43 protein-coding genes, 1 tRNA gene and 1 riboswitch are annotated in these 47,000 nt (G+C 32.9%); of the genes, 6 read left to right on the top strand and 38 right to left on the bottom strand.

Annotated elements, in window-relative coordinates; all coding sequences use genetic code 11:
• Positions 1-129: 129 nt before the first annotated feature.
• The 3 genes from ACLTBU_RS16090 to ACLTBU_RS16080 form a co-directional block, all read right to left on the bottom strand.
• Positions 130-654, bottom strand: a complete 525-nt coding sequence (locus ACLTBU_RS16090; protein ID WP_412219943.1) for a host-nuclease inhibitor Gam family protein — start codon at positions 652-654, stop codon at positions 130-132.
• A 96-nt stretch (positions 655-750) separates the two neighbouring features.
• A complete protein-coding gene (locus ACLTBU_RS16085; RefSeq protein ID WP_249333089.1) occupies positions 751-1,140 on the bottom strand; it encodes a hypothetical protein in 390 nt (129 codons plus the stop codon).
• Between the two features lie 121 nt (positions 1,141-1,261).
• Complete coding sequence (locus tag ACLTBU_RS16080) at positions 1,262-1,504, bottom strand: helix-turn-helix domain-containing protein (RefSeq protein WP_249333090.1); 243 nt, start codon at positions 1,502-1,504, stop codon at positions 1,262-1,264.
• A 257-nt stretch (positions 1,505-1,761) separates the two neighbouring features.
• Here ACLTBU_RS16080 and ACLTBU_RS16075 point away from each other — a divergent pair, with 257 nt between their 5' ends.
• Both ACLTBU_RS16075 and ACLTBU_RS16070 read left to right on the top strand, forming a co-directional pair.
• Positions 1,762-2,169 carry a helix-turn-helix domain-containing protein gene (locus ACLTBU_RS16075; RefSeq protein WP_249333091.1) on the top strand — a complete coding sequence of 136 codons (408 nt, stop codon included), beginning with the start codon at positions 1,762-1,764 and terminating at the stop codon, positions 2,167-2,169.
• A gap of 37 nt (positions 2,170-2,206) precedes the next feature.
• Positions 2,207-3,361, top strand: a complete 1,155-nt coding sequence (locus tag ACLTBU_RS16070; protein ID WP_412219940.1) for a tyrosine-type recombinase/integrase — start codon at positions 2,207-2,209, stop codon at positions 3,359-3,361.
• Between the two features lie 203 nt (positions 3,362-3,564).
• Here the strand turns inward: ACLTBU_RS16070 and ACLTBU_RS16065 are convergent.
• The 13 genes from ACLTBU_RS16065 to ACLTBU_RS16005 form a co-directional block, all read right to left on the bottom strand.
• Positions 3,565-3,635, bottom strand: a tRNA-Gly gene (locus tag ACLTBU_RS16065).
• Positions 3,636-3,763: 128 nt separating this feature from the next.
• Positions 3,764-4,057 carry a hypothetical protein gene (locus ACLTBU_RS16060; protein ID WP_249333422.1) on the bottom strand — a complete coding sequence of 98 codons (294 nt, stop codon included), beginning with the start codon at positions 4,055-4,057 and terminating at the stop codon, positions 3,764-3,766.
• 82 nt (positions 4,058-4,139) lie between these two features.
• On the bottom strand, positions 4,140-4,709 hold the full coding sequence (locus ACLTBU_RS16055; RefSeq protein WP_320650322.1) for an InlB B-repeat-containing protein: 570 nt from the start codon (positions 4,707-4,709) through the stop codon (positions 4,140-4,142).
• A gap of 155 nt (positions 4,710-4,864) precedes the next feature.
• Positions 4,865-5,209 carry a hypothetical protein gene (locus tag ACLTBU_RS16050; protein ID WP_412219938.1) on the bottom strand — a complete coding sequence of 115 codons (345 nt, stop codon included), beginning with the start codon at positions 5,207-5,209 and terminating at the stop codon, positions 4,865-4,867.
• 251 nt (positions 5,210-5,460) lie between these two features.
• Entirely contained in the window at positions 5,461-6,342 is an 882-nt protein-coding gene (locus ACLTBU_RS16045; RefSeq protein ID WP_412219936.1) for a sugar phosphate isomerase/epimerase family protein, read from the bottom strand.
• A complete protein-coding gene (locus tag ACLTBU_RS16040; protein WP_412219935.1) occupies positions 6,339-7,253 on the bottom strand; it encodes a nucleoside hydrolase in 915 nt (304 codons plus the stop codon). The genes ACLTBU_RS16045 and ACLTBU_RS16040 overlap by 4 nt, the downstream gene beginning before the upstream one ends.
• Before the next feature lie 54 nt (positions 7,254-7,307).
• Entirely contained in the window at positions 7,308-8,678 is a 1,371-nt protein-coding gene (locus ACLTBU_RS16035) for an extracellular solute-binding protein (protein WP_412219933.1), read from the bottom strand.
• A gap of 26 nt (positions 8,679-8,704) precedes the next feature.
• Positions 8,705-9,529: a carbohydrate ABC transporter permease gene (locus ACLTBU_RS16030; RefSeq protein ID WP_320650317.1), complete on the bottom strand. Its 825-nt coding sequence runs from the start codon at positions 9,527-9,529 to the stop codon at positions 8,705-8,707.
• Positions 9,526-10,407, bottom strand: a complete 882-nt coding sequence (locus tag ACLTBU_RS16025) for a carbohydrate ABC transporter permease (RefSeq protein ID WP_249333429.1) — start codon at positions 10,405-10,407, stop codon at positions 9,526-9,528. The genes ACLTBU_RS16030 and ACLTBU_RS16025 overlap by 4 nt, the downstream gene beginning before the upstream one ends.
• A gap of 12 nt (positions 10,408-10,419) precedes the next feature.
• Positions 10,420-11,223, bottom strand: coding sequence for an HAD family hydrolase (locus ACLTBU_RS16020; protein ID WP_320650316.1), 804 nt, complete (start codon positions 11,221-11,223; stop codon positions 10,420-10,422).
• Between the two features lie 24 nt (positions 11,224-11,247).
• A complete protein-coding gene (locus ACLTBU_RS16015; RefSeq protein ID WP_320650315.1) occupies positions 11,248-11,961 on the bottom strand; it encodes a GntR family transcriptional regulator in 714 nt (237 codons plus the stop codon).
• 522 nt (positions 11,962-12,483) lie between these two features.
• Complete coding sequence (locus tag ACLTBU_RS16010) at positions 12,484-13,338, bottom strand: MurR/RpiR family transcriptional regulator (protein WP_412219930.1); 855 nt, start codon at positions 13,336-13,338, stop codon at positions 12,484-12,486.
• 41 nt (positions 13,339-13,379) lie between these two features.
• Complete coding sequence (locus ACLTBU_RS16005) at positions 13,380-14,315, bottom strand: metallophosphoesterase family protein (protein ID WP_412219928.1); 936 nt, start codon at positions 14,313-14,315, stop codon at positions 13,380-13,382.
• A gap of 140 nt (positions 14,316-14,455) precedes the next feature.
• Between ACLTBU_RS16005 and ACLTBU_RS16000 the strand changes: the two genes are divergently transcribed.
• Positions 14,456-15,544, top strand: coding sequence for a helix-turn-helix domain-containing protein (locus ACLTBU_RS16000; RefSeq protein ID WP_412219925.1), 1,089 nt, complete (start codon positions 14,456-14,458; stop codon positions 15,542-15,544).
• Positions 15,545-15,557: 13 nt separating this feature from the next.
• Here ACLTBU_RS16000 and ACLTBU_RS15995 read toward each other — a convergent pair whose 3' ends face one another.
• From ACLTBU_RS15995 to ACLTBU_RS15960, 8 genes are all read right to left on the bottom strand, one after another.
• On the bottom strand, positions 15,558-15,746 hold the full coding sequence (locus ACLTBU_RS15995) for a hypothetical protein (RefSeq protein ID WP_412219923.1): 189 nt from the start codon (positions 15,744-15,746) through the stop codon (positions 15,558-15,560).
• A gap of 84 nt (positions 15,747-15,830) precedes the next feature.
• A complete protein-coding gene (locus tag ACLTBU_RS15990; RefSeq protein ID WP_412219945.1) occupies positions 15,831-16,337 on the bottom strand; it encodes a peptidylprolyl isomerase in 507 nt (168 codons plus the stop codon).
• A 334-nt stretch (positions 16,338-16,671) separates the two neighbouring features.
• Positions 16,672-17,046 (bottom strand): YbaN family protein, encoded by a 375-nt coding sequence (locus ACLTBU_RS15985; protein WP_412219922.1) that lies wholly within the window; start codon positions 17,044-17,046, stop codon positions 16,672-16,674.
• A gap of 19 nt (positions 17,047-17,065) precedes the next feature.
• Entirely contained in the window at positions 17,066-18,739 is a 1,674-nt protein-coding gene (cydC, locus tag ACLTBU_RS15980) for a thiol reductant ABC exporter subunit CydC (RefSeq protein WP_412219919.1), read from the bottom strand.
• 1 nt (position 18,740) lies between these two features.
• Positions 18,741-20,468 (bottom strand): ABC transporter ATP-binding protein/permease, encoded by a 1,728-nt coding sequence (locus ACLTBU_RS15975; protein WP_412219917.1) that lies wholly within the window; start codon positions 20,466-20,468, stop codon positions 18,741-18,743.
• A gap of 168 nt (positions 20,469-20,636) precedes the next feature.
• A complete protein-coding gene (locus ACLTBU_RS15970; RefSeq protein ID WP_412219915.1) occupies positions 20,637-21,503 on the bottom strand; it encodes a DegV family protein in 867 nt (288 codons plus the stop codon).
• A 167-nt stretch (positions 21,504-21,670) separates the two neighbouring features.
• A complete protein-coding gene (locus ACLTBU_RS15965; protein WP_249333443.1) occupies positions 21,671-22,744 on the bottom strand; it encodes a C45 family autoproteolytic acyltransferase/hydolase in 1,074 nt (357 codons plus the stop codon).
• An 888-nt stretch (positions 22,745-23,632) separates the two neighbouring features.
• Positions 23,633-23,875: a hypothetical protein gene (locus tag ACLTBU_RS15960; protein WP_249333444.1), complete on the bottom strand. Its 243-nt coding sequence runs from the start codon at positions 23,873-23,875 to the stop codon at positions 23,633-23,635.
• 171 nt (positions 23,876-24,046) lie between these two features.
• On the opposite strand from ACLTBU_RS15960, the gene gltS reads away from it, so the two are divergent.
• Positions 24,047-25,255 carry a sodium/glutamate symporter gene (gene gltS / locus ACLTBU_RS15955; RefSeq protein WP_412219912.1) on the top strand — a complete coding sequence of 403 codons (1,209 nt, stop codon included), beginning with the start codon at positions 24,047-24,049 and terminating at the stop codon, positions 25,253-25,255.
• A 127-nt stretch (positions 25,256-25,382) separates the two neighbouring features.
• Positions 25,383-27,083, top strand: coding sequence for a carbohydrate-binding domain-containing protein (locus ACLTBU_RS15950; RefSeq protein WP_412219911.1), 1,701 nt, complete (start codon positions 25,383-25,385; stop codon positions 27,081-27,083).
• Here ACLTBU_RS15950 and ACLTBU_RS15945 read toward each other — a convergent pair.
• From ACLTBU_RS15945 to ACLTBU_RS15910, 8 genes are all read right to left on the bottom strand, one after another.
• Positions 27,076-27,678: a sugar O-acetyltransferase gene (locus tag ACLTBU_RS15945; RefSeq protein WP_249333447.1), complete on the bottom strand. Its 603-nt coding sequence runs from the start codon at positions 27,676-27,678 to the stop codon at positions 27,076-27,078. The genes ACLTBU_RS15950 and ACLTBU_RS15945 overlap by 8 nt on opposite strands.
• 97 nt (positions 27,679-27,775) lie before the next feature.
• A complete protein-coding gene (locus ACLTBU_RS15940; protein ID WP_412219909.1) occupies positions 27,776-30,742 on the bottom strand; it encodes a YhgE/Pip family protein in 2,967 nt (988 codons plus the stop codon).
• A 305-nt stretch (positions 30,743-31,047) separates the two neighbouring features.
• Positions 31,048-31,875 (bottom strand): tetratricopeptide repeat protein, encoded by an 828-nt coding sequence (locus tag ACLTBU_RS15935; protein WP_412219908.1) that lies wholly within the window; start codon positions 31,873-31,875, stop codon positions 31,048-31,050.
• Positions 31,876-31,949: 74 nt separating this feature from the next.
• Positions 31,950-33,332, bottom strand: coding sequence for a VWA-like domain-containing protein (locus ACLTBU_RS15930; RefSeq protein ID WP_412219906.1), 1,383 nt, complete (start codon positions 33,330-33,332; stop codon positions 31,950-31,952).
• Positions 33,333-33,335: 3 nt separating this feature from the next.
• Positions 33,336-34,466 carry an ATP-binding protein gene (locus tag ACLTBU_RS15925; protein WP_412219905.1) on the bottom strand — a complete coding sequence of 377 codons (1,131 nt, stop codon included), beginning with the start codon at positions 34,464-34,466 and terminating at the stop codon, positions 33,336-33,338.
• A 12-nt stretch (positions 34,467-34,478) separates the two neighbouring features.
• Positions 34,479-35,282: a hypothetical protein gene (locus tag ACLTBU_RS15920; RefSeq protein WP_412219904.1), complete on the bottom strand. Its 804-nt coding sequence runs from the start codon at positions 35,280-35,282 to the stop codon at positions 34,479-34,481.
• Between the two features lie 389 nt (positions 35,283-35,671).
• Positions 35,672-36,520, bottom strand: a complete 849-nt coding sequence (locus ACLTBU_RS15915) for a YitT family protein (RefSeq protein WP_412219903.1) — start codon at positions 36,518-36,520, stop codon at positions 35,672-35,674.
• Positions 36,521-36,637: 117 nt separating this feature from the next.
• The gene (locus tag ACLTBU_RS15910) at positions 36,638-37,219 is read right to left on the bottom strand and encodes a hypothetical protein (protein ID WP_412219902.1); all 582 of its coding nucleotides are present in this window, start codon (positions 37,217-37,219) and stop codon (positions 36,638-36,640) included.
• A gap of 258 nt (positions 37,220-37,477) precedes the next feature.
• Positions 37,478-37,563: riboswitch (cyclic di-GMP riboswitch) on the top strand.
• A 237-nt stretch (positions 37,564-37,800) separates the two neighbouring features.
• On the opposite strand from ACLTBU_RS15910, the gene ACLTBU_RS15905 reads away from it, so the two are divergent.
• Complete coding sequence (locus ACLTBU_RS15905; RefSeq protein ID WP_412219900.1) at positions 37,801-38,574, top strand: hypothetical protein; 774 nt, start codon at positions 37,801-37,803, stop codon at positions 38,572-38,574.
• Between the two features lie 389 nt (positions 38,575-38,963).
• Here ACLTBU_RS15905 and ACLTBU_RS15900 read toward each other — a convergent pair whose 3' ends face one another.
• The 6 genes from ACLTBU_RS15900 to ACLTBU_RS15875 all read right to left on the bottom strand — a co-directional run bounded on the left by ACLTBU_RS15900 (position 38,964) and on the right by ACLTBU_RS15875 (position 46,807).
• Complete coding sequence (locus ACLTBU_RS15900; protein ID WP_412219899.1) at positions 38,964-40,268, bottom strand: DUF2812 domain-containing protein; 1,305 nt, start codon at positions 40,266-40,268, stop codon at positions 38,964-38,966.
• A gap of 197 nt (positions 40,269-40,465) precedes the next feature.
• On the bottom strand, positions 40,466-41,812 hold the full coding sequence (gene hisS / locus ACLTBU_RS15895; protein ID WP_412219898.1) for a histidine--tRNA ligase: 1,347 nt from the start codon (positions 41,810-41,812) through the stop codon (positions 40,466-40,468).
• A gap of 724 nt (positions 41,813-42,536) precedes the next feature.
• Positions 42,537-43,678 (bottom strand): IS3 family transposase gene (locus ACLTBU_RS15890; RefSeq protein WP_412219897.1). Its coding sequence is split into 2 segments (ribosomal slippage): positions 42,537-43,432 and positions 43,432-43,678, totalling 1,143 coding nucleotides; the frame shifts between segments, so codons are not numbered across the junction.
• A gap of 66 nt (positions 43,679-43,744) precedes the next feature.
• On the bottom strand, positions 43,745-43,879 hold the full coding sequence (locus ACLTBU_RS15885) for a hypothetical protein (protein ID WP_412219895.1): 135 nt from the start codon (positions 43,877-43,879) through the stop codon (positions 43,745-43,747).
• 201 nt (positions 43,880-44,080) lie between these two features.
• On the bottom strand, positions 44,081-45,484 hold the full coding sequence (locus ACLTBU_RS15880) for a hypothetical protein (protein ID WP_412219893.1): 1,404 nt from the start codon (positions 45,482-45,484) through the stop codon (positions 44,081-44,083).
• Positions 45,485-45,592: 108 nt separating this feature from the next.
• Positions 45,593-46,807, bottom strand: coding sequence for a DNA cytosine methyltransferase (locus ACLTBU_RS15875; protein WP_412219892.1), 1,215 nt, complete (start codon positions 46,805-46,807; stop codon positions 45,593-45,595).
• Positions 46,808-47,000 lie beyond the last annotated feature (193 nt).

Here is a 47,000-nt window from a genome sequence, read left to right as displayed (position 1 = left end):
ATGCACTTCCCTTTTTATCTGCATCAATATAATAAGTTTCCTTTGGGTCTAAATTTCTTAGTGATGTGGTTTTACCAGCACCTGATTCACCTATAATACAAATTGCTTTTGCCATCTTTCTTACTCCTTCTAATATTTAATTTCTAGCTCTTCTGATTTCATAATTGTGTTAAGCCCTTTTATATTAAGGATTTCTCCTGTATTGACATCTACAATCCCATCATCTGTAGGTAGTAACGACTTTTTAAAGTCTGCCCACTTAAAACTCAATACTTCTTTTTTACTCAGAAGCTCTTCTCTTTGATTGGCCTGTGCCCACTCTATAAGCTTCTCTGTATCCTTTTCAAAGTCTTCTTTAGCCTTTTTAACAATCACATCCCCACTAAGGAGTTCTACCTTTTTCATTGTCTTTGTCTCATGTTGTGGTACTTGTTCAAATAAAAATTTAAGCTGCGTTCTTAAATAATCTCGTTTATTATTCAAACTTAGCTGTCTTTCCTCAAACTTATTGGTCAGCTCCTCACTTTGTAAAATAAACATCTCTCTAAGTTCAGCTAATTTATAATCAAGTTCTTTTATTTCTTCTAATAACTTATTCATTTCTACTTTCATTTGAACAATTGTTTCATCTACTTCAATTACTTTCTTAGCCATTCGATTCTTTCCTTTTATATTTTTAGTTTTTAAATTAATAATTATTTTATAGTCTAATTGTTGCACAAAAAAAATTCTTTCTTTCTCTCTTTCTCGTTAACATGCATTCTTTACCTCATATTCTTCTCTCTCATCACTACCCTGATACTTCAATAGATATTCCATGTTACTATCACAAATATTTTTAAATACCTTATTCATAAGCGTACTAAACTGTTCATAATCTTGAAAACATATATCCAATCCACTCTTTAGACTTCTCATTAACTCACATGCTTGATGAATCCAAAAACCATGCGTTAGCTGTTTCTCATATGGAATAATAGACTCTGCAAAGTCACCTTCTATAATTTTAAACCAAGCTGAGAATACTGGATCACCTTCTTTTGTTTCCTTCAAATGCATCTTATCTACTTTTACGTTATAGAAACCATAGGGCACTACTCTCTTTTTCATAGGTTCTAGTGCTCTACATAATTTACTCATGTGCCATCCCCTTATTCTATTTGATGTATTATTAATAAGTTATACAAAATAATTCACTTTTTTTCACATTTAATACTATATCATACCTGTAATATTTTTTCTTTACGCAATATATGGGAATCTATACACCATACCCCATAACTTCAGCAATATCAACAGCTCTTATCTTAGTGGTTCCAAATTTTATAGCTGGAAGCTCTCCTCTTTTAATCATGCAGTAGACTGCCTCACGTGTAACTCCTAAAATTTCTGCTACCTCTTGCACAGAATAAAGTGCCTTGTTTAGTCCCAATGTTCTTTTTTCAAGTTCCTCTACCCTTCCTATTAACTCATGTACTACATTTTGTAATTCTTTGTTTGTCATTATTCTCATTATCCTTTCTATCTGTTTTCACTAAAACTTATACCCTATTCCTTTAAAAGATAACTATTCATGAGTAAAATAAATCTTTTCCCATATAATAATTAGTACTTTATAAGGTTATAGCATTATTTTAGCTATCATTCAGTCAAGTAAATTTCGTTTTTTCACTTGACGAATACCAATATATTATTTTATTATCTAATAGTCAATAAATACTTCGAAAAAAGACTAATGGAAATTAATAGGAGTGAACACAAATGAACAAAAGAGAAAATAATATAAAAAATACAGGACTTATTATTAAAGACCTTTGTAAAGAAAAAGATATTACAGTTCAGGAACTCGAAAAAAGATGTGGTCTGGGAAATGGAAGTGTTAATAGATGGGTTTCAGGCTCTAGCCCTACTATTAAAATGCTTACCCCTATATCAGAATATTTTAATGTCAGCATAGATTATTTAGCTGGCCTTACTGAACAAAAAGATAAATTCGATGAATGGAATAAAAAATATAATGTAAAAAAACTAGCTGATGAGGCAAAGCTCTTTGATTCTATTGGTAAGCTAAAGCGACTTTTTTCAGATGTAGAACTTATTGACCTCAATGAAAATGATATGGCTCTTTTAAAAGCCTATCTAGAATTATTACAAAAACGAAAAGAATAGCCACTGTGGCTATCTAGACATCAAGAGGGGGCTAATTATGGCATCAATAAGTAAATACTATAAAAAAGATAAGGATGGAAATAGAAAACAGTATGGTTGGAGGGGACAAATCATTGCACCTGATGGCAAACGTGTGCCCGTTTATGGAAAAACTAGACCTATTGTTGTGGAAAAAATTAAACAGCTTAACAGGGATATAGATCAATTAGGTACAATCCTTTCAAAAAATAGCTATACTGTATCAGAATGGACATACAAACATTTATTTACAACTAAAATTCATATGTTATCACCTAGTACCTTTGAACTGTACACAGGTATATATAATAATTACATTAAAAATTCTAAACTTGGAGCTATGCAAATTTCAGCAGTTAAACAACTGCACATCCAAGAATTTCTTAACTTATATCCTCATCTGTCTCATACGGCACTTAGGAAATTTTATCTAATACTTTTATCTTCATTTAATGCTGCACTTAGTAATAATCTAATTCGTATGAATCCTGTTAAAGGAGTTATTATTCCTAATAAAAATAAGCCTACTGCACCTATTGAAATCCTAAGCAAAGAAGAACAAAGACGTTATATTCTTGCCACCGAACCTGAAAAGTATCGTTTACTCTTTTTAACTGCACTTTTTACTGGTATGCGTCAAGGTGAATTAATTGCTTTAAAATGGGAAAATGTCAACCTTGAATTAGGAATTATCAAAATTAAAGAAAGTGTCAAAAGGTCTCGTGTTTATCTTCCTGATGGAACCTATAGTAACCAAATTGTCACCAAACTTCCCAAATCAAAATCAGGTAGTCGTGACCTTCCTCTACCAGCCTTTCTATTAGATGAATTTCATAAGTATAAATCTCATATACAATCTAGTGATTTAAACAGACAATATGTCTTCCAAACATCCACTGGGAAATGCCTGCAAGCACGTAATCTTTCAACATATCACAAACGTATCTGTAAAAATGCCAATATATCACCTATACGTTTTCATGCTTTAAGACATACTTTTGCAACAAGATTACTAGAAGCTGGAGAAAATATAAAAACTGTCCAAACTCTTTTAGGTCATGCTGATGTTGAAACAACTTTAAATGTCTACGCTCATGTTCTTGAAGATAGTTTAAAAGTTTCTGCTCAAAGACAAGAGTCTATCTTTAATGAAATTATGTATAACTCATTTTAATTTTATTCTCTTATTTTCAGTATCTGTTTCCCTTATTTTTCCTATCCTTTATAGTATATTTGCGTAACTCATTTTGTAACTCACTTTTTTTTAGAATACCTCAAAATTACGCAACAAAAAGAGAATAAAAACTAAATTATTTCATTCACAAAAAAACAGCTTAGGCCTTTTCAATCAAAGCCTAAGCCTTACTACATACTAAGAGCGGATGACGGGAATCGGACCCGCGTCCTCAGCTTGGGAAGCTGATGTTCTACCATTGTACCACACCCGCTTAGTCCATACTTTTATTATATGCTTTTTTTATATTATTTCAATATATTTTAAAAATTTTATTTATTTTTTAAATCAAAATAGAAGGTATAACAAAATTAAAATTTTGTTATACCTTCTATTTACTTATCAGGTCTCATTTTGAACGCCTTTCACTTCTCTATCTAAAGCATTAATCATTTCTGCAATATCATAAGCCACCTCTTTTTCATTACCAAAAGCCTGACTCACTTCTTTTTGAATATAATTTTTCTTAACGGGTAGAATATGTGTTTCTGCTTGATCTGGTGGATATTCTTGCATTAATTGAAAGTACTCATCTTGATAATACTTTTTATACTTTTCACTATCGAGTGTAATTTCTTTCTCTACTTTTTCACCATGGCTACCTTCATATGTTACTGGAAAATGTAATTGACTCATGTATCTGTACTCCTTCTTAAGTATTTTAAAGTTATTATTCTACAAAGCATCATTTTTATGCCTGTACTTTAAAATACTTAGCCTAGAGATCTCTAAAATAAGCTATAACCATTGTGTCTTCTTGTGGCATTGTAAAAAGTGTTTGAGAAGCTCTTAGATTCTCTATACTACCTTTAGAGGCTTCCCAATGATCAAATACTTTACCTTCTGGCACATGAGCTGTAATCAGAACTTGTATATTAGGATCATATCGACCACTTCCTGTTCCATTTATAACGGTAAGTGTATATTGCTGAGAAACTTTATTGTCTATAACATGCACAATAGCTCTTCCAAATCGACTTACTTCTTCTTTAAATGTAGCTGTAACTATGAGAATAGGGCTTGTCTCATTTTCTCCTACTGATAACACACCTGTGTGATCTATACTTGTATTGCCTTGTACACCATCCACACGCCAATCTATCCTTCTACTTAGTTGCCCCTGTTCTTCCCCTAATAAAGCTATAAATTGCTGACTTTGGCCCTTATTTAAAGTTATTTCAGAAGGGATAATATTAAGAGAGGGTTTAACCTCATTACCATAACTATATAGAGAAAATAGGCTGAGTAAAAAAATAATTATAATCAATGACATTCTTTTATATTTCATTTTCTCTCACTCCTTTAAATTCATTTATATACTTATTTTAGGATACCTCATTCTCTTAAAAAAATTATTTATTTGCTTCCTCTTTTATAAAAATCTAATAAAAAATTAGGTATATGTCACCTTACTTTAAGCGAACATATACCCTATACACTTATTTATTGTCCAAATACCTCTACACGTTTTCTTTTCCCTAAGTAATTAATAGCGCGCATTTGACATCTACCTAATTCATTATGATTGCAAAAATTGATTAAGTCCATTAATAGAAATAGCGTATCTGTTATTAAATACTTAAGGTCTTTTAAGTCTCCTTCATGTGCTTCATCTACTGTGAGTTCACTTGTGCGATTAAGCAGATGCTCTATACCGTCTTGTACATCTTCCAATGTCGGTTTAATTTGGTCACAAGTCACCTCTTCTGTTGCAATAAACTTCTCTAAATATGTTTGTAACTGATTATTTAAACTTCTATATTGTTCATATACTTTGGCTAATTCCATTCTTTGTCCTCTTTCTTTCTAAGTGACTTCCTCTATATAAAAAGACTCATCATAACTTGTATATTTGAGAAATACCAAAGATATGATGAGTACTATTTTATTTATTATAACATGTTATCGATTCTTTTTTCTAGTAATTTTACAAAACGTTCCTTTAGTACACTGCTATAAGTTTTTGCTTGACCTTCTGTCATGGTCATCTCCTCTTCCAAAATATTTGGTATTAGTATGACCTAGTTTTAGAAAGTCTATTAAAGTTTCATTAAATACTGTCCGATTTCAAAACTTAAGCGAAGTGCAGTCTCTATAAGTTCATCTGGTAGTCTATTAGCATAGTTATGGGCTTCAAAACAGAAATCACCTTTGTAGTCAATTTGTTTTAAAGTACTGACAACTGCTTTCCAATCTATCTTACCAAATAGAGGCATGACATGCATTAAATCATGATCTGTTGCACTATGTGTATCCGATACATGCGTTGCTTTAAGATATGGTGCAATATGAAGTAAAGATTTAACTTGATCTTGCTGCATAATATCTGCATGTTCAAAGTCCCAGCAAATGCCCATACGGCTATCATTAAAGGCCTCTACAAAGTCTACTAACTCTTCTGTTGTGACACCAAATTTTCTATGTGGTTTAATACCAAAGTCTACCATATTCTCTACAGCTAATTCCATATCATATTTTGAGCTGATTTCTAAAAGATTTTTAAAATACCCTATGTTTTTTTCTCTTGAAGTTTTTACTAGAGTAGAACTTGTAAAATCTGTATCAGGATGAGTTACACAAAGTTTTGAACCTAGTATATGACAACAGTAAAGAGATCTTTCTACAAGCTCTTGATGATATTTATAAGCCTCTTCTGAAAGCTTATGATCAAGGAAATTAAAAGTATATGCATGGCATTGCCCAAATTGTACACCTAGTCTTGCAGCCTCATTAGCTACTGAATGAATCCAAGCTTCCCACTTATCTGTTATAAACGGTGAATGTGGGAGTGACCAGTCATAAAAACTAATATCAAAACGATCAAAGCCCGCTTTACTTGCTAATTGTAATGTCTTCTCTAGTGTAAATACTTCACCATTTGGACGCTCACATACAATATTTGATGATGTTGCTAGTCTCATGCAAAAAACACCCTCTCTCTTAGTAACTGGATATATTTCTTAAAGTTAAATGATTTAGCGATTTGTAAGTTAGCGTGGTCTGGATGTAATTCAAATGTAATCGTATCCTCACCAAGTGGGCTCTCACAGTCAATTTCAATACGTCCACTTTCAAATTCAGCTATGGTCTCATCAATCATATAGGCCATTGGCATAGCGTCTACTAAAAGGCTGTATGGCTTTAATCCTTTTCTAAGATTAAAGTCTATAGCATCTTTTAAGAACTGAAGTCTTGAACTATGAGATGCTTCTTTTAATATTTCCTCTATCATTTCATTTTGCAACTGAGCTGTTACATCTAAACCTAGTGCTTTAAACTGTATCCCTGACTGGATAACAATTTCAAATGCTTCAGGGTCGACAAGCACATTCCACTCACAACGTGGACGCCCTACAAACTTATCACCTAAAATTTTATAATAGCCCGCCATTGTTACTATGCTTACCTTGCTCCAATCTACATGTGGTGCTTTTTGAATAGCCTGTGCAAGATTTGTCATTGGTGCAATAGAAACAATCTGTAAATTTTTATATTTGCTCACGACCTCTATTATAAAGTCAATGGCATTTTGATCTTGTACTTTAGTGATTGGTTTTGGTAACTTACTTTCACCTAGTCCATCTACTCCACAATACGTATCTGAAAAATTAAGGGTACGTTTAAGTGGTGCATGTGCCCCTTCATAGACAGGAATATGTGTTTTATGGCATAGTTCCAAAATCCTTAATGCATTTTGTGCACATACTGTATGCCTTGCATTCCCTGCCACGGTTGTAATACCTAAAACCTCTATTTCCTCCGAGTAAGCTGCTAACATAATAGCTAACGCATCATCTGTTCCCGGATCACAATCAATTAGTATTTTTTTCATAATTTTCCCTTAAACTAATAGATACAAGTGCATAAGCACTTGTATCTAGAATTTTTATTGATTAATTGGATTTGCACGATAGTAATCATTCATAGCTTGTGTAATACCATCTACAATCGCTGTATAAGTTTGATCTTTGTTTGCTGCACCTGTACCAAATGCCATCATAGCATCTTTGATAACTGAACCTACTGTACTTGAGTTTGGACAGAAGGCTGGTACAACTGTTGCTGGTGTATTTTGTAATGTTTCAAGTGGTGCGTTAAGACGTGGCTCTTTTTCAATAGCTGCTTTATAAGCATCAAGTTCTACTGTTTTTGTATTAACTGGTACATAACCTGTTCCATCTAACCACATTACTTGTGCTTCTGGTGAAATCATAAATTGTACGAATTCCCATGCAGCAGCTTTTTTAGCTTCGTCATCTCTATCTAACATATAAAGACCTGAACCACTTGGGTAAGCCCCACCTACATCTTCGCCACTTACTGTTGGGATTGGTGCAACTCCCCATTCAAATTTATCGCCTACTAAATCAGCAATTGTTTGAATACGTGAGCTTGTCATAATAACCATTGCATGCATACCTGCTGCGAATTCTTCATTAATACTATCACGAGTTGCTTTATAAGCGCCTGAACCTACTACTTTTTCCCATTCTGTTAAGAAGTTCATAAGTGTACCATTTTTATCTGCTTCAAGCTCTGTCATATGTCCATTATGACCACTTTCATTGTTACCAAAATAGCTACCCTCTGTACCTTGTGTAGCAATCCAGTTTTCAAGTTCAAATTGGTCAACTCTTACGTTAAGACCATATTCAGCATCTGTTTTCTCAACAAGTGTTGGCATGATTTCAGCCATCTGTGCAATCGTTGTTGGCACATCTGTAATACCAGCTTGGTCAAAGTATGTTTTGTTATAGTACATCATTAATGCTGATGAAGTATAAGGTACGCCAATCATTTTACCTTCGATAGAATGTGAAGAAATCGTATTAGGAATTAAATCTTCTTTTTTTACTTTAGAATCAGCTGATGTAATATAATCTTCAGCCCATACTGTACGTTTATAGTCACGGATTAAGCTTACACTTTCACCATAAAGCTGAATAACATCTGGCATGTTTTTCACATCATCTGTTGACATAGCAGCTGTTAATGCTTCTGTTCCTGGCCAGTTTTGAAATACTGGTGTAACCACGATATTTTTTTCTTGGCCGATTGTACTATTGAAAGCTTCTACTTGTTTATTAACAATCTCTCCAAATACACCATCCATTGAGTGCCAGTAAGTAATTTGTGTTGCTCCGTTTGGCGCAGCATCTGGAGCAGGCGTTTCATTTGCCTCACCATTTGCGCAAGCTGTTGTTGCAAGTAGCATAGTTGTTGCAAGTCCCATAGCAATTAATTTCTTTAGTTTCATTTTGACTTACCCTTTCTTTTTATATTCTATTCTTTAACAGCACCTGACATCATACCTGATACAATCTTTCTTTGGAAAAGAACAAATACAAGTACTGTTGGAATTAAGGTAATAACTACACCTGCCATAACAGGTCCAAATATTGCTGATTCTCTATCTTTAAGCATTGTAATACCAACCTGAATGGTTCTCATTTCATTTTGGTTTGTTACAAGCATTGGCCATACATATTGATTCCACACATTGACAAATGATGAAATAAAGACTGTTACTAAAATTGGTTTGGATACTGGAAGTAGTACTGTAAAGAAGAATCTTACGTTACCACACCCATCCATATGTGCTGCTTCTTTTAAAGACTTAGAGAAAGTTAAGAAACTTTGTCTCATAAGGAAAATATTTGCTGCAGATACAAGGAAGATTGAGCACATCCCTACATATGTGTTAATAAGTCCTAACTTAGAAATCGTTGAGAAGTTAGAAACGATTAATACATCTGGCGGGATCATAATCGTAGCCATTGTAAGTGCAAAAAGTACTTTTTTACCTCTAAATTCAAAGAAGGCAAAACTAAATCCTGCCATGGTTGCAAGAATTACTCTTGAAATACTTGCTACTGTAGCAATGACAAAGGAGTTAAACATGTAACGCATTAAACTTGTTCTTGTAAATGCTGTTACGTAGTTTTCAAAAGTTATCGTTGGTGGCAGCAAATTAGGTGGATTTGATAATACATCCTTTTGCTCCATCAAAGATACTGAAAAAGCATAAAAGATTGGAAATAGAATAAGTAATGCTAAAAAGATACATAGGAGCTGAATTAAAATGTCGCTCATTTTCTTAGTTCTCACTGATAATGTACCCCTTTCTTCTCCCAAGCAAAACCTAACATCGTTACAATAAAGGTCATAACGAAGGCAATAATAGCTGCTGGGTTAGCATTGGTATAGTTTCCTGTTGCAGAAAGTTGTTTATAAACATACTGCATAATGGTTTGTGTTGCACCAAATGGACCACCGTCTGTAAGAATATTAACTAAGCCCATCATCATCATACTGTAAGCTAAATCTGTTATGATTAGATAAAACATTGTAGGGGATGTAATCGGTAAATAAATGCTGATTAACTTTCTAAAAGGTGTTGCCCCCTCAAGATCAGCACTTTCAATTAAATCATCTGGTACACTTCTTACGGCTGATAACATAAAGATAAAAGCATAACCTGTTGATAACCAGATTTGTATAATAGCAATAGCTATAAGTGCTACTTTAGGATCTGTTAACCACTGTACATCTATTCCAAAAAATCCATTGATAAATCCTAATGAAGGTACATAGAGTAATTGGAAAATCATAGCTGTAACAGATGACGCCATAGCCATTGGTATAGCAAAACTTGTTTCATAAAATATAGAAGTTTTACGCTTTTTATTTGCAAGAAGTGCAAGTAAAAAACCTAACACTTTTGATATTGGTACAGTTAAGAGTACAAACCAAACTGTATTAAATATAGCTTGTACAAACTTCTCATCTGAAAGAATGTACATGTAATTCTCAAGTCCTACAAATCGGTTAACATTTCCAAATGAATCCACGATGAAAAAGCTCTTGAAAATCGTTTCAATAAATGGATAAAATGTAAAAGCACCAAACAAAATAAATGCTGGTAACAACCATAGATAGGGTTCCATTGTTTTTAGGAACTTCTTATCTTTCTTTTTCTTTAACATTCTAGACTCTCCTTAAATCGCTGTCTCATAAAATTTATTCACGGCTTCTAAAACACCCGCAGCATTTTTATTCTCACAAACATAATCTGCATGTTGCTTAAGTTCATCTTTGGCATTTGCAACAGCTACACCTTGTCCAACCTGTTTAATCATTTCAATATCGTTTTGAGCATCCCCAACAGCCATTACATTTGCGAGCTCTATTTGAAGTGCTTTGGCTACATTAATAATACCCATAGCCTTATTAGAATCTTTTGCCATAATATCTGCTGACCTTGCATCATATTGTACGATATTTAAATGATCTTTATACGGTTCTAAATGTTTTAATACTTGATCAATTCGACCTGGCTTCTCAGGGTCAATTAATAATAACTTTTGTATTTTTAAATCTTCCCATTCATGCTCTAATGGAATATGAAAACGATTGTATCTTCCAAACTTTTCAATTTGTCTCTGTATGTAGGCATTATGTCTATAAGCTGTATCTGTAAGTCCATCACTTGTTACGACTACCATATCCATACGATCTGCACATAACATAGCTTCTTTTACCATAAATGGATCCACTAAGTTACTCCAAATTAATTTGCCATTTTGAACGCCTCCAGCACCGTTATTAACAACAACTGGCAACTGAATATTAAAATGTTCTATAAAAGCTTTTAACTCGCTATAGCATCTTCCTGATGCAATTGTAAAAGGAATCTTTTCAGCCTTCACTTTTTCACTAAGCTCATTAAATGCCTGAGATATTTCTTCTGTCTGATCAATTAATGTTCCATCTACATCACTAATGATTAACTGAGTATCCATTGTCCTCTCCTCTATGTATGCTGTCTACGCAAATGTCCTGATCTTTAATCCTTTAATGTCTGAGCACTCATAGTCCTCACAATATTCCATTACTCTGCCTTGTTGGCTATAGGTTGTTCGTCTGATAAAGAGTACAGGTTCATCACTGCAGATGCCAAGTTCTGGTGCTATATCTTCTGGACAAATGACTGCACGCACTTCTTCATCAGAGTATTGCGGTACTAAGCCAGCTTTTTCCTTTAGTAATTTAAATAAGAATGATGAACTCATATCCTCTTTACTAAAATCAATATTTTGAATCAGCTCTTTATTTAGGTAACTAATCTGATAGTTCTCTGCAATACCATTGACCATACGGACCCTCTTAAGGCATACTACTGTTGCATCTAGCTCTATACCTAACTGCCTTGCAATACGCTTATTAGCCTTACACTCAAAAAGTGCAATAATTTTTGAACTTAGCTTTTGTGTTTTAACACGTTCTGATTCACTAAATGAAAGCTTTCTTCCACTTCTTGTCTTACTTGTAGTTTGTTCACTTACAAATGTGCCTTTACCCTTTACAGTAAAAAGTACTTTTTTCTCCACTAGCTCATCAATAGCTTTACGTACAGTGGCACGGCTTACATTAAATTTCTTAGCATAGATTTCTTGTCCTTTAATCATTTCTCCAGGTTCATATATACCCGTTAAGATATCTTCAACAATATCTTCACGTATTAATTTATATACTGCCATGTAATCCCCCTTTCTTATCAAAACTTCTACATGGCATGCCAAGTTTATCTAAAATATATAGAGCTTTCTTATATCAAGCTCTCATTTAACACCACCTGGCATGCCATATAAATTCAAAAAAATTTTTTTTACTATCTATTATATTTTACCTTCTCGAGTATATCATTAGTAAATAGGGAGTGTCAAGTTAACACTTCTACTTATTAAAACGCTAAGTTTAATCTATTAAAATCTCCCTACATGAAGTAGTTTATGACTCTCTTCTTTTCTGCAAGGAGATTTTTTATCCTGACTTATTAAATTTCTCTATTACCTTTTACCTCTCTACTCTTTCATTAGATACCATTCCTTCATTATTTATAGAAAGTATCATGCACACTATAGAAATAACGGATATAGCCATTGCTGTAAATGCAAGTAATAAAGTAACACACCAAATAGGTATTTGATAGCCCCCTAGCTACGCCAACGTACTCGCACATACTCCAAAGGCAATAATAGCTACCAGCTTTTCATTCTCTATTATTTATTCGTTCTCATTGGCTTAAAAAGCGTATGCATCATATCAATACATTCTGATGTGCGCTCCTTAGATTTTAAAGATAATGCTACACAGATAGCATCCAGAATTGCAATATGTGCTAAACGAGAGGAAATAGCTTCAATGGGATATCTAATCTCATCTGAATAGGCAATAAGACAAATATCTGCTTCATTACAAATAGGACTTCCTGCATTACTTGTAATAGCGATGGTTTTTGCCCCCTTCTCCCTAGCAATCTTAAGCGTTTCCACTGTATCTATAGTTTTTCCGCAATGAGATATCCCTATAGCAACATCTAATTCACTTAATCTAGAAGCGGAAATCCTCATAATGTGAGAATCAACAGAATAAAAAGTGTTATATCCAATTCTCATAAAACGGTAGTAGGCATCCATAGCAATGGGAGCTGAGGTACCCACTCCATAGAATTGAATAGATTGTGCCTCTTTTAATATACTTACCACCTTTTCAATATCAACCTTATTAATCATGGCTAAGGTATCCTGTAAGGTTTGAATACTCGAATCAAACACTTTCTCAAACACCTTAGTATCAGTGTCTTGTTCATTAATTACAGGTGTTAATATATTCACTTGCGTAGGGCTGTTTCTAACAAAATCTATTTTAAATTCTGAAAACCCTGAATAACCTAGGTTTTTACATAGTCTTACAATAGTTGATGCGGCTACACCTACTTCCTTTGCTAGGTCTGATACAGTCATAGAAAATACCCTCTCACTATTTTCTAGAATATAATCTATAACTAGCTTTTCTTTTTTAGACAAAGTATGGTATGCATTTTTTATTAAAGCTAAGTTTATTTTTTCATTCATTTATATTTTCCTTTAGCACTTTATTTAGATCTTCATGATTTTTAAATCGTTAGCTCTAGATCAGAAATAATAGGCGTAATAGGTGTCCCTCCCACTGTCCCACTATGACCACGTTCTTCTAGACTAGGACCTATAAAGGATGTCTTCATCCCTTTTACTTCTAATCTTCTCTTTTTACCATCTAGTGTAATAATGGCACAAAGCGGTTCCTTATAAGGAATAACATACTTTAAATAAGGATGTAATTTATGTACTTCTTCATCATAATCTTCATTAGGTTCAAGCAGTCCATATTCGCTTCCAACCCATTCATTAGATGCACTATTAATATCAATATGATGAATGCCATCCCAACACTGATAACTGTCTGTATGATTGTGTCCATTAATAGCCACGCATACCTTTTTCCATCCTGCTTCCTCATTTATTCTTAGCAAGAGCTCATGGAGCTGTTTATAATTCCCACAGCCTCCACTTGTATTAGGATAGTTAAGCCTTACATGGCTTAATAAAACACACATTTTATCACTTCTATGGATATCTGCTTCTAGCCACTCTAACTGCTCCTTAGAAATATATTCTCTATCATATGGATAATAATTCCCAAACGCATAATCATAGTCCCTCTCTCCATACCTATAATAATTAGTATCGAGAGCAATAAAGTGAAACTGATTATGATCAAAGGTATAATAGGTACTTTCTAAGTTATAGAATTCCTTAAATGTTTCCTTATCATTAGAATCAAAATCATGATTTCCTGCTATAAGATAATGAGGTATTTCTAAGTTATTCCACATATCCCTAATCCAGTTATTCTGCTCACATGCCCATGCAAAATCTCCTAAATTAACAATAAAATCTACTTCATTTTGCTCGGCTATCCTAATAATCTTTTCTAACCTTTTTTGACAATCAGGCATAATATTACCATGATGTAAATCTGATAAAACTAAAAATTTAGTTTGCTGACTCATAATATCCCCTCAATATTTATTTTTTAAAATTTATATTTATATTAACACAACAAAATAATTTTGTGAATATTTTTCTATAATATAAATATTTTTTTCGAAAAAAATTCTTTTTTCTCTTAGCTAACTCTCTCAACCTCTAGTTGTTTTCTTTACACTTATGGCGTTATTGTTATTTTACCCAAGAAAAACTAGCAGACTATCTTAATGTATCTGCACAATCTATCAGTAAATGGGAGAATGGATTAAGTTACCCAGATATTGCTCTTATTCCAACTATTGCTCTCTTTTTTAACGTCTCTACAGATGAGCTATTCTCTTTAAGTACCTATACACATACTCAGAAATTTACCGATTATAAAACACAATATGATGACTTAAAAAGAAAGGGTGCTATAAGAGAATGTATTGCTTTATGTAGAGAAATGTTTTTAGAATATCCAAGAAATTATATTGTTCTATCTGATCTAGCTGATTCACTCATATCCTGTTATGAAGGATTAGATGCAAATCATCAGTTTGCTTTAGATAACCATTATCTAGACGAAGCTGTTAAACTTAATGAACTTATCCTGTCTGACTGTAGTGATTTAAACCTAAAACTTCATGCAACACTTATGCTTTGTAAGTATTATCCTGTTGTTAATCAAAAGGATAAAGCCCTCACATTAATAGAACATTTTTCTTCTCTCGATTCTTGTAAAGAACGCTTACTTGAAGATTTATTAGAAGGAGAGGCGTGCATTAAACAACAACAAACTAATTTATTAAAATTGACTGATCTTGCAGCTCAAACACTCATTCACCTTAGTTTCACTAAAGGAAAGAATATTCCCCATTTAAGTATTGATGAAAAAATAGACTTTGTACTTAGTTCTAATAAGTTATATCAACTTATCATTCCTGATGAAAACTACCTCTATTTCCATAGTAGCCTTGCTAGAAACCACCGCAGGCTTGCGGAACTTTATTTAGCTAAGCACGACCTAGAAAGCTGTTTACTCCATTTAAATCAAGCCTTCTTCCATGCTAAATGTTATGATGATCTTCCTGCTTCCTCTCATTATACTTCTCCTTTTATCAGCTTGTGTGAATTTGATAAGAATACTTATCCTAATAATGGAGAAGTAAATGAGTGTCAACGCCTCTACTATATGCTGACAGCACAAGGTCTATTTGATCCACTCAACAAAGATTCACGTTTTGTCCAACTTATAGAAAAACTTATTTAAGTGCTATTAAAGATTATCCATACACATGTAAATACTGCTCGTACCATTCTTCACAAAGCTCTTCACTTAAATAATCTGCTGTGGTATAAAAAATTTCCTCTATAGCATCACGCTCTGCTATCACCTTAGTTTTTCCAAAAATTTGTGCATCTTCTTCTATAGAGAAATGCCAACCTCGCCATTCTAATTCTGTTAAATACATGTTGTAGTCTCCTTTATCTTTATTCATTGCTCAATAACTTAAGACGGTAGACCAATTAATCTACCGTCTATTATATACTGTATTTTATTGCCCTATCTTTACAACTTCTGGAACTGTTTCTCCATTTGTATCTACTGTAATACTTTCTATCACAACATTTTCTAAAGGCTTATCCATAGAGTTCGTTGCTACTTTTTCAATTGCTTCTATAATCTCAATACCTGAAGTTACTTCTCCAAAAGCTGCATACTTATCATCTAAGTGTGGGCTATCTGCTGACATAATAAAGAACTGGCTACCTGCAGAGTCTGGAGATTGACTTCTGGCCATAGAGATTACTCCCTTAGTGTGTTTTAAATCATTCTCTGTATAGCCATTAGATGCAAATTCACCTGGGATGCTATATCCTGGTCCACCTGTCCCAATCCCTTCTGGATCTCCACCTTGGATCATAAATCCTTCAATAATACGATGGAAAGTAAGTCCATCATAAAAGCCACTGTTGGCTAATGTAACAAAGTTATTGACTGTATTAGGTGCCTTCTCTGGATAAAGCTCTAAGGTAACTGTGCCATAGTCTTTAATGTTCATGGTTACAATTGGATGCTCTTGAAGCGCTTGTACTTCTCTATTTGTCGATCCGTTACTACTTGGGCTTGCACACCCCCCAAGCAGTATACTCATGCATACTATCATCATAATTAGTAAACTTTTCTTTTGTTTCATATCTTTTCCTCTCATTTCTCTTTTATATTCGTTATATCTCTCACCCATTTTATTAACTCTTTTATAGTTATTATAGCCATGTACCTTTATATTTCAAACTTATGTTTAGTAAAGTAGTCTTTTTTCTTATAGATACCTAAATTTTCATACAAAAAATCCCTGTATAGCCTCTTGATATACTATACAAGGATTTTCTTAATTACTCTTTAATTGTTCTAATCCTAAACATAAAGTAGTAAAGCTTAAGTAGCATAATCGTTACGAGTGTCATTCGCATCATCAGATTATCTACCAATATACAGGGTATAAGTATAAGTGATTCAGAAAAAGCTAATATTATGATTTTTTGCTTCATAGTCATGGCTTTTTCTTCTACAAAATCTTGTAAATGCTTTTTGTAAATCTTAGTGCCTTTAAACCACTCATTAATACGCTCTGAGCTTCTTAGAAAACAGAAAGACGTAAGTAATAAAAAAGGTGTAGTAGGCAATATGGGAAGTATAACACCTATTACGCCTAATATTAGACTTATAAATCCAATTGTAGTATATGCGATTTTCTTGATTCCTTTCATAGGTTACCTCCCATATTTTCTATGCCTCTAATATAATTTTTCTATCTTGAATCTTATATGTCTTTTCACAAATCGCTGTTGTAGATTTTCTATGTGAGATTAAAACTATAGTTTGATCCTTACTATTTTCTTTAATAGCTTTAAGAATTTCACCTTCATTTAAAGTATCTAGATTACTTGTTGGCTCATCTAAAATTAAGACTTCACTCTCTCTTATGAATGCTCTTGCAAGTCCAATACGTTGTTTTTCACCTGAAGATACATTGCCCCCTAACTCTCCTACTCTTGTGTCGTAGCCCCTAGGAAGGGTCTCAATAAAATCATGGATAGAAGCCTTCTTAGCGGCAGCCATAACTTCTTCTCTCGTTGCATTAGCTTTTGCAAGTTTAATATTTTGTTCAATCGTTTCATCAAACAAATAAGTTTCTTGACTTACTAAAGTCTGAGTTTTTCTCAAACTCTTAGTCGGAATTTCTTTAATATTTCTATCTTCAATACGGATATTACCACTTGTAACATCAAAAAAGCGCATAAGTAATTTAACGAAGGTACTTTTTCCAATACCACTCTCACCAATTAAAGCAATTTTATCGCCCTTTTTAATAGTCATCGAAACATCTTCTAATAGAACACCACTTCTATTAGGATATTCAAAATTTACTTGATTGTAGCTAATCTCATTACTTGTAATTTGCTGATTACCTGGTACCTCATGAACTTCTGGTACTTCATCTAGTAAGTCAAAAAGCCTTTCTGCACAGGCAAAAGTCTGAAGTAGTGTATTAGATAGATTACTTAAAGCTACTACCGGTCCAAAAGATGCTGCCAAAATAACAATAGCAATTAGGTACTGTGCAAAGTTTACAGCCCCACTTTCGTATAACCCACTTCCTACAAATACAGTGGTTAAAATAGCAAGCATAACCATTAAGTCTGAAAGCGCTCTTACAAGCCCCTCATGCCCTTTAATCTTTGCTTGACTCTTATTTAACTCTTCAGAACTGTGGTTAACAGCCTTTAAACGTGCCTCACTATTATTAAATAATAAAATTTCTTTTAGTCCTCTTAAGGAGTCAAGTATGTAACTGTTAGTCTTAGCAAAAGTCTGCCTATAACGTACACCTGCTGCTTTTCCATAGATTGAAGAAGCATAAGGAATAATAAGCCCTACAGCAATAAAGAATAAACCACCGATTAAACCGAAAGATGGGTGTATTCTAAAAAGAATATAGGTGATAATACTGTTCGTAATAATGGCAATGCAGATTGGTGCTATAGTATGAGCATAGAAAACTTCTAAAAGCTCAATATCTGATGTTACCATTGAAATAAGATTTCCTTTTTCTTTACCCTCTAACTTAGCAGGTGCCAGCTTTCTAAGGGCAGTAAAGATCTTATCTCTTAATATAGCTAATATTTTAAAGGCAATATAGTGACCTGATAACTGCTCCACATATCTTAAAAGCCCCCTTAATACAGCACATACCCCCATTACAATAAGAGCCCCTTTAAAACTTATAAAAGTAATTTCTCCTATAAAAGCTCCTATAGCAACTGCTCCAAAAACAGTGATAGCTATAGCTGCTAAGAAACCTAGTACACCCATGCTAATAGTAATCATCATAACAGGTGTTAAAGTACTTAGTTCAAGGATTAACCTTCTCATAATGCTTAAACCTGATCGGCGTTTCATACTAAATCACCTCCCTAATTGTTTCTAATTCATTTTGTTTCTCTACCATGCTATAATAAACTTGTTTCGCTCTATAAAGCTCATCGTGTGTTCCTTGTTCTACTACTTGTCCTTCTTTCATTACATAAATCTTCTTAGCCTCTCTTACATTAGCTAAACGGTGTGAAATAACAATAATAGTCTTTTCTTTAGCAAGTTCATAGATAACTTCCCAAATAGCTTCTTCACTTTCTACATCAATATTAGAAGTCGCTTCATCAAAGATCATAACTTCTCTATCAGCTAATATAGCCCTTGCTAAAGCTAATCTTTGTTTTTGTCCTCCTGATAAAAGTCCTCCACCTTCACCAACCAGTGTATCAATGCCTTGCGCTAGTCCTTCCACAAATTTCATCAGTTTTGTACGCTCTAAGGCATTTTTAACATCTAAGTCTGTAGCTTTCGGATTACCCATAAGTAGATTATCTTTTATGGATCCATTGAAAATATAGCTATTTGTTGAAACTAAATTCATTTGTTCATAAAGTGATGCATAGCTTATATCAGACAGCTTACTCTCTCCCCAATAAATACAACCTTTTTGCACATCATAACTTCTTAGTAGCAAGGAAGCTACAGTACTTTTACCACTACCACTCTCTCCTACGATAGCTGTAAGTCCTCCCGGTGTAATTTCCATATTGACTTGTTTTAAAATCTGTCTTCCTTTTTCATAGCTAAAATCTATATTTTCTAATACAATAGGATTGTCTTTTAACCTAGTCTCTTTTTTACCATCTATACGCTCTTCACTGTCTAATACCTTAAAAATTCTATCTGATGCTGTCATGCCATTCATAGCAATATGGAAGTAAGAACCTAATAAACGCATTGGGATGAAAAATTCTGCTGAAAGTAAAATAATTACAAGTAGGTCACCCACTAAAATCTCACCTCTTGAAAACTGCATAAGCGCAATGATCGTTCCTGCTGCTGCACCTCCAAAAGCTACTAAATCCATAATATTAATAGAGTTAAGCTGCATACTAAGGACTTTCATAGTCATAACCCTAAAGTTTTCAGCTTCTTCATTCATCTTCTGATGGTACTGTTCATCTTGATCAAAAACTTTAAGTGTTGTAAGGCCTTGTAAGTTTTCTAAGAATGTCCCACCTAAGTTTGCATAGCTATTCCAGTATTTCTTTAAAATACGCTTAGCAAATTTCATAATCGCAATAATAGATACAGGTATAAGTGGTACACAAATAAGTAGTACTGTCGCTGCCTTCCATGAAATGGTCATAACCACCACAAACAGCGTAATAGGTGCAAGCAAAGCATAAATAAGCTGAGGTAAATACCTACCAAAATAAATCTCTAACTGCTCAACACCTTCTACCATTACCTGTACAAGTGAAGCTGTACTTTCTACTTGCCCATATCCTATTCCAAGCTTTAAAAGCTTTTTATACACACTCTCTCTTAACTTTGTTTTTGTGTGCTCTGAAGCAAGTGCTGAAAACTTTCCATATAATAAATTGCTTGTAAAACGTATTGCCAATAAACCTATTAAGTAAAGCATGCTGGCTCCTTTTATAGGTGTTCTATGTAAAATACTATTAATAAAATCTCCTACAAACAGGATAATCATAATATTACATAATAGCGCTATCCAATTCATAAGCACTGTAAGGCCAATAAATTTTTTACTTTCCTCACATAGGCTTATAAGCCTTTTGTTAATCATCATACTATTGTCCCTCCTTCTTTTTTGATAATGAATATCAATAACAGTAAATATAATATCTCATTTTTGTTTTGTCAAGCATCTCACATTGCGTTATGTATTACTTTTTCTACTTAACATGCAAAAAAGCACTCTCATTTTTAAAATGAGAGTGCTTTTTTGCTACTTCTACTATCTTTCTGTTCCTAAAAACATCACAGCCATAGCACCTGGCCCACCATGTGTGCCAATTACTGTACCAATATAATTTATAACAACGTCTTTAACTGCAACTTTTTCTAAAATCATTTCCTTTAAAATCTGTGCATTTTCTTCTACATCAGCATGACAAATAAAGATTGTTTGGTTCTCTAAATCTACACCTTTTTCTACTACCTGATTCGCTAGATATCTAAGAGCGTTTTTATTTCCCTTTAATTTAGCTCCTGGTATTACCTTCCCTTCACTATCAAACTTGATACTTGGCTTAATACCTAACATGCCACCAATCACTGCTGTTGCGGCAGATATACGGCCACCTCTTTTAAGGAAGTTCAAGTCATCTACCGTAATAGCATGAATGACTTTACTGCAATTTGCCTCTACCCAGTTTACAATCTCTTCTTTGCTACAACCTCTCTTGATCATTTCACAAGCTTTTGTTACAAGTAAACCTTCCCCTAGAGATGCACTTTTTGAATCAATTACAGAAATATCTGCTTTAGGATACTTTTCTAATACATTCATACGTGCTGCAATGGCACTATTAAATGTTCCACTTAAAGCCGATGCAAGACCTATGTAAATAACAGCATATCCTTCTTGTACATGTTTCTCAAAAATTTCTTCAAAAGTATGAATGTTAACTTGTGAAGTACTTGTCTGTTCGCCTTGACGGAGTAATTCATAAAACTGTTTGTGTGGCATAGTTTGGCCGAAGTCATCTTGAATAAATTCTCCTTTTACATTCACTTCAAGGAAGGCTACATCAATACTATTATTTTGGATGTATTCTAATGGTAAATCACAAGCTGAATCTGTAATAAGTTTAATTTTCATACACGCTCTATCCTCCATGTTGTTTTTATACTTGTAAGCTATTCTATCTGTTTTTATTTTGAAACCATTTAGTATATAAGTTTTTATATTATTTTTATTGATAGCTTTGTAAAAGAAACTATTACCTTTAAATAATGTAATAGCTTCTTTTTTATAGGCACTAGATTTTACTTTTCTAACTTATAGTTATAAATTCTTTCTCTATCTCTGCCTGTACAAATTTGCATTGTTAAGTCATCTAAATTATAAACACAAGACCATTGTGTATCTGATTCAATTTCTTCGTTAAGACCTTCAATTACACGTATACCTTGTGATGGTACACTAAGTAAAAGCTCTAAGGCCTCATCCTCTGTCATGATGCCACCCGTTTCAGCTTGTTTAGCTTTAATGGCTTCATAACGATCTTGCCCACTTCCTTCATTCATATCATTATAAAGCACGAAGTTTGTTGCTGCTGTATAGCCCTCTTCTTTTGTTAAAACGTGCATTTCATTATCTATGTATTCTACAATAGCTGTATTCCCTTCGGCATCAGCAATTTGAAAATGGTAACCTGTATCTCCACTTGAGTTCATATCATATTTTTCAAGTAAAGCAATAGCTTCATCAACAGTTGCTGCTTTATCTAAAATCATACGGATTGCTGAAGTTGTTGTAATAGGTACTTTACCTGTTGATTGATGTACAATTCCTTTGTTAATTACAAGTACACCAATTGAAAGTCCTTTTTCATTCATACCATCTAAAGGCGCATAAGGTGCTGCTAAAGTAATAATACGATTTAAAAGGTTTTTAGTTGGCATGTTTTCCTGACTTAATCCTAAGTGATTTAAGTTAACCACAGATAGAGATTCATAACCATTTTTAGGGGCTGTACGCACAATTAAACCAATTGAAGGTACATAGTCAAAATTTCTTCCAAATAGATCATCGCCTTCTGGTGTTGTGGCTATAAAAGTACTGCATGCACCATCTGGGTTTACTTCAAAAGAAACACCCTTTAAGATCTTCTTCGTTACAAAGCTTACAAGTTCATCATCTGTAGCTGCACCTTGTTCTAAAAATTCATCAAGACCATAATCTGCATGATAGGTCATTTCATAAAAAGGTTGATCATTTAATTGTTTAAAAGTAAGCAACGTACGAATTTCTCCCGAAAATATAATTCCTAAGCCAAGTACTGCTACTAATAGAATAGAACCAATACTTATCCCTGTAATCTTTAATATTTTTTTCATTAGTCTATCTCCTGTATTATCCTGTATTTCTTACTTATTATAAACTAATTTATTTCGAATATCAAACTATTTTTTTATCAAATTATTTTATAATCAAACTATTTAAGATTCAAAGTACCTTTAAACCCTTAGGATTCAAGTGTTACATTAACCTATCACTTTAACCAGTAAATCTTTATTTTTCTTATATAAAGTATCAAATGCATTTCTTTAATTTCTAGCCCCCCTTTAAAAAATACGTCTATTTTTATTTTTATAAATTTAGGGATTACGCCAAAATTTAATTTTTCTATATTTTAATCTAGACTCTTAAATAATTTAGTCGCATAATAAGAATATCAAGTGCAAGCTTTAAAGTATTCCTAGGTAGCGATAGAGCTTACACCACTAAGAAAAAGTTTGAAAGCTAAGGTTCTCTCCTTACCCTATCTGACAAACTGCTTCTTGGGACTGACCTGTCTTAGGATGTGGCAACTAAATCAGGCTCAGGTTATTTCTCTACACTTCCATTCTTCTATCCATTATGTGCTATCTTCTATCAAAGCTTAACGCCCTAGTGCCTAAAGTAATCCCTTTATGCACGCTCCTCATTCAGAATCTTGCAGTGGTACGTCATAAAGACCTCTTCCACCTATAGTCTACTGCATGCAGAGCGTGTCATAAGGTAAATCTAACCGGCACCAATGCCTATGGCTAAGATTAATAAAAGCAAGTTGGATTGAATAACTGCTCTGTAGGATCTATTGCCACAAACACAAAAAGCTAACTTAAGTCTGTCTATTAAAAGGGAGAGAGACGACTTAGGTTAGCTTTTTGTATTTTAAAACAAAATATCTTCTCTTATCAAAATATTATCGTTAGTTATAAAACTATCTCTTCATTAGATTACTAAGATCTATAAAATTTCTGATGATTATAATCTTTCATCTGCTCTGTATATTCACCTAACTGCTTTTGATATTTTAAATAGGTTTTTTCATTTATTTGCTTATTTTTATAACTTTGCTCAACTAGCGCAATAGCATCCTTTCTTGCCTGAATAGCTAAATCTTTATAATTATTTTCTAAATAGAGCTTTAAATCATTAATTTGAAGCTCTATTTGTTTTTTAATTTTATTCTTAAACAGCATACGTATCACCCTTTTATGAAAAAGTCTTTCTACTATTCATTGTATATTTTTAGCAATCTACTGTCTATTGCTATTACATTTTTATAATGATTTCTATGGTTCTGTATAGTCTACATCATATTTTACATACTAACACTATAGTACTTTACTAAAGAAAGGATGCCTTGGCCAATGACATTAAATTTAGATGTTTATAAAACTATGGCTTTAGTCTCTCTAGTGTTTTATATGGGTAAATATCTTAGAAATAAATTTAATATCTTAAATAAATACTGTATTCCACCCTCTGTTGTAGGGGGCTTTATAGTAGCACTCATTATGCTTACTTTTAATCTTACAGGCGCTTTTACCATCAATCTAGATACCTCGCTGCAAAATATATTTATGACTGCTTTTTTTACTAGCATCGGTTTTACTGCCAGTTTTAAAATATTAAAACAAGGTGGGGGTAAAGTCATTACTTTTCTAGGTCTTTCCATCTTACTCGTTATTTTGCAAAATGTAGTGGGTACCACCCTAGCTTCCCTCTTTCACCTTTCTCCCCTTTTAGGACTCTGCACTGCCTCTATTCCAATGGTAGGTGGACATGGAACAGCAGGCTCCTTTGGACCTATTCTTGAAGATATGGGAATCTCAGGTGCCACTAGTGTTTCTATAGCCTCTGCTACCTTTGGCCTTATTATGGGAAGTATTATTGGCGGTTTAGTTGCTAGAAATTTAATACTGCACCATCATTTAAAAACAGTTTGTGATGAAAATTCAGGTAGGATTCCCGATGAAGTAGGGGATTATAATGAAGAAAATCATAATATATTATCTTATAAAAAACTCATGGCAGGTGCCTGCTTTTTATTCATCGCCATGGGCATAGGCTCTATCGTCTCTGAATGGATTGAAACATTAGGCCTTGCTTTTCCTTCCTATATTGGTGCCATGATCGTAGCTGCTATTATAAGAAATATTTATGATTTCCTAGGAAAAGAAATTGTAGAAAAGGAAATAGAAACACTTGGTGGATTAAGCTTATCCTTTTTCTTAACCATGGCGCTTATAGGACTAAAACTTTGGGAACTCTTTAGCCTAGCACTGCCACTTATAATTCTACTCCTAGCGCAGGTGCTCCTAGTAGGATTATTTGCTTACATCATTACTTATAGAGTCATGGGTAAAAACTATGAAGCTGCTGTATTTGCTTCTGCAATATGTGGCTTTGGTATGGGTGCTACACCCAATGCCATTGCCAATATGGATGAACTGACTAATCGATATGGCTTTGTTCCTACTCCTTACTTTGTAGTACCTATTGTCGGCTGTTTATTTATTGACTTTATTAACTCAGCTGTCATTACTGTGTTTATTAATTTTATTCAAGCTCTCTAGTAATAGAGAGTTTTTTACTTTATTCTTGTTCACCTAATCTTCACTTAATAAACACCCTACTTTCATTCTAGTCATGTATTCTTATTTCTATAGTTTTCAATATAGAGACAAAAATGGAGGTTTTAATATGAAGATGAAGAAATTTTTAAGTAGTGCCCTTTCCACTTGCCTACTACTCTTTCCTGTTACACCTATTTTAGCTTTAGATCAGATGAAAATTGTTTCATCAGCGGAAGTTCCTATTTTCTCTCGTGAAATCTCCATCTCTTTATCGGATGACAATATTTTAGTAGATGGGGTCGCTGTTTCTAATGATAGTAGCAATGCCGTCTATACGAGTCACGATATTATCTACTATGAAGATAAAGACTCTTACGAAAGTGGTAACCCTTATGGTGAAGGTACTATCAGTGAGCGTCATAGCGCTGAAGAAGCTGCTAAGCATACAGTTGTTAATATCACACAACCAGGTACTTATCGCATATCTGGTGAGCTCTCTTATGGACAAATTTTTGTTAATGTCGGTAAGGAAGAAAAGGATAAAGTTACTTTAATTCTTGATAATGTAAATATTAATTGTACAGTAGCACCTGCTATCTTCTTTTATAAAGTATACGAATGTAATACAGATGCTACTACAGAAACAGCCACCAACCAAGTAGATACCTCACAAGCTGGTGCACGTGTTATCCTTGCAGATGATTCTGTGAATGCTATAACAGGCTCACATGTGGCACGTATTTACAAAGATAACGATGAACAAAAGAAACTTCATAAATATGACGGTGCTTTTTATTCTCGTATGAGTATGGAAATAGATGATGAATCCAAAGGAAATGGTATTCTTAATATTACTGCTGATAATGAAGGTTTAGACACCGAAATGCACCTTACTCTAAACGGTGGCGTTATCCATATTCAATCTGCTGACGATGGTATTAATGTTAATGAAGATGGTATTAGTGTCCTTACTATTAATGGTGGTTACCTAAGTATCTTTGCTGGGAATGGTAAAGAAGGTGATGGTATCGACTCTAATGGATGGATTGTGATCAATGATGGTACTGTTATTTCCCTTGCCAACCCAAATAGTATGGATGGTGGCATCGACTCTGATATGGGTACCTCTATTAATGGCGGTACAGTGATTGGTGCAGGCAGTATGTATGACCCACTTGAAAGTAATTCCGAACAACTTTTTATGTTTCTACAGTTTGCTGAGGATACAGATGATTTAATCGTTGTAACAGATGAAAAAGATGTCCCAATTTTTGCTTATGATTTCCCTTATGACTATACTTATATTTCATTTAGTATACCTACTCTTACTGAAGGGACTTATCATGTATATAAAGGCGGGGATATCTCTGGTACTGAGCAAGATGGTTTGTATAGCACAATTACTTCTTATAGCAGTGGCATACAGCTTCACCATGGAGGTACCTCCCTAAATGGAGGTAAAGGCGACCGCCCAGATATGAATGCCCACAGTGAACGTCCTGCTTTCCCTAATAACAGTGAAATGCCACATCTTCCTGAAAAAGGTGAATTACCAACAATACCTGAAGATATGAAATTCCCTATGATGCCTGAAAATAGTGAACGCCCTGCTCCTCCTGAAGGTATGGAAAACTCAGGTCGTCCTAATAGCTTTGGCGGTAATATGCAAAGCTCAAGTGATACAGAAAGCTATAATTTTGTACTGACTTCATCAAGTCGTGGCTTTACAAATGTTTCCGGTAACATCCTATCTACTTCTAATAACGGAATAGGCTTTACAGATGTAGCAAGCAATAGCTGGTATACAGAAGCGATTAAAATTATTTAATATCTATCTTCATATCTTTATAATAATATATTTTATCTCTCTCATTAATTTCACGTAATACACGACAAGGATTTCCTACTGCAACAACATTAGCTGGTATATCTTTTGTGACTATACTTCCCGCACCAATAACAGTATTTTCACCAATGCTTACCCCAGGTAATACAACTGCTCCAGCTCCTATCCAAACATTATTCCCTATACGTACAGGAATATTATACTGTGCAACCTTTTTTCTAAGCTCTGGATCAATAGGATGCCCAGCAGTTGCAATCGTTACATTAGGCCCAATCATAACACTGTCACCAATAAAAATATCTGTATCATCTACTAAAGTCAAATTAAAATTAGCATAAACATTATTGCCAAAATGCGTATGTCTTCCCCAGTTAGTATGTAGAGGGGGTTCAATATAACAGTTCTCTCCTAATTCTGCCACAAGACTTTTTAAAATTTCTTGTCTCTTTTCCTTTTCTGATGGCCTAGTATGGTTGAAATCATATAAAATTTCTAAACATTGTTCTTGTTCTCTTACTAAATCTTCATCATCACAGAAATAGACTTTTTGGCTATGCATTCTTTCTTTTGTAGTCATAGTAATCTCCTTAGTATTAAAGTTTAACTATCTTACCTCATATTATTTTTATTCTATCTCTATGTCTAACTTTTTTCAATAGTTTATAATTTTCACTTTAATGTTCTATAACACCTGATTCACCTAATTTTTTAGAGAATTGATGAAGGAATGCATTAGCTTTTTTCTTTAATAAAACCCCAATAAAGATAAAGAAGATAAAGAATAAACCAAGTACTACTAAATCTTTAGCCAGTGTCTCATAGTAAACTCCAGCGATTGCCTCTCGCATAGCACTAATACCATACGTAAAAGGTAAGAGCTCATGGATTTTTTGGAAAAAGTCAGGTGTAACTTGTATAGGGAAAGTGCCACCTGAACCCGCAAGTTGCAATACTAATAAAACAACGCCTATAGCCTTACCTACATTGCCAAATAGTGATACTAAGGTGTAAACAATTGCAGTAAAAATTATGCTATAGCACACAGCTAAGCCTATAAACAATACAGGCTGTTTCACCTCTACACCTAATACTACAATATCTCCAACTGATGCAATAAATCCTTGTAATGCTGCAAGGGTTGCAAATAAAAGATATTTTCCAAGATACTCCTCTACGGGTGTATATTCAAAATCTGCATTTTTGGCTTTAGTCGTTAAGAGCGCACAAAGTAATAAGGCCCCTACCCATAAGCAAAGTGTTGTATAAAATGGTGTCATACTTGCACCATAATTTGCCATAGGATACAACTTATGTGTATTTAAAATAACTGGTGCAGCTAAGAAATTACTCTTTTCACTATTATCCATGGTCAGCTCATTGATTAATTCCTTAATATCCACATTTTCATTAATAAAATTAATTTTATCTATTACCTTATCTATATCTTCTTCTATTTGGGGTACATGGGCTTTCACTTCATTAATATCTTCTACTAATAATTCACTCTTTTCACCTAAACGTACACCAAATTCCCTTAAATAATTTAATTCGTTTTTAACATTACCAAGTAATCCGCTTATATCTCCTGTAAATACTGAAACTTTACTAAGCTCCTCTTTAATTTTAGTTATGAAGTCAGCATCTAATAAATCAATTGTCTGATCTAAAGAGGCCTGGATATTAAAGTTAAGCTGTGCTATATTTTGCAATGTTTCTTCAAGCACTCCCCTATCTTCTAGAACACTATTTAGCTTACCTAGTCGCTTTTCAAGCTCTGCTAAGTTTACTTTAATATCTTCTACCTTCGTTTCGACTTTATCTACCTTACTGTGAGAAGCTTTGATGACTTTATGTGCTACATCCTCCAGCTTGTCTTGTACTTTCTCTATATTATCAACAATTTCCTCAACCTTTTCTCTTCCGCCACTGGTTACACTCATGATAATATTTTTTAACCCATTAGCCCCACTGGCTACTTCTCTCATAATCTGTTCAACAGTAGATAACTTATCTAAAATACCATTTACTTTCACGTCTATACGTGCTCGAATTGTTCCAACCACACTACTTAACCCTCTACCTTGTACTTTTAATTGACCTAATTTTTCCTCTACAAGGCTTGAGTTATTAAAACCATCCTTCATAGCTGTTAGACTATCTTCCATATCCTCTAATAGATATAAAGCATCACTAAATAGTTCTTTGTTATGACTCATATTCTCCTTAGCTTCACCTACTAAAGCTAAAATATCTTCTATTTCACTTAGAAAATTGGTATCTAACTCAGTATTACTATTCTCCTCTAATACTCGTAACTCTTCATCCGATGATATGATATACGATGCAGAAGGAGTCTTTTCTAAATCATGTAACGGTTTAATAGCTTCTATCTTCTCTAAAATATACTGAAGTTTAGCTAATTGACCGTCTATCCCTTCAGCCACTCCCTCAATAGTTTTTCGTAAGCTTTGAATTTGATCTGCTAATTTATAATGAATATGCTCTATCTTGCTTAAAACCTTTAAAGCACCTTCAGGTGTATCTAAATTTAATTTCAATTCTTCTAACGCATTTATGTAATCATTTAAAGTACTTATAAGCTCATGTTCTACATCACTAACCGTACTACTTATATCTTGATCTAATTCACCTAACTTATTTGTAATTCCCGTTAGACGCTCTTTTATCCCTTCTAGCTTTGCAATACCTTGATCAATATCATTGATAAGTACAGGCTTATTAAGCTCTATAGCTTCTTTAAGCTCAGTAGTAGAGCGTGCTATATCTGCAAAAATTGTTTGGATAAGTATCAGGTCTTCTTTTATTTCAGGAATTACTTCTTCTGGTTTAGTGCTTAGTTCATCTAAAGTTTGAGTAATATCATCATTAAAGCCTATAAGCTGGCCTATTATTTTTTCTAATTGAATTATATTTTGATCTTGCCTATCAACAAATACTTTACCATCCCTTGCTTTTTCTGTAAGATACTCTAACCCCACCTCTAAAGTTGGGAACTTATCCTGCAGGCCTATTATCATATTTTCTAATTTTTCAATAGTAGGATATTGTTTATCGACCTCAACGCCCACAGAGTGCATAACTTCAATCACTTTATCTGCTACTGTTTCAATAAAAGAACTTGTAATTTGACTTTGTATCGTTGCTGCACCTTTATCTGTAATCTTTGGTGCAATAGCATTAATCTTTTCATTGACATAGTATTCAAGCTGCGGCTTAACAGGTTCTTTATCTATAAGGGTTAATATCTTTTTAGAAAAGTCCTCAGGAATAATAATAGTTGCATAAACATTTCCTTTGTTCAATTCTGCAAGTGCCTCTTCTCGATTCTCAAAAAAAGTCCAACCTAAACTTTCATTTTCCTTGAGAGAGCTTACAACCTCTGTTCCAATATTGACTTCACTCCCTTTAATACTGCTACCTTTATCTTCATTCACAACACTTATCTTAATACCTTTAGTATTTCCATAAGGATCCCAAGAAGCATAAATGTTAACCCATGCATAAAGAGATGGTAATAAGATTAAGCCTCCTAATACAACTAGACTAACCCAGTTCCTACATATTTTTGAAAGATCTACTTTATAAATCTTTAAACTATTTTTCAGTAATTTTATTAGCACGATTTTACTCCTTCCTATGTATCCATAGAATTTTCAATCTAATATTACATGCTTATTACATCCCATAACAATAGACAAAAGTCTTTGTTTGTCTAAAACTTATTTTTAGACTTGCTTAATTAGATTTGTTTTTTATAGTGCCTTACTTTAAAATAATATGTACACCCTAAAGTAGATTCATTATAAAAAAATAGCAATCAAGAAGTTTCCTTCAAAATTGCTACTTTTATTTTATAGTATCACTTATATTTTCTACATTTTTTAATGGCTAATCAGTTATTAACTCTACCATTGGGAACTATGTCCTATGCCCCAATGTGCCCTCCCACTTCTTTAAGTTTACATTGTATATCTTCCTCAGTTAGTGTATAGATATGAGAAAATTTCTTTTCTAATGCCATATTGAAGTACTTAAGGGCACCTTTATATTTTTCACATCCTTGTAAAATCAGAGCATAGTAGTAATAAGGTTCTGGGAAGTTTGCATAATCAGCTATAAGCTCTTTATAAAGTTTAACAGCCTCTTTCTCATGACCTGCATAGTAATAACTTGTTGCAAGATTACATTTAATACGCTCACTGGTATTATTAAACTCAAACGCTTTTAAGTTAAACTCCAGTGCCTTTTTATAATTTTTCGCACATATAAGGAGATAACCTAAAGTCTCATAAATAAGAATACTATCTTTATCATTTAAAAGTGCTTCATAAATCTCAATGGCTCTATGTAAGCCGCCTTGTTTCCAAATACTTAATGCATTTGTTGCATTATAGTTAAGACGCTCATTATCATCCATGGTATCATAGCTAAGTGTCCCTAAAATTTTTGCGCCTTCATTTATTTTACCTTCACTTATTAAACGATACGCATATAAGATTTTAACCATACCCGGGCACCCTTCTAGTTGAATAGCCTTTTCATAAAGCATAAAGCTCTTCTCAATCTGCCCCTTCTTATAAGCAGATGTGGCTGAAGATGCAAGAAAAGCTGCTCTTTGTTTGTACATGACAAAGCCAAAAGAAACTATAAAAACGATAACACCTAAAAGAATATTCCTTAGAAAAAAGGAACAAATGAAACTAAGCACAACCCCTAAGAGTAAAATGGTATTAGCAGAATTCGTTTTTCTCATCGTCTTCTCCTTTATATTTTATCTATAAATAATTAAAAAATTATATCATTTACTAGATATCTAGTCAAATTTACTTAAAAGATTGGCGCTTGATTATTCATTGAATACCCATCACTTCTCACATCACTCATTTCTAAGCTAGTATCCTTTATTTCAATCTTGCTCAGTTTTTTAACTGCCCCATAAGACTCTTTTAGTGAAAGGCTGTCCCCTCGTCCAGAAATGACCCATAGAACTTTATAGCCTCTAGGAATAACCTGTAATTTTTCTTCACCTTTACCATCTGTGAAATAGATGAGTAAATTAATGTTTTTCTTATTAGCGTAATCAAAAACTGGCGTAAATCTGGTCCCCCCACTTGCACACCTTCTCTCTTGAACATCACGTACAGATTTTACTTTATAGGCACATCTAATTTGGTCATCACATTCTATAAGCGTAATCTCATGATTATAATTCTTGACAATATGAAGTACTTCCTTTATAGCTTGGTTAAACTCTTCCTGGCTCATACTTCCACTTATATCAACTGCAACAGCTATTTCTGCCTTGTGGTTTCTAAGCTGCCCTCTTAAATCTAGCCTTTCTGGTTGCCTTCTATTACGTCTTGTTATGGTCTTCTTTTTATTACTTTCAACGGTTCCCATTAATCTACTAAGATATAAATTCCAAGGCAATTCCCCCTTACTACTTTTAAGAGATGCAATCATACCTTCTAAATGAGCGGGTATACTCCCTTTCTGTGCATGAGTTATAAATTTCTGTGTAAACTCTTTAAGGGTTTTCTCATCTATTTCATCAGACTCTTCCCACAGGTCATGTGTGCTTTCTGGATTATAAGAATCGTCTATCTCACCCTCTTCATCTTCTTCTAGCAAATCAAAAGCTATTTGAAGCTTCTCGGCGTAATATTCAAAAGGTTCATAAGGCTCAAGCTGCAGACCATACTTAATGTTAACTTGTTTTAAAGTGGTCGCATAAGGTGGAAGGTAATCTAAATATTTATTAACTACTATGTCCATGGCCATATTAAGCACTCTTGTAGCATATCTACCTTTTAACTCTCGTGCCCTTATTAAATGCATAGATAATATATGATGAATTTCATGTTTAATCGTTGTCTCCATTTGCTTTATATTAAGGGTTAAGAAAATAATAGGATTAAAATATATAACATATTTAGCCCCTTTAAAGTTCACAGCACTAGGACTACTGATGTCAAATCGAATTTCCCTTCCCATTTGAAAGAAGAAATACCCATAGAAATTATCTTTCTCTTCCATAAGACTTAAACTAACCTTATCTATTAGTCTAAAAAAAGCCTCTTTAAAATCTTGTGAGATCTCTACATCTACTAACTCATGTGTACGAATAGCTTTTAACATAGACGTATGACTTATGATTTCTAATGATTTTTCATAAAGTTCTTGTACTTGCTTACTAAAATAAGTTTCCATAAACTATCCCCTTATTGCACCATACGCCTCAAAATAGGATTCTACAAAAGCTTCATTTTCTAGAGCCTTCTTGTATACTTCTGTATAACTGTTTTTAATATCCTTCATAATGCCTACCATTAAATCGATAGGATAAGCTTTTAAGAATGCTACAAATCGAGTAATAGATTCTGCTGACTCTTCTTCATTATTTTTTATATTTAATTCTAAAGTTTTTAGGATATTCATAGCAGCTAAATAAAGTCTTGTATGACTCTCACTTTTAACTTGTTCGATAACAGCATCACTTAATACATCTCCTGCAAAAACATCTTCATAACTCATTAAAGGTTTACAATCTGATTCCACAAAGCTCATAAACTCTTCTGCAATCACCTTACCTACATTCCCTTTGATAACATTTAAGAATACTGTTCTTGGAAATACATCTTTTTGTTCTTTATAAACTTGATAGCTCTTAGATACTCTTTCATAACTTCTTGGCGTTGCTCTTACATCATCTTCATTCGTTCTATTTAAATACTCTGGGAAGGTTGATATAAATTCTATAACTTTTGGATCAATGCCTGCACTTACTGCCCATTTTATCCACTGTACATGGTCACTCTCCATGTTTAACCACACAAATCTATTTTCTTGAGCAGCATCCATATCTACAACTTGATAGTCAAAGTCTGAACCATATTTACTTGATGGATTCATAGCTGCTAAAATTTTTACATTATGGTGTAATCTATAGCCATTGATTTCCCTATTTAAAATTAAATTCATGAGTTCCTGCTGTACAGTATGCTCACAGCGGTTAATCTCATCTATAAATAAAAGTACTTTTTTACCTGATGCTATCTCTTCATCTATTTCTTTAAGTTTGTTATGTACTGCATAAACAGTCATCTTCTTCTCTACCTGATTTCCATTAGAATCAATGGCTATATAAGATTCTATAGTTGGAAGGCCTCCTATCTCTCCTTCTTTAAGGAGATTACCATCAATAACGACAAGGCTCCATTCATTTTCCTTGGAAATTTTCTTTGCTAGCGCTGTCTTACCTATTCCACTTTCGCCTACTACTAAAGGGACTTCTCCAGTAGCTAATACTAATTCAACACTTCTTAATGTTTCTATAAAATTCATTGTATTTCTCTCCTATAACATCTTAAGTCTTTCATCTACAGCTATTTTTTTTGCCTTTTGACTTCCGTATCGATAAATAAATAAGATCTTATCTATTGGCATAGTCTGACTACTTCTATCTATCACATTACAATTTAAAAAGTCTCTTACATATTTTTCTTCAACATTTTCATCTGCTAAAACTTGTTTTAATACATCTTCTAATTCATCTTGAGTGAGCTTGCTTCCAACATGTTTAATGACTAAAATATTTACTTTTAGAAATTCTAGTATTTTATTTTGATCTAATTCCTTTACAAAATGAATAGCTGCTTCATTATTTTTGATAGCTATACGTTCTACAATAGGACTAGGGGAAGCGATATATTTAAGTGCATCATAACTTTTTCTAACCGCCTCTTCTTGTACACTTTCATAAGGTTCTTTGATATACTTAATAGCATCATAATTTTTTCTAACCGCTAAAAGCTGTAAGGCCTCACTAGGCTCTTTGACATATTGAATAGCCCATCCAGCTTGCTCTATAGCTAATGCCATGACCTTATCCGTTGGATTTTTAATATATTCTAAGATGTTCCATCCACTCTCTATGGCTTTTATCATCATATCCTCAGTTGGGTTACTGACAAATTTAATAGCTCTAGGATTATTATTGATGGCGATTTCTTCCATCTGCCTCGTTGGTTCTTTTATGTATTCTAATACTAATCCATTCTTACTTACGGCTAATAACTTCATCTCATCTGTAGGATTTTTTATCATTTTTATAATAGGAGGATTCATGTTAATTGATTTAATAATTTGTGCCTCGTCCATGATATTCCCTTCTTTCTATTACTTTCATTTCTATATCCATAAAATAAATATAAACCTATTATAATAGAAAAGTTTCTTAATAACAATAAAAGTAATCTATTGAATATAAAGATTATTTTATACAAGCACTATAAAAAATAATAGTGTTAAAGAATGTATTACTTCTACTAGAAAAGTATAAGATAATGCTACTACTAAAAAGTTTAAAACTACAAAATCCTCGAAAGACCTTCTTCTAGGACTCCTTCGAGGATTTTTATCTCTATTTGTCTATTATTTATATCTAGAAATATTCTACTTAAATAAACTTATACTACAAGTAAGTTAATCACGACTTAAATTAAGCTACATTTAATATTTATAACTTTCTTCATAAGGAATTTGAGCGACTACATATATTCCTTATGTAAGGTAAAGCCACGACCACGTACTTCATTTACTTGATTAATAATCATAAAGGCATTAGGGTCTATCTCCATAGCTAAGTCATTTACTTTAGAGAGCTCCCTACTGGATACAACTGTAAGCACTGCATAAGATTCTTTTCTTGTATGCCCACCCTCACTATGTATTAAAGTTGTTCCTCTATCTAACTTTGTACGAATAATTTCACTAATAGCTTCGCTTTTTTCACTGATAATCTTAATCTGCATCTGGTTTTTGCCAATCATTAATACCTTATCAAGTACCATTGTATAAAGGAGTACTAAAAGTATGCCATAAAGTATTTTCTCTTGACTTGCAAAGAGCATCTGTGTAAGTAAAATTAGACAGTCTAGTACAGACATGGTCCCAGAAACGGATAGATTAAGTTTTTTATTTAAAATAAGTGGTGGAATATCCATCCCCCCTGTTGAAGCTCCAGCACGAATAACCATCCCAATACCTGCTCCAATCAGTAAACCTGCAAATATAGTTGCTAACATGGTATCATTTGTCATACCTGAACCACCAAGTGCCTTCTCAAAAATGCTTAATATGAATGGATAATAAAAAGTACTTATAATAGTAGTAAGTGCAAAAGACTTGCCTAATACAATCCCCCCTAAAATAAACATTACTACATTGAATACCCCTACAAATGCCGAAACAGGTATTCCTAGCTGATGTTGGAAAACTAAAGCTAACCCTGTCGTTCCCCCAGTTATCAGATTATTAGGTAAAATGAATAATGCTACTGCTAAGGCATAAAGTGTATTCCCTAGCAAAATAATGAGTATCTTTTTTATATTATTCATTGCTTACCTCCTTTCTTCATCTCTTCTATCCTTATTTTCTTGTTCATTATAACATTAAATTCCTATTATTTTCATTCATACTATGTATTTGAATAAAAAAACCTCAAACCTAGTTTCCTAAGCTTGAGGAGCAATAATGTCTAGAACATATTCCTTAAATACGTTGAAAGTCCCATTTTCAGTATGGGTTCCCTTATGAATCTCTTTTGTAAGGAAATTATATGTGACATTTCCATAATTAAAGATTGCACTATATAGACTAAAAGTATCTTCTTTTATATGGTATACAATTCCTTCAGCCATGGCTTTAGCACAAATCTCAATGAAACTCTCACTTTCATCCAATTGTTTTTTTACTACTCTTTCTAAAATAAACAGTAATAAACGATAATCCCCATTTAAAGGGAACATTTGACCTTGGTTCATGTAAAATAGCTTTCCTGTGTTATGAAAATATTTTATAGTTTTATAACTAATAGCATGATACTCTTCAAAAATTTCCACTTCTGACAGTTCAAGTTGTTTGACTTGACTGCTTATTGTTTCCCAACTTACTGTTGCTGTAGATTTATTATTATGAATCGTTTTTTCAAAACACATATAAGCATCTTCTATCTTTTCAACAGTCATAATAACTTTTTCATTTATAACAATTTGATAATGACTTCCATCATAAATTAATGCAATTTTATTATTCATAGGTGCTCCTTATATAGTTAATTAATAATCATTATTATAACATATTTATTAATCAAATAATATCTTTATCTTTGCATCATTCCAATAAATGCTCTTTCTAACTATCCTACTCTATTTATTTGTTCATCTAGAAATGTAAATTTTTCATCAATATATGTTATTTGAAAATAATTAATTACTTCGTATTGACTTTTATTTTTTATTTATGTATAATTTTTTCGACAGAACAAACATATGTTTAATTATAAACATAAATTTAAATTAAATGGGCAAACCTTGGGAAACCTTGGGACGCAAAGCTATAGGGGTTAAGGTTTTTTAAACTATACCAGCCAGTTGCCAAAAAGTCATAAACTTTTTGTTATTATTTTTGATAGGATAATTTTACTCTCTTTGAGGAGATTTTTTATCGCAAGATTATAATACTTACTCTAAACTTGCATAAAATTCTTTATAAAAAATATCCTTCTGTACTTTAAAAAGTTAATACAGACTAAGGCATAGCTATGATAATAGCCTACTTCTAATTTAAATCATTTTTTCTGTTTAAAAATTTTAAAAAGATAAAATGAGGTGTTAAAATGAACAAATTTATGAAGTCACTATTAATCACAGGTATTGTTGCATCAAATGCTACAGCAGTATTGGCAACAACACCACAAAATGTCAGAGTATTAGAGCAAAGAGTAGCTACATCAGCTACACTTAAAGCTGAGCAGGCATCTGTTAATTACTCAAATTTCATTAAAAATGGTGGTGGACAACTTTGGGTTAATCTAACACTTGAGGGTGCTCAGTTTAATACAAATGATCCTTATAAAATCAAAGATGCCATTACACAAAATTATGATATTCAAACAACTTTAGCTGTAGGCAATGATGGAAAATCTATTGAAGTTGGTGTTTATAAACCAAATGCAGGTATTGAATATATTAATAATTGGGAAATCACAATTGATTCTTCTGTATTAACATGTGATAACGATGTAACAATTAAAATTCCAGTTCTCAAAGACATCCCTACAGTAAATACTCCAAAAGTTATCACAGATAGAAAAAGTATAACAGTTAAAGAGCTTGAAGAAGGTTTCATTATTAATCTTGAAGGCATAAATGGAGCTTACTTTAATACAGGATGTTTAGGAGGTTTTATTCGCCAAAGTATAATGCGTACTTCTAATATTGCTGTTAACCCATTACCATACTGCGATGGTCTTAATTCTACAAAAGTTAAACTTCATATTAAATCTTTAAATCCTGTACCTTACTATCGTGACACATTAGAATTTAGAATAGAAGGTGAAGCGACAAACTCTTCAGTACCACTCCTTGTAAGCCTTCCTATTATCAGATAATTAATTTTTCATATAACTTTAAGACCCTCAAACTAAGTTCGAGGGTCTTATTAATTTTAAGTAAATTTTTTAATATATTTATCTAAATTTTATTCTGTTTGATTTTAGACAATACTTACCCATTCAAAAAGAGACTAAGCCCCCCAGCTTAGTCTCTTTTTCCTTGATACAGTTTTTTACTCTATCTATATGTATCATACGAATTTTGCCCTATTATATTAATAACATAACATATGTTATTTTTCAATAGGCTATTTTATTTTTAAGATTAATAGTAGACAAAGATGAGCCTATGCAGTTGTTTTTAAGAAGAAAACTGCATAGCGCTCAGCTTTTTGTCTATTATTATCTTAAGTGAAATTGTCTCATTCTCTTATATCGTTAGGCTTTTATGGGTTAAGTACCTCTTTAATGATATCTGCATTGACTTTATGGTAGAAGTCAATTTCTTCACTATCGATAAACAGAATAGTATCATCTTTGCGCAAAAGCAACTCATTCCAATTCTGATGTTTATACGCTTCATCTGCTCCAAAATAACTTCCATCAACCTTTTCTAATGCCCCATAAGCAATACTTTCATCAGAATGACGTTCATAAAGTTTATCCCATACTATTTGCGCACTCCTCTCATTCTTACAATCATAATACGCTATATTAAAACTCATCCCCTCATAATTTTCCCTATAATCATAATACTTATTAAGAACAAAACTCTCTCCTGAGTCAATGCTTACCCATTCTATTTGAGCATTTTCATACCCTGGGAAGTTCCTAAGGCTTAATACCCCTACCCTTTTTGCTTCTGCTATTTCATCCTCTAGAAGCGGTCTTTCATAAGAGGTTCTAGAAATCGAAGTTATAATAAACATAAAAGTTGCGCAAATAATAGCGACTATACCTATGCCATATAAGAAATGGATATACACCTTCTTTTCCTTTGTCTTAGGTGATACATTATAATAATGCTTTTTATATAAGATAGTGATGATTATAACTGCACCTAGCATGGCTACTAGTGGCACAAATACCTTTAAATTCATTTCGCTATCACACATCCTATTAATCACTCTAAACAATAAGATCACTATAACGCCATAATACACATTTCGCCTATACTTTGCCCCCTTCAAGGTTGGCTCATAATCTTCTTGTCGTAAGCTTTTGATAATAAATCTAATCAGATAAATACTATACAAGCTGTATATGCCACCTATTTCCAACTTCATAAAAGCTGACTGCAAGGACATATTATCTAATAAATCATAATAATTCATTGTCGTTAACTCTCTAACACCCCACATAAGCCACAAAATACTAAAAAGAACCATCCATCCTTCTCTTGCGATGATGGTGTTCATCACTTGATTTTTCTTAATCTCCCCATATTTATGGATAGGCGTAGGTTCTATATCTTTCTTCGCCTTATAAATATATATATAATTCCCCGCCTTAATCTCTTGCCACTCTGAGGTTTTATACAAGCCTTCATATTCCTTTAGCATATTATCATCCAGCACCTCCACACAATAACGAATGTGGCGTGGCTTACTAGCTCTAAATTTACCAAACCCTAGAGCCCCTATCTTTTCTAGTTCATACCCTTTCTGTCCCATCTCTTCGAGATATATTTCAAGTGCTTTATAATCGATTGTTAAATAGCTTAAAAAGCGATATATATATTTTTCACCCATCTATTTTCCTCCCCATCAAAATCAGTCTTACTATTAGGCACCCATTCATATATTTTATTCGTGTCTATTCACAAATTCATTATATCAATTCAAAATTTTCAATACAATTTTAATTAACCCTAGCTACATCTCTTTTAAAGCCATACTAACTTTAGTCCATTGATATGCACCAGACGTATATCCTTTAATACCTTTTATTAAATTTCTCTTTTAAACCATTCCTTTCTGCTAACCTTAGTTTGCTCACCAGTCTTCATATTTTTTATAATCAATTGTCCTTTTTCTACTTCATCTTCACCTATTATAATAACTGTACTTATCTCTTTTGCATCTGCATAACTTAATTGTTTTTTAAGAGGGTCTTTATTCAAATAAATCTCCGACTTAATGCCTTGTCTCTGTAATGCCTGATTTACTTTAATACATTCTTTTAATGTATTACCAATAGGACTAATAAGATAATCTAACGTATCTTCTAAAGTATAGCTTCCCACAAATCCTATTTCCTTAAGTACAAAAAATAACCTTGTGATTCCTATAGATATGCCTACTCCTGGTATTTTCATATCTGTATAAAGTTCAGCCAAATTATCATATCGCCCACCTGAACAAATAGATCCATAATTTTCGTTTCTTTCAATAACTGTCTCAAAAACAGTTCCTGTATAGTAATCAAGGCCTCTAATAATCTTTAATTCAACTCTAAGATTTTGCTCATTTACACCAAATAATCTTACTGTATTTAGGACTTCTTCTAATTCCCCTATACCTATCCTCATTTTAAAATAACCCCTCTGCTCTTGGTCACTATTAAACTGTTCTCCTAGTTTCTGATTAAAAGCTTTCATCTGTTTAATGACATCATCTACCCTCCCTTGAATCTCTAACAGTTCCCTAATATATATGGCCTTGCATGCTCCAACTAATTCCTCTATCCCTCTGATACAATTTTCTTTACCAATCTTATCATATTTATCAATAAGTCCCATAACCTCTTGTTGTTGTACTATTCCTAGCATTTCTAGTAATCCTGATAAAATTTTTCTATTACTTATCTGAAATCTATAATCTTTTAAACCAATACTTTCAAATGCCTGTGCTGCTAAACTTATGACAAATGCATCATTTGTGATATCTAATTTTCTAGGACTTACAATATCTATATCCAGCTGATAAAATTCACGGTATCTCCCCTTCTGATTACGTTCTCCACGATACACCTTTCCAAATTGATACCGCTTAAAAGGAAAATCTAATTCATTCATGTGCTGTACGACATAACGTGCAAAAGGTACCGTTAAGTCAAATCTTAGTGCCTGTTTATTTTTTTCTTTATCAATTCTATAAACTTGCTTCTCTGTTTCTCCCGCAGACTTAGCAAGTAATATTTCTTCTTTCTCTATAAGAGGTGTATCCATAGGCATACAACCATTTTGTTCATAAACTTTACTCATTTTACTTACTATATCATTAAAGATAAGCTGTTCCTTTGGTGGTAATTCCATAAATCCTGGTAATATTGATGGTTTAATTTTCTTTGTCATACTAATCTCTCCTTTGAATTGGGGTAATAAAAAATGCACATAGGCTTTATACCTACATGCATTGATTCTCCCTTACAAGAGAGCCTTGAATTATGAATTCAAATCATCACAGTAGATACAAGCCTAACGTCAAATAGACTTGTATCTACCAATCAAATTGGTGATCCAAGCCCTACTTGTGATGATGATGTAATTGAACTATTATAGTTAATTGTTCTGAACTCATAATTCCCTCCGTATCTTATTTTGAATTATTGTACTCTATTTACATATATTTTTCAATCCCAAAGTTATAATAATACTACTATTTGTATAAGGCATCGTATCTTTATATAAATGATGCCTATTTGCATGAAGTAATTTGTATTTGTTCTTCTAGATCTATAAAGTTAATAACCGGCAACACCTCTATGTCAGGGGTTATAAATATTTTAAAATCATATGTATTATATATAACTTCCTCCTGAAGTCTATTCATATCTTCTTCAGTTACTGGATAAAAAATTCTTTTCAACCCCCATCCTACTTCTTCTAGTAGTTCTAATCCCCATATTGCTCCTTTACATATGCCTCTTATGAGTATAGATATTGATAATATAAATATAAGAGATACTATATTAATCGAAAAATAAGTGCCTAATATAAATATACTAACGATATGCCACTTCATATTAAGAAATCTTGTCCTAGTCAAGCAAAATTGTAACACTTGTGTATAGTTTCCTTATGCAGTACAGCGTGCTGCATAAGGTGTAAGACCATCATTGTATGAATGAGGCCTTACGTGATTATATTTCACATAAACAAATTCATAAAGTTTCTGATCCAACTCATCTGTTGATTTGAAACGGTAAAGATTAAAAAACTCATTTTTTAGCGTATTATAAAAACGCTCCATTGGTGCATTATCATAAGGACATCCAGCCTTACTCATGCTTTGTTGGATGTGATTCTTTTTGCAAAAGTCATTGAATTCTTTAGCTGCAAATTGACGGCCTTGATCTGAATGAAGTATTAATCCCTTAGCAGGTTTATGTCTTTTTAACGCAATATTTAAGGTTTCAATAGCAAGTTCTGTGGTTATATGTGCACCATCTAGAGTTGCTACCGCAGAACGGTCATATAAGTCAATGATTGTACAGTTGTATCGCATATTGCCATCTTTCTCTGGCAAATAGGCGAAGTCAGTACACCAAATTTTATTTGGTGCATCTGCAGTAAAATGTCTATTTAAGAGATTAGGAAAAATTTTGTGAGCAGTTCCTTCAACGTAAGATGGCTTTTTCCTCCTTACAATAGAACGCAATCCTAGTTCAAACATATAATGATGAATCGTTATATAGGAACGATGAATAGAATAGTTATCTAAATAATATTTCATCATTCTATACCCTGGTACACCATTTTCACGATGATATATTTCAACTATTTTGCGTTGGATTTTAGCCTTTTCTTCGTAATATTGATGTTTACGGTCTTTTAAATAGTTATAGTATGCGTTAGGATAAATATAAAATTTGCTAAGTAACCAACGGACACCAAACTGATCTTTATATTTCTGGATGAACTGGTACTGAGCTAATCGATTGCTTTTGCAAAGAATGCCGCTGCTTTTTTTAGGAATTCATTTTCCTTTTTAGCTTCTTCTAATTCTTTTCTTAATCTAAGAATTTCTGCATAGGAATTATTTTCTTCTTGTATAGTTGGATTTGATTGGCATTCTTTGCGGCGTTGTTGCAACCAGTATGTGAGAGTACCTTGACCAAGATTGTATTCTTCGGTAAGACTTTTCTTACTACGACCTTCTTCCAGATAGAGGCGTAATACTTTTTCTTTTAGTTCAGGTGTGTATTTGTTGTTGCTCATAACGTAACATCTCCTTTGATAATTTGATTTTATCAAACTATACAGGGGTGTTACAACTTTAATATATCAGGTCATTCCCTTTACTGCATTTAAATATATTGCTTCTACAACTATCCCTCTTTCTTCACTTTCTAACTCCTCATATTTCATAATTAATTCCTGTTCTCTTTTTGTTGCACTTCTAAATATTTTGCGTTTCATCTTTTTAATCTTTACTATTCTCCTATCATTCCTTTCAATCTGTACTAGCAATCGTTCTAACCTCTTTTCAATACTAGCTTTTGAAATTATTATCACTCCTTTTATACAAAATAAGATAACCTATATCAAACTTGACATAGGCTATCTCATAATTATTATATATATTTCATAATATTTTAAATACTATTACGTAAATTTCTTTTATCCCTCTAATTCTTGTACAAGTTCTGGTCTAAAGTACGGTTTTTGTCTTCCATCTAATCCTGCCATCTCAATTGCTTCCCTATTATCTATTTTGAATTTTTCATATGCTCCCGTTTCAGCAACTGTTATTTTAAAATGCTTATTATCTATTTTAGTCACCTTCAAACTATCAATCCCCAATGTATTTAGCAAATCCCAAGTAACAACCTCTCTATTTCTAAGTCCTAATACATCTTTAAGTATCCATTCTCCAAGTGCTCCTTGTGGATTAGTTTGGAGACTTTTACCTCCCACTTGCTTTATTCTCCCTCTTAACACTCTTCCATCCGGTAATATTAAGTCAAAATCATTTAATTCTTTATCCTTAATTTCATCTTCTTTCAATGCATTTATCCCAAAAAATTCCGGAAAAATGTAGTGAATCCATTTACTAACCCTTACTTCTATTTCATACTCAGGACGAGGAATATTACTACCTTTGCTTTTTGACTTTGAATGCCTTATATTAATTCCCGAACACGGTGAAACAATTCTGCCCTCTTTCTTGTCTTGATACAAAGGCAAATATACTTCTTGATAAATTTTACTATTGCTACTTCCTTTTACAAAACTACGTACCCCCTCTGCAACTATTCCTTGGGATATAGTATGTTGTTGCAATTCTCCTAACTCCTCATATATATCTTTCTTCTCTTCACCTGGTAATTGTATCATTCGAATAAGCTCAAAAGGGTCTTCAAACTGTTCTATAGGTATTTGTGCAATTATTTCTCCTTGTGACGCATCAAACTCTTCCAGCAACACACTTTTACTCTTATAAAATTTGTAATTATGTAATTTATCCTTAAAACTGTATGTTTTTCCATCACTTTTTATTAATTCTATAGAATCTAGGTCTATTAAATCGTATCGTGTTTCAACTATATTCATTACATCATCATCACGAGTAATAAAATGATATACATCATCACCTGTTCTATATAAACGCTTATCTAACATTATACGTTCATTTCTAAGTTCAGCTACCTTACGAACAACTTCTTCAGGCGTTCCTTTTTCAATAAGTGGAGCAATAACAACTGGGGCTAATTTATTAAATTCTGCTACTTTTTGATATGTATAATCATTTGTATGTATCCATGTTTTAAGTCCTATACCTATTCTATCTTTCCCCCATACTGCTAGTGCATCAAAAGCACTATCTTTTCTTGTTAAATCTTCTACATCAAATACTCTAGCAAAAAGTTGCTCATGATTACGATAATACAAATACGGCTTACGTGCATTGGTTCCTTCTTGGTTATCTTTAAAAAGTCCACTTAGTGCACCAAATATCTTTAAAAACTCTATATACTCACGCTGTTCTTGCCTAGAAAATCTATCCCATATTATATTTGCCATGATAATCACCTCTATCTACATAGTAAGTATATTTTACCATAAATATCATCTTTTTTAGAGTTTAATAGACAAAAAAAGATAAGAGCTTCCTCTTATCTTAAATACTAATTATTTGACTTGTAGTGAATAGAATTTTTTACTCGTATCTTTTGATACCAATTTAAAATATTCCTCATCTGATAATAGCTTAACTTCCATTTTATCTAAATATTCTTCTACCTCTTTCATTTCATCAAAGGACTCTTCAACAAAACTTTCTCCTTCAAATCTATTTTTTATATCTACATAAATAAGTATATTCTTACCATTACATTCTATATCTGTACTTTTACTATCTACCATTTCATCAAGGGCATGTGCAATATTTTCTGCAATACGTTTAATTACAGGTACTACTACACTATTTCCAGCCTGTTTATACAACTGCCCATTCGATATTTCTGGCATCTTAAAGTCTTTTGGAAAACCTTGAGCATTGAATGTTTCTCTCGGTGTTAACTTTCTAATTCCATGGTCAGTTAAAATTAAAGGAACATTATGCCCTCCTGTTCCCATATTAGCTGTTAATGTAGGCACAACACCACTCTTGTTTTCTCTTACATATTGTCTTCGCCATTGATACACTGAATTTTGAGATTTAATCTCTTCTTTCAGCTTATCATAGAAAGGTTGTACACCTTCTTTGTAATAGTATTTGTCTTCCACTTTAGTTCTATAATCAATAATCGTATCTAGCCCATTAGTAAGCTCAATTTCACACGGGAATTCGAAATTATTAAAAGCCCTTTTATCTCGAAATCCAACAATATATATACGTTCTCTGTTTTGAGGAATATTGCCGTAGTCTTTGCCATTCATAACTTTCCATTTAATGCAATAACCATTTAAAGTTAATGCTTCTCTAATAACTTTGAATGTATTGCCATGGTCATGGGTCACCATGTTTTTAACATTCTCAATAAATATAGCTTTAGGCTTATGATGAGCTATTATTCTTAAAAGCTCAAAGAACAAGTCTCCTCTATCATCTTCAAACCCTTTTCTATAGCCCGCTATTGAAAATGCTTGGCAAGGAAATCCTCCAACTATCATATCAGTATTAGGTACATCTGCTACTTCAACCTCATGTATATCTCTTCTATCAAGATGTACTTCTGGAAAATTAATAGCTATTGTCTCCTGTGCATTTTTATCAAATTCATTGATGAAAACCGTACTGAACTTCTTAGTTTGTTCAAATCCTAAGTCAATACCACCAACTCCACCAAAAAAGCTTGCTACTGTGTAGTTAGTAGTACTTACAGTATCATTGTTTGCAACCATAAATTCGGTCTCCTCTCTTGCTTAACTTCAAGTTATATCATTTATTAAGCCTCTTTATTTTCTAGTCATTTATTGTCTTTATTCTTAACACAAAACTCCCTCTCCAGATTGAATTTTCTGAAAGAGGGAGTTTCTCACATGGAGGTGAGGGGAATCGAACCCCTGTCCGAAAGCCCATAAATCGTGGTCTCTA

It is taken from the genome of Zhenhengia sp. (genome assembly GCF_046966505.1).
In the GTDB taxonomy this organism is placed as follows: domain Bacteria; phylum Bacillota; class Clostridia; order Lachnospirales; family Cellulosilyticaceae; genus Zhenhengia; species Zhenhengia yiwuensis.
Note: the sequence above shows the minus strand (reverse complement) of the source record. Positions and strands in the feature narration are given on the sequence as shown.

What these genes read in the sequence shown, in the direction of transcription:
- ACLTBU_RS16090 (WP_412219943.1), bottom strand. Translation starts at nt 654, where the DNA reads ATGGCTAAGAAAGTAATTGAAGTAGATGAAACAATTGTTCAAATGAAA.
- ACLTBU_RS16085 (WP_249333089.1), bottom strand. Translation starts at nt 1,140, where the DNA reads ATGAGTAAATTATGTAGAGCACTAGAACCTATGAAAAAGAGAGTAGTG.
- ACLTBU_RS16080 (WP_249333090.1), bottom strand. Translation starts at nt 1,504, where the DNA reads ATGACAAACAAAGAATTACAAAATGTAGTACATGAGTTAATAGGAAGG.
- ACLTBU_RS16075 (WP_249333091.1), top strand. Translation starts at nt 1,762, where the DNA reads ATGAACAAAAGAGAAAATAATATAAAAAATACAGGACTTATTATTAAA.
- ACLTBU_RS16070 (WP_412219940.1), top strand. Translation starts at nt 2,207, where the DNA reads ATGGCATCAATAAGTAAATACTATAAAAAAGATAAGGATGGAAATAGA.
- ACLTBU_RS16060 (WP_249333422.1), bottom strand. Translation starts at nt 4,057, where the DNA reads ATGAGTCAATTACATTTTCCAGTAACATATGAAGGTAGCCATGGTGAA.
- ACLTBU_RS16055 (WP_320650322.1), bottom strand. Translation starts at nt 4,709, where the DNA reads ATGAAATATAAAAGAATGTCATTGATTATAATTATTTTTTTACTCAGC.
- ACLTBU_RS16050 (WP_412219938.1), bottom strand. Translation starts at nt 5,209, where the DNA reads ATGGAATTAGCCAAAGTATATGAACAATATAGAAGTTTAAATAATCAG.
- ACLTBU_RS16045 (WP_412219936.1), bottom strand. Translation starts at nt 6,342, where the DNA reads ATGAGACTAGCAACATCATCAAATATTGTATGTGAGCGTCCAAATGGT.
- ACLTBU_RS16040 (WP_412219935.1), bottom strand. Translation starts at nt 7,253, where the DNA reads ATGAAAAAAATACTAATTGATTGTGATCCGGGAACAGATGATGCGTTA.
- ACLTBU_RS16035 (WP_412219933.1), bottom strand. Translation starts at nt 8,678, where the DNA reads ATGAAACTAAAGAAATTAATTGCTATGGGACTTGCAACAACTATGCTA.
- ACLTBU_RS16025 (WP_249333429.1), bottom strand. Translation starts at nt 10,407, where the DNA reads ATGTTAAAGAAAAAGAAAGATAAGAAGTTCCTAAAAACAATGGAACCC.
- ACLTBU_RS16020 (WP_320650316.1), bottom strand. Translation starts at nt 11,223, where the DNA reads ATGGATACTCAGTTAATCATTAGTGATGTAGATGGAACATTAATTGAT.
- ACLTBU_RS16015 (WP_320650315.1), bottom strand. Translation starts at nt 11,961, where the DNA reads ATGGCAGTATATAAATTAATACGTGAAGATATTGTTGAAGATATCTTA.
- ACLTBU_RS16010 (WP_412219930.1), bottom strand. Translation starts at nt 13,338, where the DNA reads ATGAATGAAAAAATAAACTTAGCTTTAATAAAAAATGCATACCATACT.
- ACLTBU_RS16005 (WP_412219928.1), bottom strand. Translation starts at nt 14,315, where the DNA reads ATGAGTCAGCAAACTAAATTTTTAGTTTTATCAGATTTACATCATGGT.
- ACLTBU_RS15995 (WP_412219923.1), bottom strand. Translation starts at nt 15,746, where the DNA reads ATGTATTTAACAGAATTAGAATGGCGAGGTTGGCATTTCTCTATAGAA.
- ACLTBU_RS15990 (WP_412219945.1), bottom strand. Translation starts at nt 16,337, where the DNA reads ATGAACATTAAAGACTATGGCACAGTTACCTTAGAGCTTTATCCAGAG.
- ACLTBU_RS15985 (WP_412219922.1), bottom strand. Translation starts at nt 17,046, where the DNA reads ATGAAAGGAATCAAGAAAATCGCATATACTACAATTGGATTTATAAGT.
- cydC (WP_412219919.1), bottom strand. Translation starts at nt 18,739, where the DNA reads ATGAAACGCCGATCAGGTTTAAGCATTATGAGAAGGTTAATCCTTGAA.
- ACLTBU_RS15975 (WP_412219917.1), bottom strand. Translation starts at nt 20,468, where the DNA reads ATGATGATTAACAAAAGGCTTATAAGCCTATGTGAGGAAAGTAAAAAA.
- ACLTBU_RS15970 (WP_412219915.1), bottom strand. Translation starts at nt 21,503, where the DNA reads ATGAAAATTAAACTTATTACAGATTCAGCTTGTGATTTACCATTAGAA.
- ACLTBU_RS15965 (WP_249333443.1), bottom strand. Translation starts at nt 22,744, where the DNA reads ATGAAAAAAATATTAAAGATTACAGGGATAAGTATTGGTTCTATTCTA.
- ACLTBU_RS15960 (WP_249333444.1), bottom strand. Translation starts at nt 23,875, where the DNA reads ATGCTGTTTAAGAATAAAATTAAAAAACAAATAGAGCTTCAAATTAAT.
- gltS (WP_412219912.1), top strand. Translation starts at nt 24,047, where the DNA reads ATGACATTAAATTTAGATGTTTATAAAACTATGGCTTTAGTCTCTCTA.
- ACLTBU_RS15950 (WP_412219911.1), top strand. Translation starts at nt 25,383, where the DNA reads ATGAAGATGAAGAAATTTTTAAGTAGTGCCCTTTCCACTTGCCTACTA.
- ACLTBU_RS15945 (WP_249333447.1), bottom strand. Translation starts at nt 27,678, where the DNA reads ATGACTACAAAAGAAAGAATGCATAGCCAAAAAGTCTATTTCTGTGAT.
- ACLTBU_RS15935 (WP_412219908.1), bottom strand. Translation starts at nt 31,875, where the DNA reads ATGAGAAAAACGAATTCTGCTAATACCATTTTACTCTTAGGGGTTGTG.
- ACLTBU_RS15930 (WP_412219906.1), bottom strand. Translation starts at nt 33,332, where the DNA reads ATGGAAACTTATTTTAGTAAGCAAGTACAAGAACTTTATGAAAAATCA.
- ACLTBU_RS15925 (WP_412219905.1), bottom strand. Translation starts at nt 34,466, where the DNA reads ATGAATTTTATAGAAACATTAAGAAGTGTTGAATTAGTATTAGCTACT.
- ACLTBU_RS15920 (WP_412219904.1), bottom strand. Translation starts at nt 35,282, where the DNA reads ATGGACGAGGCACAAATTATTAAATCAATTAACATGAATCCTCCTATT.
- ACLTBU_RS15915 (WP_412219903.1), bottom strand. Translation starts at nt 36,520, where the DNA reads ATGAATAATATAAAAAAGATACTCATTATTTTGCTAGGGAATACACTT.
- ACLTBU_RS15910 (WP_412219902.1), bottom strand. Translation starts at nt 37,219, where the DNA reads ATGAATAATAAAATTGCATTAATTTATGATGGAAGTCATTATCAAATT.
- ACLTBU_RS15905 (WP_412219900.1), top strand. Translation starts at nt 37,801, where the DNA reads ATGAACAAATTTATGAAGTCACTATTAATCACAGGTATTGTTGCATCA.
- ACLTBU_RS15900 (WP_412219899.1), bottom strand. Translation starts at nt 40,268, where the DNA reads ATGGGTGAAAAATATATATATCGCTTTTTAAGCTATTTAACAATCGAT.
- hisS (WP_412219898.1), bottom strand. Translation starts at nt 41,812, where the DNA reads ATGACAAAGAAAATTAAACCATCAATATTACCAGGATTTATGGAATTA.
- ACLTBU_RS15885 (WP_412219895.1), bottom strand. Translation starts at nt 43,879, where the DNA reads ATGAAACGCAAAATATTTAGAAGTGCAACAAAAAGAGAACAGGAATTA.
- ACLTBU_RS15880 (WP_412219893.1), bottom strand. Translation starts at nt 45,484, where the DNA reads ATGGCAAATATAATATGGGATAGATTTTCTAGGCAAGAACAGCGTGAG.
- ACLTBU_RS15875 (WP_412219892.1), bottom strand. Translation starts at nt 46,807, where the DNA reads ATGGTTGCAAACAATGATACTGTAAGTACTACTAACTACACAGTAGCA.